At 64.4% G+C, this 55,697-nt stretch carries 55 protein-coding genes, 1 tRNA gene and 1 riboswitch (2 of these 57 cut by a window edge); of the genes, 25 read left to right on the top strand and 31 right to left on the bottom strand.

Annotation, left to right across the window (positions count from 1 at the left end):
• Positions 1-552, bottom strand: the 5' portion of a protein-coding gene (locus GGQ64_RS05810) for an asparaginase (RefSeq protein WP_183800429.1). 456 nt of this gene lie to the left of the window's left edge; only the first 552 of its 1,008 coding nucleotides appear in the window; the start codon lies at positions 550-552; the stop codon falls past the left edge of the window.
• An 85-nt stretch (positions 553-637) separates the two neighbouring features.
• Here GGQ64_RS05810 and GGQ64_RS05805 point away from each other — a divergent pair, with 85 nt between their 5' ends.
• Positions 638-1,375: a DUF3750 domain-containing protein gene (locus GGQ64_RS05805; protein ID WP_183800426.1), complete on the top strand. Its 738-nt coding sequence runs from the start codon at positions 638-640 to the stop codon at positions 1,373-1,375.
• A gap of 426 nt (positions 1,376-1,801) precedes the next feature.
• On the top strand, positions 1,802-3,220 hold the full coding sequence (locus tag GGQ64_RS05800) for an MFS transporter (protein ID WP_183800422.1): 1,419 nt from the start codon (positions 1,802-1,804) through the stop codon (positions 3,218-3,220).
• 7 nt (positions 3,221-3,227) lie between these two features.
• Here the strand turns inward: GGQ64_RS05800 and GGQ64_RS05795 are convergent, their stop codons facing one another.
• Entirely contained in the window at positions 3,228-4,229 is a 1,002-nt protein-coding gene (locus GGQ64_RS05795; protein ID WP_183800419.1) for an NAD(P)H-quinone oxidoreductase, read from the bottom strand.
• A gap of 332 nt (positions 4,230-4,561) precedes the next feature.
• On the opposite strand from GGQ64_RS05795, the gene GGQ64_RS05790 reads away from it, so the two are divergent.
• On the top strand, positions 4,562-4,819 hold the full coding sequence (locus tag GGQ64_RS05790) for a DUF1344 domain-containing protein (RefSeq protein WP_183800416.1): 258 nt from the start codon (positions 4,562-4,564) through the stop codon (positions 4,817-4,819).
• Positions 4,820-5,006: 187 nt separating this feature from the next.
• Here GGQ64_RS05790 and GGQ64_RS05785 read toward each other — a convergent pair whose 3' ends face one another.
• The 4 genes from GGQ64_RS05785 to GGQ64_RS05770 form a co-directional block, all read right to left on the bottom strand.
• The gene (locus GGQ64_RS05785) at positions 5,007-6,809 is read right to left on the bottom strand and encodes a bifunctional diguanylate cyclase/phosphodiesterase (RefSeq protein WP_183800413.1); all 1,803 of its coding nucleotides are present in this window, start codon (positions 6,807-6,809) and stop codon (positions 5,007-5,009) included.
• A 126-nt stretch (positions 6,810-6,935) separates the two neighbouring features.
• Positions 6,936-7,373: an EamA family transporter gene (locus GGQ64_RS05780; protein WP_183800410.1), complete on the bottom strand. Its 438-nt coding sequence runs from the start codon at positions 7,371-7,373 to the stop codon at positions 6,936-6,938.
• A complete protein-coding gene (gene crcB, locus GGQ64_RS05775) occupies positions 7,370-7,756 on the bottom strand; it encodes a fluoride efflux transporter CrcB (RefSeq protein WP_183800407.1) in 387 nt (128 codons plus the stop codon). The genes GGQ64_RS05780 and crcB overlap by 4 nt, the downstream gene beginning before the upstream one ends.
• An 89-nt stretch (positions 7,757-7,845) precedes the next feature.
• A riboswitch (Fluoride riboswitch) is annotated at positions 7,846-7,907 on the bottom strand.
• A 55-nt stretch (positions 7,908-7,962) separates the two neighbouring features.
• Entirely contained in the window at positions 7,963-8,514 is a 552-nt protein-coding gene (locus GGQ64_RS05770) for an HdeD family acid-resistance protein (protein WP_183800404.1), read from the bottom strand.
• A gap of 150 nt (positions 8,515-8,664) precedes the next feature.
• On the opposite strand from GGQ64_RS05770, the gene betI reads away from it, so the two are divergent.
• The 4 genes from betI to betA all read left to right on the top strand — a co-directional run bounded on the left by betI (position 8,665) and on the right by betA (position 14,236).
• Positions 8,665-9,372 (top strand): transcriptional regulator BetI, encoded by a 708-nt coding sequence (gene betI, locus GGQ64_RS05765; protein WP_183800401.1) that lies wholly within the window; start codon positions 8,665-8,667, stop codon positions 9,370-9,372.
• Positions 9,373-9,429: 57 nt separating this feature from the next.
• Positions 9,430-10,959: a choline-sulfatase gene (gene betC / locus GGQ64_RS05760; RefSeq protein WP_183800398.1), complete on the top strand. Its 1,530-nt coding sequence runs from the start codon at positions 9,430-9,432 to the stop codon at positions 10,957-10,959.
• Between the two features lies 1 nt (position 10,960).
• Positions 10,961-12,424, top strand: coding sequence for a betaine-aldehyde dehydrogenase (betB, locus tag GGQ64_RS05755; RefSeq protein ID WP_183800395.1), 1,464 nt, complete (start codon positions 10,961-10,963; stop codon positions 12,422-12,424).
• Between the two features lie 159 nt (positions 12,425-12,583).
• Positions 12,584-14,236: a choline dehydrogenase gene (gene betA, locus GGQ64_RS05750; protein WP_183800392.1), complete on the top strand. Its 1,653-nt coding sequence runs from the start codon at positions 12,584-12,586 to the stop codon at positions 14,234-14,236.
• An 18-nt stretch (positions 14,237-14,254) separates the two neighbouring features.
• Here the strand turns inward: betA and GGQ64_RS05745 are convergent, their stop codons facing one another.
• The 8 genes from GGQ64_RS05745 to GGQ64_RS05710 form a co-directional block, all read right to left on the bottom strand.
• Positions 14,255-14,554: a type II toxin-antitoxin system RelE/ParE family toxin gene (locus GGQ64_RS05745; protein WP_183800389.1), complete on the bottom strand. Its 300-nt coding sequence runs from the start codon at positions 14,552-14,554 to the stop codon at positions 14,255-14,257.
• A complete protein-coding gene (locus GGQ64_RS05740; RefSeq protein ID WP_183800386.1) occupies positions 14,554-14,826 on the bottom strand; it encodes a YlcI/YnfO family protein in 273 nt (90 codons plus the stop codon). Before GGQ64_RS05740 ends, GGQ64_RS05745 begins: the two co-directional genes overlap by 1 nt.
• 88 nt (positions 14,827-14,914) lie before the next feature.
• On the bottom strand, positions 14,915-15,385 hold the full coding sequence (locus GGQ64_RS05735) for a DUF6644 family protein (protein WP_183800382.1): 471 nt from the start codon (positions 15,383-15,385) through the stop codon (positions 14,915-14,917).
• 4 nt (positions 15,386-15,389) lie between these two features.
• Positions 15,390-15,773, bottom strand: coding sequence for a DUF6152 family protein (locus GGQ64_RS05730; protein ID WP_183800379.1), 384 nt, complete (start codon positions 15,771-15,773; stop codon positions 15,390-15,392).
• A gap of 149 nt (positions 15,774-15,922) precedes the next feature.
• On the bottom strand, positions 15,923-16,954 hold the full coding sequence (locus tag GGQ64_RS05725) for a sulfate/molybdate ABC transporter ATP-binding protein (protein ID WP_183800376.1): 1,032 nt from the start codon (positions 16,952-16,954) through the stop codon (positions 15,923-15,925).
• 16 nt (positions 16,955-16,970) lie between these two features.
• On the bottom strand, positions 16,971-17,825 hold the full coding sequence (gene cysW, locus GGQ64_RS05720) for a sulfate ABC transporter permease subunit CysW (RefSeq protein WP_183800373.1): 855 nt from the start codon (positions 17,823-17,825) through the stop codon (positions 16,971-16,973).
• Positions 17,815-18,675, bottom strand: a complete 861-nt coding sequence (gene cysT, locus GGQ64_RS05715) for a sulfate ABC transporter permease subunit CysT (RefSeq protein ID WP_183800370.1) — start codon at positions 18,673-18,675, stop codon at positions 17,815-17,817. The genes cysW and cysT overlap by 11 nt, the downstream gene beginning before the upstream one ends.
• Positions 18,676-18,698: 23 nt before the next feature.
• Positions 18,699-19,718 (bottom strand): sulfate ABC transporter substrate-binding protein, encoded by a 1,020-nt coding sequence (locus GGQ64_RS05710; protein WP_183800368.1) that lies wholly within the window; start codon positions 19,716-19,718, stop codon positions 18,699-18,701.
• 59 nt (positions 19,719-19,777) lie between these two features.
• On the opposite strand from GGQ64_RS05710, the gene GGQ64_RS27560 reads away from it, so the two are divergent.
• The 5 genes from GGQ64_RS27560 to GGQ64_RS05690 all read left to right on the top strand — a co-directional run bounded on the left by GGQ64_RS27560 (position 19,778) and on the right by GGQ64_RS05690 (position 24,795).
• A complete protein-coding gene (locus GGQ64_RS27560; RefSeq protein ID WP_210300157.1) occupies positions 19,778-20,116 on the top strand; it encodes a hypothetical protein in 339 nt (112 codons plus the stop codon).
• A 116-nt stretch (positions 20,117-20,232) separates the two neighbouring features.
• Positions 20,233-20,982 carry a phosphoadenylyl-sulfate reductase gene (locus tag GGQ64_RS05705; protein WP_183800365.1) on the top strand — a complete coding sequence of 250 codons (750 nt, stop codon included), beginning with the start codon at positions 20,233-20,235 and terminating at the stop codon, positions 20,980-20,982.
• Between the two features lie 44 nt (positions 20,983-21,026).
• Positions 21,027-21,980, top strand: coding sequence for a sulfate adenylyltransferase subunit CysD (gene cysD / locus GGQ64_RS05700; RefSeq protein WP_183800362.1), 954 nt, complete (start codon positions 21,027-21,029; stop codon positions 21,978-21,980).
• Position 21,981: 1 nt separating this feature from the next.
• Complete coding sequence (gene cysN / locus GGQ64_RS05695) at positions 21,982-23,460, top strand: sulfate adenylyltransferase subunit CysN (RefSeq protein WP_183800359.1); 1,479 nt, start codon at positions 21,982-21,984, stop codon at positions 23,458-23,460.
• A 42-nt stretch (positions 23,461-23,502) separates the two neighbouring features.
• Complete coding sequence (locus GGQ64_RS05690) at positions 23,503-24,795, top strand: serine hydrolase (protein WP_210300156.1); 1,293 nt, start codon at positions 23,503-23,505, stop codon at positions 24,793-24,795.
• Between the two features lie 115 nt (positions 24,796-24,910).
• Here GGQ64_RS05690 and GGQ64_RS28055 read toward each other — a convergent pair whose 3' ends face one another.
• Entirely contained in the window at positions 24,911-26,302 is a 1,392-nt protein-coding gene (locus GGQ64_RS28055) for a calcium-binding protein (protein WP_183800357.1), read from the bottom strand.
• Between the two features lie 189 nt (positions 26,303-26,491).
• A complete protein-coding gene (locus GGQ64_RS05680; protein ID WP_210300155.1) occupies positions 26,492-28,414 on the bottom strand; it encodes a BTAD domain-containing putative transcriptional regulator in 1,923 nt (640 codons plus the stop codon).
• Positions 28,415-28,573: 159 nt separating this feature from the next.
• Here GGQ64_RS05680 and GGQ64_RS05675 point away from each other — a divergent pair, with 159 nt between their 5' ends.
• Complete coding sequence (locus tag GGQ64_RS05675) at positions 28,574-29,296, top strand: DUF1194 domain-containing protein (RefSeq protein WP_183800350.1); 723 nt, start codon at positions 28,574-28,576, stop codon at positions 29,294-29,296.
• Positions 29,297-29,604: 308 nt separating this feature from the next.
• Here GGQ64_RS05675 and GGQ64_RS05670 read toward each other — a convergent pair whose 3' ends face one another.
• From GGQ64_RS05670 to GGQ64_RS05655, 4 genes are all read right to left on the bottom strand, one after another.
• Positions 29,605-30,564: a bile acid:sodium symporter gene (locus GGQ64_RS05670; protein WP_183800347.1), complete on the bottom strand. Its 960-nt coding sequence runs from the start codon at positions 30,562-30,564 to the stop codon at positions 29,605-29,607.
• 105 nt (positions 30,565-30,669) lie between these two features.
• Positions 30,670-31,977, bottom strand: coding sequence for an HlyD family type I secretion periplasmic adaptor subunit (locus GGQ64_RS05665; protein WP_183800345.1), 1,308 nt, complete (start codon positions 31,975-31,977; stop codon positions 30,670-30,672).
• Positions 31,978-32,033: 56 nt separating this feature from the next.
• Positions 32,034-33,773, bottom strand: coding sequence for a type I secretion system permease/ATPase (locus GGQ64_RS05660; RefSeq protein ID WP_343059422.1), 1,740 nt, complete (start codon positions 33,771-33,773; stop codon positions 32,034-32,036).
• 223 nt (positions 33,774-33,996) lie between these two features.
• Positions 33,997-34,554 (bottom strand): MgtC/SapB family protein, encoded by a 558-nt coding sequence (locus tag GGQ64_RS05655; RefSeq protein ID WP_183800899.1) that lies wholly within the window; start codon positions 34,552-34,554, stop codon positions 33,997-33,999.
• Between the two features lie 158 nt (positions 34,555-34,712).
• Between GGQ64_RS05655 and GGQ64_RS05650 the strand changes: the two genes are divergently transcribed.
• Positions 34,713-34,789 (top strand) — tRNA-Pro (locus GGQ64_RS05650).
• Between the two features lie 314 nt (positions 34,790-35,103).
• Here GGQ64_RS05650 and GGQ64_RS05645 read toward each other — a convergent pair.
• The 3 genes from GGQ64_RS05645 to GGQ64_RS05635 all read right to left on the bottom strand — a co-directional run bounded on the left by GGQ64_RS05645 (position 35,104) and on the right by GGQ64_RS05635 (position 37,386).
• Complete coding sequence (locus GGQ64_RS05645) at positions 35,104-35,424, bottom strand: hypothetical protein (protein ID WP_183800342.1); 321 nt, start codon at positions 35,422-35,424, stop codon at positions 35,104-35,106.
• A gap of 236 nt (positions 35,425-35,660) precedes the next feature.
• Positions 35,661-36,839, bottom strand: coding sequence for a DUF3095 domain-containing protein (locus GGQ64_RS05640; protein ID WP_183800339.1), 1,179 nt, complete (start codon positions 36,837-36,839; stop codon positions 35,661-35,663).
• Between the two features lie 88 nt (positions 36,840-36,927).
• Positions 36,928-37,386 carry a YbaK/EbsC family protein gene (locus GGQ64_RS05635; RefSeq protein WP_183800336.1) on the bottom strand — a complete coding sequence of 153 codons (459 nt, stop codon included), beginning with the start codon at positions 37,384-37,386 and terminating at the stop codon, positions 36,928-36,930.
• A gap of 299 nt (positions 37,387-37,685) precedes the next feature.
• Between GGQ64_RS05635 and GGQ64_RS05630 the strand changes: the two genes are divergently transcribed.
• From GGQ64_RS05630 to GGQ64_RS05620, 3 genes are all read left to right on the top strand, one after another.
• On the top strand, positions 37,686-38,033 hold the full coding sequence (locus tag GGQ64_RS05630) for a hypothetical protein (protein ID WP_183800333.1): 348 nt from the start codon (positions 37,686-37,688) through the stop codon (positions 38,031-38,033).
• Between the two features lie 124 nt (positions 38,034-38,157).
• Complete coding sequence (locus tag GGQ64_RS05625) at positions 38,158-38,913, top strand: class I SAM-dependent methyltransferase (protein ID WP_183800330.1); 756 nt, start codon at positions 38,158-38,160, stop codon at positions 38,911-38,913.
• 130 nt (positions 38,914-39,043) lie between these two features.
• A complete protein-coding gene (locus GGQ64_RS05620) occupies positions 39,044-39,370 on the top strand; it encodes a sunset domain-containing protein (protein WP_246422367.1) in 327 nt (108 codons plus the stop codon).
• 118 nt (positions 39,371-39,488) lie between these two features.
• On the opposite strand, the gene GGQ64_RS05615 is transcribed toward GGQ64_RS05620, so the two are convergent.
• The 3 genes from GGQ64_RS05615 to GGQ64_RS05605 form a co-directional block, all read right to left on the bottom strand.
• On the bottom strand, positions 39,489-40,484 hold the full coding sequence (locus tag GGQ64_RS05615) for an HAD family hydrolase (RefSeq protein ID WP_183800327.1): 996 nt from the start codon (positions 40,482-40,484) through the stop codon (positions 39,489-39,491).
• Positions 40,485-40,639: 155 nt separating this feature from the next.
• Positions 40,640-41,044, bottom strand: a complete 405-nt coding sequence (locus GGQ64_RS05610) for a DUF1398 domain-containing protein (RefSeq protein WP_183800324.1) — start codon at positions 41,042-41,044, stop codon at positions 40,640-40,642.
• 192 nt (positions 41,045-41,236) lie between these two features.
• Positions 41,237-41,698: a MarR family winged helix-turn-helix transcriptional regulator gene (locus GGQ64_RS05605; RefSeq protein WP_183800321.1), complete on the bottom strand. Its 462-nt coding sequence runs from the start codon at positions 41,696-41,698 to the stop codon at positions 41,237-41,239.
• Between the two features lie 778 nt (positions 41,699-42,476).
• Here GGQ64_RS05605 and GGQ64_RS05600 point away from each other — a divergent pair.
• The 3 genes from GGQ64_RS05600 to GGQ64_RS28285 all read left to right on the top strand — a co-directional run bounded on the left by GGQ64_RS05600 (position 42,477) and on the right by GGQ64_RS28285 (position 44,152).
• Positions 42,477-43,091 (top strand): hypothetical protein, encoded by a 615-nt coding sequence (locus GGQ64_RS05600; RefSeq protein WP_183800318.1) that lies wholly within the window; start codon positions 42,477-42,479, stop codon positions 43,089-43,091.
• A 270-nt stretch (positions 43,092-43,361) separates the two neighbouring features.
• A complete protein-coding gene (locus GGQ64_RS05595) occupies positions 43,362-43,859 on the top strand; it encodes a hypothetical protein (RefSeq protein WP_183800314.1) in 498 nt (165 codons plus the stop codon).
• Positions 43,811-44,152, top strand: coding sequence for a recombinase family protein (locus GGQ64_RS28285; RefSeq protein WP_183800893.1), 342 nt, complete (start codon positions 43,811-43,813; stop codon positions 44,150-44,152). Before GGQ64_RS05595 ends, GGQ64_RS28285 begins: the two co-directional genes overlap by 49 nt.
• A gap of 418 nt (positions 44,153-44,570) precedes the next feature.
• Here GGQ64_RS28285 and GGQ64_RS27750 read toward each other — a convergent pair whose 3' ends face one another.
• Together GGQ64_RS27750 and GGQ64_RS05585 are read right to left on the bottom strand one after the other, a co-directional pair.
• A complete protein-coding gene (locus tag GGQ64_RS27750) occupies positions 44,571-44,783 on the bottom strand; it encodes a hypothetical protein (RefSeq protein ID WP_246422365.1) in 213 nt (70 codons plus the stop codon).
• Complete coding sequence (locus tag GGQ64_RS05585) at positions 44,780-45,883, bottom strand: DUF2092 domain-containing protein (protein ID WP_246422363.1); 1,104 nt, start codon at positions 45,881-45,883, stop codon at positions 44,780-44,782. Before GGQ64_RS05585 ends, GGQ64_RS27750 begins: the two co-directional genes overlap by 4 nt.
• A gap of 566 nt (positions 45,884-46,449) precedes the next feature.
• On the opposite strand from GGQ64_RS05585, the gene GGQ64_RS05580 reads away from it, so the two are divergent.
• The 5 genes from GGQ64_RS05580 (at position 46,450) to GGQ64_RS05560 (ending at position 52,923) form a co-directional block, all read left to right on the top strand.
• Positions 46,450-48,144: a SulP family inorganic anion transporter gene (locus GGQ64_RS05580; RefSeq protein ID WP_183800307.1), complete on the top strand. Its 1,695-nt coding sequence runs from the start codon at positions 46,450-46,452 to the stop codon at positions 48,142-48,144.
• A gap of 131 nt (positions 48,145-48,275) precedes the next feature.
• A complete protein-coding gene (locus GGQ64_RS05575) occupies positions 48,276-49,769 on the top strand; it encodes a Ppx/GppA phosphatase family protein (RefSeq protein WP_183800304.1) in 1,494 nt (497 codons plus the stop codon).
• A 63-nt stretch (positions 49,770-49,832) separates the two neighbouring features.
• Positions 49,833-50,639 (top strand): CYTH domain-containing protein, encoded by an 807-nt coding sequence (locus GGQ64_RS05570; RefSeq protein WP_183800301.1) that lies wholly within the window; start codon positions 49,833-49,835, stop codon positions 50,637-50,639.
• A gap of 162 nt (positions 50,640-50,801) precedes the next feature.
• A complete protein-coding gene (locus GGQ64_RS05565) occupies positions 50,802-51,905 on the top strand; it encodes an HlyD family secretion protein (RefSeq protein ID WP_183800298.1) in 1,104 nt (367 codons plus the stop codon).
• Positions 51,895-52,923: a DUF2955 domain-containing protein gene (locus GGQ64_RS05560; protein WP_183800295.1), complete on the top strand. Its 1,029-nt coding sequence runs from the start codon at positions 51,895-51,897 to the stop codon at positions 52,921-52,923. Before GGQ64_RS05565 ends, GGQ64_RS05560 begins: the two co-directional genes overlap by 11 nt.
• A 55-nt stretch (positions 52,924-52,978) precedes the next feature.
• Here GGQ64_RS05560 and GGQ64_RS05555 read toward each other — a convergent pair whose 3' ends face one another.
• The 3 genes from GGQ64_RS05555 to GGQ64_RS05545 all read right to left on the bottom strand — a co-directional run.
• The gene (locus GGQ64_RS05555; protein WP_246422361.1) at positions 52,979-54,166 is read right to left on the bottom strand and encodes an AI-2E family transporter; all 1,188 of its coding nucleotides are present in this window, start codon (positions 54,164-54,166) and stop codon (positions 52,979-52,981) included.
• 21 nt (positions 54,167-54,187) lie between these two features.
• Positions 54,188-54,631 carry a potassium channel family protein gene (locus tag GGQ64_RS05550; RefSeq protein WP_183800292.1) on the bottom strand — a complete coding sequence of 148 codons (444 nt, stop codon included), beginning with the start codon at positions 54,629-54,631 and terminating at the stop codon, positions 54,188-54,190.
• A gap of 634 nt (positions 54,632-55,265) precedes the next feature.
• On the bottom strand, positions 55,266-55,697 hold the 3' portion of the coding sequence (locus GGQ64_RS05545) for a hypothetical protein (protein WP_183800289.1). 60 nt of this gene lie beyond the right edge of the window; the window shows 432 of its 492 coding nt (coding positions 61-492); the start codon falls outside the window, past its right edge — the gene reads right to left on this strand; it ends in the stop codon at positions 55,266-55,268.

Raw genomic sequence — 55,697 nt, 5'->3', positions numbered from 1 at the left:
GCCGCAATCGTCCCGGTCGAGCGGCGTTCCGGTCAGGTGCTGCATGACGGCGCGGATCTCCGCCTGGACCGGATGGTCGTAGCCGACATAGCCCTTCGGATCGACGCCGCCGTGGCAGGCCGCGCAGACGAAGCCCGCATGCTTGCCCGAGCAGTTGTTGTGCAGCGCCGTCGGGCGATCGAGCGTGCGCGCCTGCCCGATCAGCACGGGCTGGTCGAAGGACCAGTGCGCGCCGCACTCCAGCACGCTCGCCTCCTGCCCGGCCGCGGCCAGCATGCCGGCCGCCAGCGCCACGTGCTTCGGCTCGCCGCTGTGCGAGGCGCAGGCGAGCGCCAGCTCCTTGTCGCCGAAGCCGTAGGCATCCGCCGCGCCGCCTTCGACCAGCGGCAGCGCCTGCATCGCCTTGCAGGCCGAGCGCGGGAAGACCGCGGCTTCGACATCGCCGCGGGCGAAGGCCACCTTGCCGTCGCCATCGACCGCCACCACCATGCCGCGATGGCGGCTTTCGACGCGATTTCCGCGCGTCACCTCGACGAGAACGGGGTTTTCCATTTCCGGTGCCTTCAAATTTCCGATATCGGCTGCGGTATTAGCCGAATTCTCGCCCCGACGCAGCAGTGGAAACGGAGAAGGCCATATGAAAATCGGCAGGAAATTCCTGGTCCTGTTCCTGGCCATCTACCTGGTGCCGGCGCTCGCCAGCGCCGGCTACTGGTACCTGCTGGACCGGCCGGGCTCGTGGCGCGAGGCGAACTGGTCCTCGGCCGGCATCCTGCCGCATCCGGACGACGAGCCGCGGGCGACGATCCACGTCTTCTCGGCTGCGACCGGCGGCATGAAGGGCGCCTTTGCCAGCCACGCCTGGATCGTCACCAAGAAGGCGGGTGCCGAGCGCTACGACCGCTACGACAAGGTCGGCTGGGGAAGCCCGATCCGCAAGAACGGCTATCCGGCCGATGCCTACTGGTATTCGAACCGGCCGCGCGCGGTCGTCAGCCTTGCGGGCGAGGCGGCGGCGCGCCTCATTGCGAAGGTCGAGGCGGCAATCGCCTCCTACCCCTACGCGCAAGCCGGCGGCTACCGGATGTGGCCGGGGCCGAACTCCAACACCTTCGTCGCCCATGTGCTGAGGAACGTCCCCGAACTCGGCGCGGTGCTGCCGCCGGACGCGGTCGGGCGCGACTTCCTGCCCTTTGGTACCTTCGTCGACATTGCCCCGGACGGGCGCGACATGCATGCCAGCCTGTTCGGGCTGATCGGCTTTTCCGCCGGCCTGCGCAGCGGACTGGAGGTCCACCTCGCCGGCCTCGTCGCCGGCATCGACATCATGCGGCCGGGCGTGAAGATACCCGCGCTGGGGCGGATCGGGATGTAGGGGTACTGCGGGGAAGCTCCGCTCGAGACGCGTCCATTTCTACGAGCAGGCCACCAAAAGTTCCGTCATGCCGGACTTGATCCGGCATCCAGCGCGCGCAAGTCCTTGCGCGCAGGAAGTGCACTTTCTCACGCCGCAGACGCGGCGTGGCTGGACCCCGGATCAAGTCCGGGGTGACGGAGATGGGGGCTTGCCTCCTGCGCAATCCGCCTCCGCAGCAGCCCGCGTGTTAAACGCAACCCGCATCCGCGTCGTCGCAACACCCGCAACCCGGCGCCTACGGCCCACCGAGACATCGGCGGGCCGACGAGGACCATCGGCGACAGCCCCATCATGCCCTGCCCCCGCTTGCGGAGATTGCGGCGGGCGTGAAAATGTGGTCCGGTGCAACCCCGCCCCGACACACCGGCTCCCGTCAGACACCCCATGGCAGAAATGACCCCGCAAGCAGACACGGCGCGCCTTTCGGCGCTCTTTCGCCCCGAGAACCTGCTGGCGACGATGATGCTGGGCGGCGGCATCGCGCTGCATGCGGTCGAGACCTACATCACCGCCACCCTGATGCCCTCGATCGTGCGCGACATCGGCGGGCTTGCGCTCTTTGCCTGGGCGACGACGATCTACGTGATCGCCTCGGTGGTCGGCTCGATCTATGTCGCCGTGCGTCCGGCCGGCGTGACGCTGAACCGCTGCTATGTCTGGGGTGCAGCACTCTTCGGCGCCGGCAGCCTGATCTGCGCGCTCGCACCCGTCATGGAGATCGTGCTCGCCGGCCGCGCCGTGCAGGGGCTGGGCGCCGGCCTGCTGGTGACGCTCGGCTATGCCTTCATCCGCTTCGTCTATCCCGAGGCGCTCTGGAGCAGGGCCTCGACGCTCTATGCCGCGGTCTGGGGGATCGCCACCTTCGTCGGCCCCAGCATCGGCGGCATCTTCGCCAGCGGCAGCGCCTGGCGCGAGGCGTTCCTCATTCTCGTGCCGATCGCGCTTGTCATGGCCTGGCTCGCGCCGCGCAGGCTGCCGTCCGGCGAGGACCGCCAAGCGGCCACGCCCGCCCCGTTCGTCCAGATCGCGCTGCTGCTCGCCTCGGCCATGCTCGTCTCCTTCGCAGGCTCGGTGACCGCGGTATGGCTGCGGGGAACGCTTGCGGCGGCCGCGGTGGCAGCGGTGACGGCCATGGTGCTGGCCGAACGGCGGGCGAGCGCCCGGCTGCTGCCGGCCGGCGCCGTCAATCTTTCATCCGCGCTCGCCCGGATCTACCTGATCATGCTGCTGATGCTGGTGGCGCTCGCCTCGGACATCTACATCCCCTATTTCCTGCAGGAACTGCACGGGGTGGCGCCGCTCGCATCGGGCTATCTGGTGGCGCTGCTGGCGCTCGGCTGGACGGCCGCGGCCTTCCTGACGGCCGGCCTGACGGGACGGCGCGCCATCGCCTCGATCGCCGCCGGCACGCTGCTCGAGGCGGTTTCCACCGGGCTCCTGGTCTTCCTGCTGGCGCGCCACAATCCGCAAGGCGACATCGTCGTGCTGGCGGCGGCGACGGTTGCGATCTTCGGCATGGGCTTCGGCGTCGGCATGGGCTGGGCGCACCTCGTCACCCTGGTGCTCAGGCTCGCCCCCGACGACGAGAAGGACAAGGCTTCCGCGGCGATCGTGACGATGCAGGCGCTCGGCACCGCATTCGGGGCGGCACTCGCCGGCGTGGTCGCCAACAGCACCGGCCTTCTCGACCCCGGCGGCATTGCCGGCAACGTCTCGGCGGCCGGCTGGCTCTATGGATTGTTCGCGCTTCCCGGTCTTGCCGCCTTCAGCCTCGCGATCTCCCTGCTTCGGCAGCGCAACTGACGACTGATCAGTCGAAGGTGATCACCACCTTGCCGACATGGTCGCCATGCTCCAGCATGCGGTGGGCGTTGACGACCTCGGTGAACGGCAGCACGGCCTGGATCACCGGCGCCAGCCGCCCCGCGTCGAGAAGCGGCCACACCTTTTCCAAAAGGTCGTCGCGGATCGCCTGCTTCTCCGCAGCCGTCCGCGGGCGCATGGCCGATCCCATGATCCGCAGCCGCCTCAGCAGGATCGGGCCGAGATTGACCTTCTCGGCGAAGGTGCCGCCGAGGAAGGCGATGATCGACAGCCGGCCGTCCAGCCCGAGCGACTTGAGGTTGCGGTCGAAATAGGTGGCGCCCACCATGTCGAGAATGACATCGACGCCGCGCCTGTCGGTCTCCTCGGCGATGACGGCCGCGAAGTCCTCGGTGCGGTAGTTGATCGCCCGGTGCGCACCGAGGCCGACGCAGGCCTCGCATTTCTCCGCCGTTCCCGCGGTCGCATAGACCTTTGCGCCGAAGGCCCGGGCAAGCTGGATCGCCGTGGTGCCGATGCCGCTCGTGCCGCCGTGGACGAGCACGGTCTCGCCGGCCTTCAGATCCGCCATCATGAAGAGATTGGCCCAGACGGTGAAGAAGGTTTCCGGAAGGGCCGCCGCCCTTGCGGGCTCGTAGCCCTTGGGAAACCGCAGCGCCTGGGATGCCGGGACAGTGCAATACTGCGCATAGCCGCCTCCGTTTGCGAGCGCGCAGACCTTGTCGCCGACCGTGAACGCCGTCACGTCGGGCCCGAGCGCAACCACTTCGCCGGCAATCTCGAGGCCGAGGATCGGGCTTGCGCCGGGCGGCGGGGGATAGTCGCCCTTGCGTTGCATGAGGTCGGGGCGATTGATGCCGGCGGCTGCGACCCGCACCAGGATCTCGCCCGTGCGAAGCAGCGGAAGGGGTCCCTGCGCGATGACGAGATGCTCGGGGCCGCCGGGCTCCCGGACTTCGACATAGGACATGGCTTCGGGCAACGACATAAGGCTTTCCTCCGGCTGCGGTGCAGCAATGCAATTCCTGCGCGACGTGTTCCGACCATAGCCGAAAGCGAGCGACCAAGACATGGTTGCTCCCCCGCAACATTAAATTTCGGTCATGTCAAACGCCGCCACAATTTGCCACAAACCATTGAAATATCGACATTTCATGGGCTTGACGGATTAACTATCTTTAATTTGAAGTGCCCTTCCCGGCGGCCTAACGTGCTGCTCGAAGCCGGGAAGCGCCGGCGGTTTTCACCGCGACGCGACGCCTTCCGGACGGCTTCAACCAATGCCCTCTCCCAAGGGCAGATTACCCAAGGACAAGTCTCATGCGTGTTCTTCTTTCCAACCTCGCAATCGTGACCGTTCTCACCGCTCCGGCCGTTGCACTGGCAGCGCAGACGACGACCGGAACGGTCAAGGCTTTCAGCCCGGCGGCGCAGACGCTGACGCTGTCGGACGGCTCGAGCTACATGTTGCCGAAGGGGTTCAAGGACCCCGGCATCAAGGCCGGCGAGAAGGTTACAATCGCCTACGACATGGTCGGGAAAAAGCATGAAGCCAAGACTGTGAAGCTCCTGCAGTGACTTTTGCAGGAAAGGTCCTGCAGTGATTTCGCAGGAATGATCCTGCAGTGACTTCCGCAGGCTTGAGCGGTCTGCCCCGACCCTACATGGACCGCTCAGGATAGGCCGTACCAGCGCTGTGTGTGTACCGCTGGGCGGCCGAAAGAGGGCGGGTTCGTGGCCGGACCCGCCCTTCCTTCTTTCCAGCTCATCCGGCAACGTGCGGATCGGCGCCGAAGAAGACGATGCCGTCCTTGCTCGTCTTCGCCTGTCCCTTGAGCGTGGCGATGCGGGCGCTGATCTGCTGCGGATCGGCGACCAGTTCCTCCTCGGGAACGATCAGCACTACCGCAGAGCAGCGCATCAGCGGAAAATTGCGCTCGTTTCCGTCGCGGTCGTGGCCGCGGATCACCCCGGCAAGCAGGTCCGCCGGCGCATAGAGCTGCCGTGCCTCGTGGGCGAAATCGCCGAGCAGGCGCTCGATCAGCGCCCGCACCGCCGATACCGTCCGCCCCGAGACGCCGGCAAAGAAATCGTCGCCGCCGAGATGGCCGATGAAGACGTCCTCGCCGATGAAGTGACGACGCAGCAGCGAGGCGAACTGCAGGATGGCGCGGTCGCCCATCTGGAAGCCGTAGTGGTCGTTGAACGGCTTGAAGTTGTCGAAGTCGAAATAGCAGAAGCAGCGCAACTGGTCGCCGTCGAGCGTCCGGTCCTGCAGGTAGTCGTGGATCGAGCGATTGCCGGGCAGGCTCGTCAGCGGGTTCTGGTCCTCGGCATTCTTCAATTGCTTCTCGCTGATGATCTTCAGGAGCGAGGAGGCGCTGAGGATGCCGGCGTAACGCATGTTCTCGGTCAGGATCACGCATTCGCTGCCGCCCATGTCGGCGAAGATGGAGAGCAGCTGCTCGGCCGGCGTCTCCAGATCGGCGACCGGGGCCATGGTGGAGAAGTTCGACAGGCTCTTCTGGTAGATCCTGTTCTTCAGGAGATCGCGGCCGAAGGGATGGTAGCTGACTTCGCGGACATGGTATTCGTGCAGGATGCCGCGCGGCTCGTCATTGGCGTTGAGCACCGGGAAGAAGGTGCGCCGCGGGTCCCGGCGGAAGAGCTCGAAGACGGACTCCAGGCTGTCGCTCTCGTGGACGGCCGGCAGGTGCTCGATCTGGCGGCGGATGAGGATGCTGTCGAGCGAGGCCGAGTTGCGCCGGCCGGTCGCCGCACGCGCCACCGGCGCATAGACCGCCTGCAGGGCGGACATGTCGGTCTGCGGGCGGGCGATGTACCAGCCCTGCACGAGATCGCAGCCGCAATCGCGGCAGGCGACGAACTCCGCTTCCGTCTCCACGCCCTCGGCGATCACCCGGATGCCCAGCACATGGGCGAGGTTGACCGTGCTCTTGACCAGGTGGCGCTTGCGGGCATCCGCATCGAGGCCGGACATGAAGTGCCGGTCGATCTTGAGATAGTCGAACGGATGGTCGCACAGCGCCTTCATGCCGCTGTGGCCGGCACCGAAATCGTCGATGGCGAGCTTGAAGCCCTCCTGACGCAGGCGCGCGATCAGGGTGCCGAACTCGGGCATGCTGCCGTTGTCGAAGCGCTCGGAGATTTCGAAGCAGATGGAAGAGGCCGGGATGCCGGCCCGCTTCAGATGACCGGACAGGCGGTCGACGACGTCGGCGGCCTCGGTGACCAGCCGGGAATCGAGGTTGATGAACAGGGTGCGGCTGGCAAAGTCCGGCAGGGCGGCAAAGGCTGCGAGCGCGCGGCTGTTGACCATGTGCTCCAGCGCCAGCAACTGCCCGGCCTCGTGGGCCCGGTCGAGAAGATCGAGCGGGGAGCGAAAGCCGAGCCGGTCGTGACCGCGCATGAGGGATTCATAGCCGAACACCGCGCCCGAGGCCGTCTCCACGATCGGCTGGAACGCCGTCTCGACCACGAGCTTGGCAAGCGTGACAATCTGATCGTCGCCGAAGCGGCGCAGTGAGATCATTTCGGCGGCGGACATCGAGCGGAAACTCCGGGTCAGGACATTGCGACCCGACTCTTCTGTACCGAATCTGAACAATCCCTTTAAGCAACATGACAGTTTGATGAAACTTCAATGACTGCAAAGGGTTAAATCAAATTTCCTTCAAATGCGGATCGTCAGCATGATGGCACCTGCAGCGATCATGCAAACCGCCAGCCAGTGCACCGGCGAGAGGCGCTCGCCGAGGAAGATCGCCGCGAACGCCGCCACCAGCACCACGCTCAGCTTGTCGACGGGAGCGACCTGGGAGGCGTTGCCGAGCTTGAGCGCCCGGAAATAGCAGAGCCACGACGCTCCGGTCGCAAGGCCGGACAGGACGAGGAACAGCCAGCTTCTGGGCGATACGGTCGAGGGCGCCTGCCAACCACCCGTCACCTGCAGGACGAAGGCGATGGAGACGAGGATGACGATCGTGCGGATGAAGGTGGCGAAGTCGGATCCGACGCCCTCGATGCCGACCTTGGCGAAGATCGCCGTCAGCGCCGCAAAGACCGCCGAGCCTATGGCCCAGAATTGCCAGGAAAGCAGAAGCGACCTCACGCGAGCGCCACCGGAAAGAGGCGCGCCAGGAAGAGGCCGGCAGCAACCGCGGCCAGCGACAGGACGACACTCGAAAACACGTAGACGAAGGCTGCGGCAAGGTTGCCGCGCTCCCAAAGCAGCGCCGTGTCGAGGGCGAAGGCGGAAAACGTGGTGAAACCACCGAGCACGCCGGTCGTCAGAAACAGCCGGGCTTCCTGCGGCAGGTGGCCGCGAAAGGCGAAGTAGCCGGCGAGCAGGCCCATCGCCAGGCAGCCGAGGATGTTGACGGCGAGCGTTCCCAGCGGAAAGCCGTTGCCGAACAGACGAGCGGCAAGGACATTGACGCCATGGCGGCCGGCACCGCCGACCCCTGCCCCGAGAAACACGATGAGATAGTTCATGTCGTCACCTCTCCACGATGTGGCGGCAACGGAAACCACCCAAGAGCGGCTGCTGGTCGCATGCCTGCACCGGGCGACCTTCCGGTCCGCCTCTGGCAGGAGCTATCAGCCGTCATGGCGGTTGTCGGGGAGCTCCATCCCCATCACACGGAAAATTCCTATCGCGGATCCGGCGGCGCTGTCAAACCGCAGCGCCGCCGGAATTCCTATGCCTTGCGCAGCGCCAGGCCGAAGCCGATCAGCGCCCAGCCCTGCATGGCGAGGTCGAAGGCGAGGAACAGGCCGAGCAGCCACAGGCTGTTCACCGGCCAGCCGATCAGGAAGACGATGCCGGCAAGCGCGGTCACGATGCCGCCTGCCAGCAGCCAGCCCCAGCCGCCCTCCTCGCGGGCGCGCATCGCCACCCAGATGCGGAACAGGCCGGAGACCAGCAGCGCGCAGGCCATGAACAGCGTCAGCACCTTGGAGGTGAGGATGGGGTTGACGAAGGCGAGCACGCCGGCGGCCAGATAGAGCAGCGCGCTCAACACCCAGTAGATCGTGTCCTTCCACGCCTTCACCTGGAAGGCATGGGCGAGATAGACGGCGCCGCCGACGATCATCAGCATGCCGACATAGTAGACGGTGACGACGGTGGCCCAGAGAAGGTTGCCCGCGGCGATGAAGCCGAAGACGAGGAGCGCGAAGCCGAGGGCGACGAACCAGCCCCATTTTCCGCGCACGTCCGAAAGACGCGGTATTGACGAGTGCACAGCCATGACGATCCCCCGATTGCCGAAACAAAACAAACCGATAGTAACACGAAATCGGCAGTTGTCATCGCCTGCGGGATACGCGCCGGTGACGCGCAGATTTTTATTGATTGGCCAGTCAATTAAAAATAACATCCCGACAAAAGGAGACAGGTCTTGCCGAAAGTCGGAATGGAGCCGGTGCGCCGCAGGGCGCTGATGGACGCGACGCTGAAGGCGGTCGGCGACCACGGCTCGCTGGCCGTCACCATGTCGGAGATCGCGCGCCATGCCGGCGTCTCGCCGGCGCTGGCGCACCACTATTTCGGCTCCAAGGAGCAGCTGCTGCTCGCCACAATCAGGAGTCTTCTCCAGCAGTTACGCGACGATGCGGTGAAAGCCGTTCAAGCCGTTCACACGCCGCGCGAGAAGCTGTCGGCGATCATCCGCGTCAGCTTCCACGCCGACCAGTTCGCGCCGGAGACGATCGCCGCCTGGCTCGCCTTCTATGCCGAGGCGCAGCGATCGGAGGAGACGCGGCGCCTGCTCGTGCTCTATGCCCGGCGGCTGCGCTCGAACCTCGTTGCCCGGCTTGCCACGCTCTGCCCGCGCGAGGACGCCGTCCGCATCGCCGAGGGGGCTGCCGCCATGATCGACGGGCTCTACATCCGCCAGGGCCTGCGCGCCGCCCCGATCAGCGCTGCGGCGTCGATCGCGCTGACGGAGGATTACCTGGAGGCGCAGTTGCGGGTTGTCGGGGGTACGGCCTCCGGTGTTGCCCCTCATCCGCCTGCCGGCACCTTCTCCCCGCAAGCGGGGAGAAGGACGGATACGGCGCCCTCGCCTTCTGCAGTCCCCTCTCCCCGCTTGCGGGGAGAGGGTTAGGGTGAGGGGCAATCTCTCGTCCGCCACGATCTCCCTCGCCTCAAGGAACCGCATCCCGTGACCGCCAGAAAGCCCAATATCCTGATCATCATGGTCGACCAGCTGAACGGAAAGCTGTTTCCCGACGGGCCGGCGGAGTGGCTGCATGCGCCGCACATGAAGGCGCTGGCGAAGCGCTCGGCACGGTTTGCCAACAACTACACCTCCTCGCCGCTCTGTGCGCCGGCGCGTGCCTCGTTCATGGCCGGGCAATTGCCGAGCCGGACGCGGGTCTACGACAACGCCGCCGAATACGTTTCCTCGATCCCGACCTTTGCCCACCACCTGCGCCGCGCCGGCTATTACACGGCGCTGTCGGGCAAGATGCACTTCGTCGGGCCTGACCAGTTGCACGGCTTCGAGGAGCGGCTGACGACGGACATCTACCCGGCCGATTTCGGCTGGACGCCGGACTATCGCAAGCCCGGCGAACGGATCGACTGGTGGTACCACAACATGGGCTCGGTGACGGGCGCGGGCGTGGCCGAGATCACCAACCAGATGGAATATGACGACGAGGTCGCCTTCCTCGCCAGCCAGAAGATCTACCATCTCGCCCGCGAGAACGACGACGAGGCCCGCCGCCCCTGGTGCCTCACCGTCTCCTTCACCCACCCGCACGACCCTTACGTGGCGCGGAAGAAATACTGGGATCTCTACGAGGACTGCGAACACCTGACACCCGAGATCGGCATGCTGGAGACACAGGACCCGCACTCGCAGCGCATCCTGCATTCCTGCGACTATGCCGGCATGTCGATCACCGAGGAGGACGTGCGCCGTTCACGCCGGGCTTATTTCGCCAACATCTCCTATCTCGACGACAAGGTGGGCGAACTGGTCGACACGCTAGAGCGGACCCGGATGCTGGACGACACGCTGATCCTGTTCTGCTCCGACCACGGCGACATGCTGGGCGAGCGCGGGCTATGGTTCAAGATGAATTTCTTCGAGGGCTCGGCGCGGGTGCCGCTGATGATCGCCGGCCCCGGCGTCGCCCCCGGCCTGCACGCAAGTCCCGTCTCTAACCTGGACGTCACGCCGACGCTCTGCGATCTCGCCGGCATCTCGATGGAAGAGGTAATGCCGTGGACGGACGGCGAGAGCCTTGTGCCGGTCATCAACGGAGCGGAGCGGACCACGCCGGTGCTGATGGAATATGCGGCGGAGGCTTCCTATGCGCCGATCGTCGGCATCCGCGAGGGCAAGTGGAAATATATCTACTGCGCGCTCGACCCCGAACAGCTCTACGATCTCGGCGCCGACCCGCTGGAGCTGAACAACCTGGCTGTCTCCGACAATCCCGTCATCAGGGCGACACTGGAGGCGTTCAGGCAGATGCGCGAGGCGCGCTGGGACATGGAGGCCTTCGATTCCGCCGTGCGCGAGAGCCAGGCGCGGCGCTGGGTGGTCTACGAGGCGCTGCGCAACGGCGCCTACTATCCCTGGGACCACCAGCCGCTGCAAAAAGCCTCCGAACGCTACATGCGCAACCACATGAACCTCGACAACCTCGAGGAATCCAAACGCTACCCGCGGGGAGAATGAGATGAGAGCCCAGCCGAAAGCCAGCCACTTCATCGACGGCGAACATGTCGAGGACACCGCGGGCACGCCGTTCGAAAGCCTCTACCCCGCCACCGGCGAGGTGATCGCGAAACTGCATGCGGCAACGCCCGCGATCGTCGAGAAGGCGATCGCGGCGGCGAAGCGCGCGCAACCGGAGTGGGCTGCCATGAGCCCAACGGCGCGCGGACGCATCCTCAAGCGCGCAGCCGATATCATGCGCGAGCGCAACCGCGCGCTTTCGGAACTGGAGACGCTGGACACCGGCAAGCCGATACAGGAGACGATCGTCGCCGACCCGACCTCGGGCGCCGACAGCTTCGAGTTCTTCGGCGGCATCGCCGCCGCCGGGCTGAACGGCGACTATATCCCGCTCGGGGCAGATTTCGCCTTCACCAAGCGCGTGCCGCTCGGCGTCTGCGTCGGCATCGGCGCCTGGAACTATCCCCAGCAGATCGCCTGCTGGAAGGCGGCACCTGCGCTCGTCTGCGGCAATGCCATGGTGTTCAAGCCTTCGGAGAATACGCCGCTCGGCGCCTTGAAGATCGCCGAGATCCTGATCGAGGCAGGCCTGCCCAAGGGGCTCTTCAACGTCATCCAGGGGGACCGGAGCACCGGGCCGCTGCTGGTCAACCATCCTGATGTCGCCAAGGTGTCGCTGACCGGCTCGGTGCCGACCGGCAAGAAGGTGGCCGGCGCTGCGGCTTCCGAGCTCAAGCACGTGACGATGGAACTCGGCGGCAAGTCGCCGCTGATCGTCTTCGACGATGCCGATCTCGAAAGCGCTGTCGGCGGGGCGATGCTCGGCAATTTCTATTCCACCGGACAGGTCTGCTCCAACGGCACCCGCGTGTTCGTGCATAAGGCCATCAAGGAGAAATTCCTGTCGCGGCTGAAGGAGCGGACGGAGAAGATCGTCATCGGCGAGCCGATGGACGAGGCGACGCAGTTGGGGCCGATGGTTTCCAAGGCGCAGCGCGACAAGGTGCTGGACTATATCGGCAAGGGCAAGGCGGAAGGTGCGACGCTCCTCACCGGCGGCGGCATCCCGAACCATGTCCCCGGCGAGGGTTACTACATCCAGCCGACCGTGTTCGCCGACGTCACCGATAACATGACGATCGCGCGAGAAGAAATCTTCGGGCCGGTGATGTGCGTGCTCGATTTCGAGCATGAGGACGAGGTGATAGCCCGCGGCAACGCCACCGAGTTCGGCCTCTCCGCCGGCGTCTTCACCGCCGACGTCACCCGCGCCCACCGCGTCGTCGACAAGCTGGAGGCGGGCACGCTGTGGATCAACACCTACAACCTCTGCCCCGTCGAGATCCCCTTCGGCGGATCGAAGCAATCCGGATTCGGCCGCGAGAATTCGCTGGCGGCGCTGCAGCACTACTCGGAGCTGAAGACGGTGTATGTGGCGATGGGGCCGGTCGAGGCGCCGTATTGAGTTAGAAGTTATCCCCCTCATCCGCCCTTTCGGGCACCTTCTCCCCGAGGGGAGAAGGGGGAAGGAGACGGCGCAACATACCCTTCTCCCCCACGGGGAGAAGGTGGCGGCAGCCGGATGAGGGGGCTTGCCGACGGCAAGAATTAAAGGGGCAGCACAATGCAGCAGGCAGACTACATCATCATCGGCTCCGGCTCGGCCGGCTCGGCGCTGGCCTATCGCCTCTCCGAGGATGGCAAGAACACGGTCATGGTGCTGGAGTACGGCGGGTCGGACTTCGGGCCGTTCATCCAGATGCCGGCGGCCCTTGCCTGGCCGATGAGCATGAAGCGCTACAACTGGGGGTATCTCTCGGAGCCGGAGCCGAACCTGAACAACCGGCGGATCACGGCCCCCAGAGGCAAAGTGATCGGCGGGTCGTCCTCCATCAACGGGCTCGTCTACGTGCGCGGCCATGCGGAGGACTTCAACCGCTGGGAGGCGCTCGGGGCGCGCGGCTGGGCCTATGCGGACGTGCTGCCCTATTACAAGCGCATGGAACACAGCCACGGCGGCGAGGAGGGCTGGCGCGGCACCGACGGGCCGCTGCACGTCCGGCGCGGGCCGGTGAAGAACCCGCTGTTCCGTGCCTTCATCGAGGCGGGCAAGGAGGCGGGCTTCGAACTCACCGACGACTACAACGGCTCCAAGCAGGAAGGCTTCGGGCTGATGGAGCAAACCGTCCACAACGGCCGGCGCTGGTCGGCGGCCAACGCCTATCTCAAGCCGGCGCTGAAACGACCGAATGTCGAACTCGTGCGCTGCTTCGCCCGCAGGATCGTGATCGAGAACGGCCGCGCCATAGGCGTGGAGATCGAGCGCAAGGGCAAGATCGAGGTGGTCCGCGCCAATCGCGAGGTGATCGTCTCGGCCTCCTCGTTCAATTCGCCGAAGCTCCTGATGCTGTCGGGTATCGGTCCGGCGCAGCACCTGAAGGATATGGGCATCGCGGTGAAGGTGGACCGGCCGGGCGTCGGCGCCAACCTGCAGGACCACATGGAGTTCTATTTCCAGCAGGTCTCGACCAAGCCGGTATCGCTCTATTCCTGGCTGCCATGGTTCTGGCAGGGGGTGGCGGGCGCGCAATGGCTTGTGTCCAATGGCGGGCTCGGCGCCTCCAACCAGTTCGAGGCCTGCGCCTTCCTGCGCTCCGCCCCCGGCGTCAAGCAGCCGGATATCCAGTATCACTTCCTGCCCGTGGCGATCTCCTATGACGGCAAGGCGGCGGCGAAGAGCCACGGCTTCCAAGTGCATGTCGGCTACAACCTGTCGAAGTCGCGCGGCAATGTTACGCTCAAGTCGGCCGATCCGATGGCCGACCCGGTGATCCGCTTCAACTACATGCGCCATCCGGAGGACTGGGAGAAATTCCGCCACTGCGTGCGGCTGACGCGCGAGATCTTCGGCCAGAAGGCCTTCGACCACTATCGCGGTCCCGAGATCCAGCCGGGCGAAGGCGTCCAGACCGACGAGCAGATCGATGCTTTCCTGCGCGAGCACCTCGAAAGCGCCTATCACCCCAGCGGCACCTGCCGGATGGGCGACCGGAACGATCCGATGGCTGTGGTCGATCCGGAAACGAAAGTCATCGGCGTCGACGGCCTTCGCGTCGCCGACTCGTCGATCTTCCCGCACGTCACCTACGGCAACCTCAACGGCCCATCGATCATGACCGGCGAAAAGGCCGCCGACCATATCCTCGGGCGCCAGCCCCTGCCCCGCTCCAACCAGGAACCGTGGATCAACCCGCGCTGGGAGACGAGCGACAGGTGAACGGGCGCGCAGCGGTGATCAGTGGTAGTCGTCTTCGCGCTGGTGGCGGACGGCGAGTATGGTGACAATCTCACCCTCCTCCACTTCATAGAGGACGACATAGCCAGAGTCGCCAAAGGGGATCAGCATCTCCCGAAGGAAGGCCTGCTCGGGGGAGGTCTTTCTGTAGCTGAACGGGAACTCTCCAATAGAGGCGATGCCCTTCTCAAGCGTGGAAAACGCCCGCCTTGCGGCATGCTTGTCCCTGAGAAGAAGATATCGATACAGCCGCTGGATGTTTTCCCGGGCCCTGCGCGTCAAGCGGACCGTGTATGCCATCAGGTTTCGTCTTTGGCCATGGCTTCGTCCAGCATTTCCTTCAGCTCGGCCAGGACGAATTCCGCGCTGTAGTATTCACCGGTCCTCTTGGCCTCTTCCCTGGATGCCAGCCCCCGCGCAATGAACTCGGCTTGCGTCCGGCGGTAATCGATCTGTCGGCGGAGCGAGTTTTCGACGAAGGCCGACAGCGTTTCGCCCTCCTCCAGCACGCTTTCGGCGGCTGCGCGCAGTTCCGGGTCGACGCGGAGCGACGGGATGGTGGCGGTCTTCATGGCGGCACCTCGTGCGTTGCAATTGCGATGCAATTTACCCGCAATCAAAGCCGCGATCAAGCAAGGCCCGGAAGACCAAAATCCGGCCCTACAGAAAGCCGATCCATCGGCCGGCCACGACGGCGGCGAGCCAGACGAGAATCGAGACAGTGGCGCCCAGGCGGAGCGCAGTATCCGGCGTCCCGCCGGCCAGCACTGTCTTCCAGCCGGATCCGAGATGGACGGCTGCGACATTGGCGAGGCCGAGCGCGATCAGGCCGAGCTTGGCGAGGAATGCCGGGTTGCCGGCATATTCCGCCGGGCGGACGGAAAAGAGACAGAGGCCGGTGACGGCGGCGAGCGCCAGGCCCACGGCCGCCAGGCGCGAAAGATACGGCGCGACCGCTGCAAGCGGCAGCGACCTTCCGAGGCCGAGTATCCTCAGGTCGAGGGCGAGGATCGCGCCGAACAGCGTGCCGATCGACAGGATATGCGCGGCATTGACGAACAGGTAGAGCGTGCCGGAGGCCTTCAGCGAGATTGCGAGCCCTGTTGTCGAAAGCCAGTCGAGCGCCTCCATGCCGCTAGTTCATCCGGATCCGATCGGGATAGATGTCGAATACCGTGCCGTTGACGGTGATGCGCACGGCCTTCATCCGCTTCTCGCTCTGGTCGAGCGAGCGGTTGCCGAGCACGACGACTTCGTCGCCCGGCTTGGCGGAGCCCTCGACGAAGCCGGCGCGCTGGGTCTGGCGCGGATTGCCGAGCTCGATCTTCCACAGGCCGTCGCCTTGCGTCTCGACCTGAAGCGAAGGATGGGGCGGGGCGATCGTCACCGTGCGGACGACTCCCGTCAGTTCGGATTGCTCCTCCTCGGCCCAGCTCCAGCCGTGATGGGCAAGGGCGGCGGTGGCGGCGAACGCCACGCCAGCGGCCGCCGCGGCAAGCATGCCGATCGATGTACGCATGACGCATTCCTTCCGTTTCGGTGGCAGGTGAAAACGAAGGTAGCGTACACGTCCGCGAAGGCGAGACGGATCACCATTGCTTGAACGTTTGGTGCGCGGGCGGCCAGTCCATCGCCCCGGGCCGGCGCGGCCGGGGGCGATGGCCGGGGTCAGTAGAAGAGCTTCCAGCGCGTCGGGCGGAAGGACAGGATAGAGCCGTTCGACGCGGACGCTTCCAGCGGCACCTCGACCTCGACGTGACAGGGCTTCTCGGGGGAGCCGAGCTCGATCTCGGCAATTCGGGTGCCGGCGAGGCGGCGGCTGGAGGTGACGGGTCCGGTCATGCCCGGCCCCTCCTCGATCAGGGAGACGTCCTGCGGCCGGAAGAACAGGCGCGCCTCGCCGTCGCGCTGCGCCGTCAACCCGGTCGGCGCGCCGTGGAAATGCACCACGCCGCCCTCGACCTTGACCGGCAGGCTGGCGCTTTCGCCGATGAAGGAAAAGACGAAGGGCGAGTTCGGGCGGTCGTAGACGTCGTCCGACGAGCCGACTTGCTCGATCTTTCCCTGGCTCATGACCACGACGCGGTCGGCGAGCTCCAGCGCCTCTTCCTGGTCGTGGGTGACGAACACCGTCGTATGGCCGGTGCGATCGTGGAAGTCGCGCAGCCAGCGGCGCAGTTCCTTGCGCACCTTGGCGTCGAGCGCACCGAACGGCTCGTCGAGCAGCAGCACCTTCGGCTCGATCGCCATGGCGCGGGCGAGCGCCACGCGCTGGCGCTGGCCGCCGGAAAGCTGGCTGGGGAAGCGCTTTTCCAGGCCGTTGAGCTGCACCATCTCCAGAAGCTCCAGCGCGCGGCGACGGATCTCGGCCTTGGGCGGGCGCTGCCCCTTCGGGCGCACCTTCAGGCCGAAGGCGACGTTGTCGAGCACGCTCATGTGGCGGAACAGGGCATAGTGCTGGAACACGAAGCCGACATTGCGCTCCTGGACGGACCGGTAGGAGGCGTCCTCGTTGCCGAAGAAGATGCGGCCCTGTGTCGGCTGCTCGAGGCCGGCGATCAGCCGCAGCAGCGTCGTCTTGCCCGAGCCGGAGGGACCGAGCAGGGCGATCAGTTCGCCCGATTCGATCTTCAGCGAGACGTCGTGCAAAGCGGGGTAGAGGTCGAATTCCTTGCGGATCTTTTCAACGCGAATTTCCATGTGCGGTCTGTTCTTCTCAGTGTTTCTGGCCGGCCGACAGCTCGGAACCGTAGCGCGTTTCTAGAATTGTGCGAAGCACGAGCGTCAGCAGCGCCAAGAGCGCCAGGAGCGAGGCGACGGCGAAGGCGCCGACCACGTTATAGTCGTTATAGAGGATCTCGACATGCAGCGGCATGGTGTTGGTCAGCCCGCGGATATGCCCGGAAACGACCGAGACGGCGCCGAACTCGCCCATGGCGCGGGCATTGCAGAGCAGCACGCCATACAGAAGCGCCCACTTGATGTTCGGCACGGTGACGTACCAGAAGGCCTGCCAGCCGTTGGCGCCGAGCGAGATCGCCGCCTCCTCGTCGCCGGTCCCCTGGTCCTGCATCAGCGGGATCAGTTCGCGGGCGACGAAGGGGAAGGTGACGAAGATCGTCGCCAGCACGATGCCGGGCACGGCAAAGACGATCTGCAGGCCATGCGACTTCAGGATCGGGCCCAGCACCGAATTGGCGCCGAACAGCAGCACGTAGACCAGGCCGGAGATGACCGGGGAAACCGAGAACGGCAGGTCGATCAGCGTGATCAGGAAGGACTTTCCGCGAAACTCGAACTTGGCGATCGCCCAGGAGGCGGCAAGGCCGAAGAGAAGGTTTGCGGGAACGGCGATGGCGGCGACCAGCAGCGTCAGCCTGATCGCCTTGACCGCGTCGGGCTCCTGCAGGGCCAGAATATATTCCTCCCAGCCCTTGCTGAAGGCCTCGGTGAAGACGATCACCAGCGGCGTGAGGACGAAGAGGGCGAGGAAGGCGAGAACGGCTGCGATCAGCGCCCAGCGGACGGGCGCGCTTTCGGTGATCGGGTTCTTGAAGCGCTCATTGCTCATAGCCGAACCTCCGCCTGCTCCAGGCCTGGATGAAATTGATGAGGAACAGCATCAGGAAGGAAATGATCAGCATGACGGTGGCGATCACCGTCGCCGCGCCATAGTCGAATTCCTCCAGCCGGATGACGATCAGCAGCGGGGCGATCTCCGAGACGAAGGGGATGTTACCGGCGATGAAGATGACGGAGCCGTATTCGCCGATGCCGCGGGCGAGCGCGAGCGAAAAGCCGGTGAGGATCGCCGGCGTCAGGCCCGGCAGGATGACCCGGAAGATCGTCTGGAAGCGGCTGGCGCCGAGAGAGGCCGCGGCCTCCTCGACCTCCTGGCTGATCTCCTGCATCACCGGCTGCACCGTGCGCACGACGAAGGGCAGGCCGATCGCGATCAGCGCCACGACGATGCCGAGCGGCGAATAGGCCACCTTGATGCCAAGGGGCGCGAGCAGGCTGCCGATCATGCCGTTCGGCGCATAGATCGCGGTGAGCGCAATACCGGCGACGGCGGTCGGGATGGCGAACGGCAGGTCGACGACCGCATCGACGATGCGGCGGCCGGGGAAATTGTAGCGCACCAGAACCCAGGCGGCGACGACGCCGAAGACGACGTTGACGACGGCGGCGATCAGCGCGGTCGAAAACGAGATCCTGAGTGCCGCCAGCGTGCGGGGATCGAGAACGAGGCGGAGAAAATCGGACCACCCGAGAGAAGCGGAACGCCAGGCGAGAGCCGCCAGCGGAATGAGAATGATGAGCGTCAGGTAGGCAAGCGTAAACCCGAGCGTCAGTCCGAATCCTGGAATGACGCTCGGGTTTTTCCAATGCCACCGCGCAGCGCTGCGGGCGGATGTCATGTCGTTGTCAGTGCTCCTCGGTATCAGTTCCCGGGCTTATAGACCTGATCGAAGATTCCGCCATCCCCGAAGAACTCGGGCTGCGCCTTCTTCCATCCGCCAAAGTCCTCGATCGTCACGAGCTCCAGCTTCGGAAACTTCTCGAGCAGCGCCGGATCGACGATGGACGGATCCGATGGGCGATAGAAGTTCTTGGCCGCGAGATTCTGGCCGTCCTTGCTATAGAGATACTCGAGGTAGGCGTTGGCAAGCTTTTCCGTGCCCTTGGCCTCAACATTGCCCTTCACCACTGCGACGGGCGGCTCGGCGTAGACCGAGATCGACGGCGCGACGATCTCGAACTCCTCCGGGCCGAGTTCCTCGAGCGCCAGCCAGGCCTCGTTCTCCCAGGCCAGCAGTACGTCGCCGATGCCGCGCTCGACGAAGGTGGTGGTGGAGCCACGCGCGCCGGTGTCGAGGACCGGTACGTGCTTGAAGAGCGTGGTGACGTATTCGGTCACCTTGGCCTTGTCGCCACCGAACTCCTTGTCGGCCCAGGCCCAGGCAGCGAGGAAGTTCCAGCGCGCGCCGCCCGAGGTCTTCGGGTTCGGCGTGATGACCTGGATGTCGTCCTTGATCAGGTCGCCCCAGTCCTTGACGCCCTTGGGATTGCCCTTGCGAACGAGGAAGACGATCGTCGACGAATAGGGCGTCGACTTGTTCGGCAGCAGCGTGCGCCAGTTTTCCGGGATCTTCTTGGAGTGCTCGGCAATGGCGTCGATATCGGCCTCGAGCGCCAGGGTGACAACGTCGGCCTCCAGGCCGTCGATGACGGAGCGGGCCTGCTTGCCGGAACCGCCGTGCGACTGCTGGATCGAGACGTCTTCGCCGGTCTCGGCCTTCCAGTGGGTGGCAAAGGCGGCGTTGTATTGCTTGTAGAGCTCACGGGTCGGATCGTAGGACACGTTCAGCAGCGTCGTTTCCGCCCAGGCGGCGGTGAGGCTGCCGGCGGCCAGGCCAAGGCCCAGGACGACTGCACTCAAGCGTTTGGAAATAATGGACATTTTCCACTCCCTCTTCGGTTCGTGAACAAACTCTATCTAGTTAGTAGAGTGAGTCAACATTGAAGGCGGACTTTGCAAAAGTGGTTCCCTGCGACGCTCGGGACGGCAAAACCGTTCCCATGACCGGGGGGCCCGGCGACATGCTTCTGCCGCAAAAACGCCACAACACGAAACGCGACCGGCGTCGATCCGACCGGTCGGATCGGGGTTTTCCACCGCCTCCCGGCCTGCAGAACGCGCTCTGCCGCGGCACGAACGCCGCCACCTTAGGGCAGAAATCGCGCTTGCGGAAGCCGGTGCATCGCTTCGGCCGAAGCCTCGATGGCGCCGATGGAGGGCCGGGAAACCGCTTCCCCCCGGCGGCCGGCCCCGACGGCGAGGCGGCAGGAATTCTTTGATCGGCGCGAGATGGAGAGATATTTGCTCTAAGCCAGAACGAATGGAAATCCGTTTTCCTGTCCGCCCCGGGGCCCGGCTGCGATAATCCGGGCAACTTTGGACAGGGTCTTTTTCCATGACTGCAGTGACGGAACACAGCGCCGCCAGGACGCTCAACGAACAACTTGCCGAACTCGACCTGGCAGCGCGGCTTGCGCTCGTCGCCAGCCTCGGCGGCCGCACGGTCTTCACCACCAGCCTCGGCATCGAGGACCAGGTGATCACCGCCGAGATCGGCCTGAACCGCCTGCCGATCGACGTCTCGACGCTCGAGACCGGCCGCCTTTTCAAGGAGACGGCGGACCTGATCGGCGAGACCGAGGAACGCTTCGGCATCGAGATCGTCCGCTACCACCCGCAGAAGGACGACCTGGACGCCTATATCGCCCAGTACGGCCTCAACGGCTTCTATGAGAGCGTCGAAGCGCGGCACGCCTGTTGTGGCGCGCGCAAGCTCAAGCCGCTTGCGCGCGCACTCGAAGGGGCATCCTTCTGGATCACCGGCCTGCGCCGCGGCCAGTCGGGCAACCGGGCGGAAACGCCGTTTGCCGAGTACGACGCCGAGCGCAACCTGATCAAGGTGAACCCGCTTGCCGACTGGGATCTCGATACGATAAACGCCTACGTGGCCGACAACGCCGTGCCGGTGAACCCGCTGCATGCGCGCGGTTATCCCTCGATCGGCTGCGAGCCCTGCACCCGTGCCATCAAGCCGGGCGAGCCCGAGCGCGCCGGCCGCTGGTGGTGGGAGAACGACGAGAAGCGCGAATGCGGTCTCCACGTTCCCGACGCCGCCATACCTTCGCTCAATTCAAGTTCGCTCTAAGGCCCCTTCCCCCGGCCGAACAGATTTCCGGAGACCGTCAGAGAATGTCCGATTCCCGCAACGAGGCGGAAGCCAAGGGTGCTGCAGCATCCAAGCCGCCGCTCGATCCCCATCTCAAGGCGCTCGAAAACGAGGCCATCCACATCTTCCGCGAGGTCGCCGCCGAATTCGAACGGCCGGTGATGCTCTATTCGATTGGCAAGGATTCGTCGGTCCTGCTGCATCTCGCCCGCAAGGCCTTCCATCCCGGCCGCATCCCCTTCCCGCTGCTGCACGTCAACACCGGCTGGAAGTTCGCCGAGATGATCTCCTTCCGCGACGAGATCGTGAAGCGCTATGACCTCGACCTGATCGAGCACATCAACCCGCGCGGTGCGGCCGAGAACGTCACGCCGTTCACGCACGGCTCGGCCCGCTACACCGACATCATGAAGACCGAAGCGCTGCGCCACGCGCTCGACGCGGGCAAGTACGACGCAGCCTTCGGCGGCGCGCGCCGCGACGAGGAAGCCTCGCGCGCCAAGGAGCGGATCTATTCGTTCCGCACGCCGGACCATCGCTGGGACCCGCGCAACCAGCGCCCGGAACTGTGGAACATCTACAACGGCATGATCAGCCGCGGCGAGAGCGTGCGCGCCTTCCCGCTGTCTAACTGGACCGAAGTCGACATCTGGCGCTACATCCAGGCCGAGAACATCCCGATCGTGCCGCTCTACTTTGCCGAGAAGCGCCCGTATGTCGAGCGCGACGGCATGATGATCCTGGCCGAGGACCCGCGGCTGGAGCTTCTTCCCGGCGAGACGAAACAGGAGGGCCTGATCCGCTTCCGCACGCTCGGCTGCTTCCCGCTGACCGGCGCGATCCGGTCCGCTGCCACGACGCTGGACGACATCATCTCGGAGCTGGAAACCGCAACCGTCTCCGAACGCCAGGGCCGCGCGATCGACCGCGACCAGTCCGGCTCCATGGAAAAGAAGAAGCGTGAAGGGTATTTCTAAAATGACCGCATCGGCAACTGCAACCGTCAGCGCCTTCCCGGCCGTCGAGACCGAACGCGTCACGCGCGATACGCGGCCGCTGCGGCTGATCACCTGCGGCAGCGTGGATGACGGCAAGTCGACGCTGATCGGCCGCCTGCTCTGGGATACCAAGGCAGTCAAGGAAGACCAGGCGGCAACGCTGCAGCGCGATTCCTCCGGCAAGCAGAACGACCTCGGCCTGCCCGATTTCGCGCTTTTGCTCGACGGCCTGCAGGCCGAGCGCGAGCAGGGCATCACCATCGACGTCGCCTATCGCTATTTCTCGACGGATCGTCGCTCCTTCATCGTCGCCGACACGCCCGGCCACGAGCAATATACCCGCAACATGGCGACGGGTGCGTCGACCGCCGACCTCGCCGTGCTCCTCGTCGATGCCCGCACCGGCATTCTCGAGCAGACGCGCCGGCATGCCACCATCGCCACCCTGATGGGCATTCGCCAGTTCGTGCTCGCCGTCAACAAGATCGACCTGACCGGCTACGACCGCGCCCGGTTCGACGAGATCAGCCACGAGTTCAAGGAACTGGCGCTGTCGCTCGGCGTCAAGCAGATCACCGCGATCCCGGTCTCGGCGCTGAAGGGCGAGAACGTCGTCTATGACGGCCGCGCCTCGATGCCGTGGTACGAGGGACCGACGCTGGTCGAGACGCTGGAGAAGGCGACCGCCCGCTCCAACCAGACGGTCGGCTTCCGCCTGCCGGTCCAGCGCGTCTCGCGTCCGGGCGAGAGCTTCCGCGGCTACCAGGGCACGGTTGCCGGCGGCGCGGTGAAGCCCGGCGACAGCGTCGTCGTGCTTCCTTCCGGCATGGTCGCCAACGTCAAGCAGATCGTCACCTTCGACCTCGTGCGCAATGCCGCGGTCGGCGGCGACGCGATCACACTCGTCCTCGACCGCCAGGTCGACGTCTCCCGCGGCGACATGATCGTCTCGATCGACAGCCAGCCGATGACCGGCCGCAGCTTCGACGCCCAGCTCGTCGCCCTGCAGCCGGACGGGATTGAGCCGGGCAAGCGCTACTGGCTGAAGAGCGGCAGCCGACGCCAGCGCGTCAGCGTCGCACCGGCAAGCCAGCTCGACCTGAAGAACGGCAACTGGACCGCAACCGACAAGCTTGCGATGAACGCCATCGGCAAGGTGGCGCTGTCCTTCGACGAGCAGGCGGTCTTCGACACCTACGAGCAGAACCGCACGACCGGCGCCTTCATCCTGATCGACCCCGACACGCACAACACCGTTGCGGGCGGGATGATCACCGGGCGGCATTCCGAACTCGGCGGCATCCACAAGGGCGACGAGCGGGTGATCCTGTCGCTGCCGGCCGATCTTGCGGACAGGCTGATGGCGACCGAGATCTTCGCAAGCCGCCGCCACGACGCCGAGGTGCGCCACACCAACGCCGGCCGCGCCGCCGAGATCCTCGCCGACCTGGACGAGTGAACGGGGCATTCCGGAACGAACGAGCGGGGCCTTTACCGGCACGTGCAGGATCGCATCGACAAGGAACCGCTTGCAGCGCAAACGCTGCGAGCGGTTTTTTTTCGGCCGGGAGTAACGAGCATCCGGTCGGGTCGAGCTCCGAACGGCGCCCAATTTCGGCGGACCGTGCGGAGCGAGCGGGCGGCACCTCTTCGCTCGCCTGACACGATCAGACCGCAGCAGGTGCTTGTGTTCCAAGGAAGCATCGTGGCATTAGGACGTCTTCCTTTCGGAGATCGACACATGGCGAAAACCCGCATGGCCGGACGAGCGTTAAAAGGGCTGGTATTGACCGCATCCCTCTTTGCGTGGGTGCCGGCGAATGCAACGCCTGTGCTCGTCGTGGACGCCGACAGCCGTCAGGTGCTCTATCAGGAGGATGCCGCGGTGCAGTGGTATCCGGCCTCGACGACCAAGCTGATGACGGCACTCGTGGTGTTCGAAGCACTTCGATCCGGCGAGGTGACCTTGGCTACGCCGGTCACCATGAGCCGCGCCGCGATGAAACAGGCATTTCTGGAGTCCGGCCTGACCGTCGGCCGCGCGATGACGCTCGAAGATTCGCTCTATGCCCTGATCACCGCATCGGCGAACGACGTCGCCGTAGCGCTTGCAGAGACCGTGTCCACCGACGAGGCGTCCTTCGTCCGGCGAATGAACGACACGGCAGCGCGCCTCGGTCTTACGGGCACCCATTTCTCCAGTCCGAACGGCCTGTTCGACCGGAACACCTATTCGACCGCACGCGATCTCGCGATCCTCGGACTGGAAGTGGACCGACAGTTTCCCGAGTACCGGCGCTTCTTCCTGGCGTCGGCAGTCACGATCGACGGCAAGGAAATCAAGTCCAACAACCTGCTGTTGACCCGCTTCGGCGGCACCATCGGAATGAAGACCGGCTTTCTGTGCGCATCCGGACGAAACTTCGTCGGGCTTGCCACGCGCAATGGAAAGCGCATTATGGTCGTCATCCTGGGCGCGACCACGGAACGCGAACGCAACGAACGATCCGCGCAATATCTGACGCAGGCCTTCGAAGGCCGCCTGTCTGCCGGTGCGGGGCTCGTGGACAATCTGCGAAACCGGACCGACGTCGCGCCGCAGGACATGCGCGTCCGCCTCTGCACCGACCAGAGCGCGGCTTACGAGGCGAGCCGGGACGCTCTCTATCCGATGGGCCTGCCGGGTCATGAAACCTATCTGCGGGATCAGATCCCAGGGCAGGTGCACGCGATCACGACCTGGGCCGACGACAAGGCCGCGGACGTTCCGATACCCACGCCACGTCCGTCCTGACCACTGCGGCCAACCGTTTCCGCGGGATGCGGCCAGCACGCGCAATTGCGGCTGACGGCGCGAACCCGCCGTCATGCCCGCCAGATGGTCAGCGACAGCCTGTGGTCGGGCCTGGTCAGACGAAGCTGAAGTCGTCGGCTGCCACGGACGTGCGCGGGGTCAGCATCGCAAACGTCACGGCATCCGCGTCGCCCGTTCCGTCCGCGTCGAACATCAGCCGGCCTGAGGACTTGTGGTAGATGATGCGGTCGTCGGCATCGAGGGCTGCCCTGCCCTTGACGAAGGCCTCCGGATCGAGGGCGCCTGTGGCGATGCCTGTGAAGACGGCGCTGTCCAGCCGGATCTCGTCGCTTCCGGAGGAAAAGTCCGTGATCCAGTCGACATTGCCGCGGCCGGGCCTTGTGTCGAAGACGAAGGCATCGCTGCCCTTTCCGCCGACCAGAACGTCGCGGCCGGTTCCGCCATCCAGGACGTCGTCGCCCTTGCCGCCGCTCACGAAATCTTCGCCCTTGCCGCCGTCGAGGGTATCGTTGCCGGCGCCGCCGCGCAGGCGATCTTGGCCCGCCCCGCCTTCCAGCGTGTCGTCGAAGGCGCTGCCCCTGATCCGGTCGTTGCCGGCCAGGGCCGCAACCAGAACGGCATGATCGTAGGCCTCGTAGCTGACGACGTCCTTCGCACCGGTGAGGGTGATCGGTTCTGCGGGCGGCACCACGGTGATGGTGATGGTGGCGAGACTGCTGCTGGCCTGGCCGTCGGTGGCGTAGATGGTGAAGGTGTCGGTGCCGGTGAAGCCCGCTTCGGCGGCATAGTCGAAGAGATTGCCGCTCAGGAAGTGGTGATAATGGAGGCTGTCGAAGTAATGGCCTTGCGGAAAGGGGTAGTGGCCTTCCTCGAATCGCGTCTCCTGCGACAGCGTCCCATGGTCCGGGCCGTCGACGACGACGAAGGACAACAGGTCGTAATCGGCATCGGTTGCGGCAAAGGCGACGTCGTCCAGGGACTGTCCCGGCGAGAGGGTGAAGCTCATGTCGGTGGTGATCGGCGCGTGATTGACGAAGGTGTCGGGCTGGAGCACACCGTCTTCCACGATGATCTCATGCCTGCCGTACTGGGTGTTTTCGCCGCCGAAATATTCGGTGGCGCCTTGCCAGGCCACCGTGATGTCGTCGGGACTTTCGGCGGTCACCGACAGGATCTCGGTCGAGCGGTAGGCCGCCCGGGCGGACAGGGTGCGGATGTAGTTGCCTTCGTTGTCGAAGACGACCGTGTCCACCGTCGTGAACATCTGGGTCCGGCCGTCATTGGTGAAGGTGGTCAGGGTGAAGAAACCGTCGAAGACGTCGATCGAGGCGATGTCGATCCCGCCGAACGGAAAGTCCGAGACGGCGCCGACCGGCCCGAGGACGTCACCGTCGCTCCCGGTGATACGGAAAAGGATCGCGTCGGGGCTCTCGTTGTTGACGTCTTCCCAGACATCAAGCTCGCTGCCATTGCTCAAGGTGGGCATTGTGATTTCCTTCGCACTGGGGGAATCGGAGGGCGAGTGTCCTTGCACGGGCGCAGGTTAACGGCACGCGTCAGGCGATCAACCCGCCAGATCGGGCGGGGCCGCCGGTTACCTTCAGCGGACGAAGCTGTGTGTTGGCGGGACAGGGAGAGGGGCAGCAACAGGTACGGGCGCCGCGCGCCCGGCCCGTTATGGAAGTCCTGCCGCGCCGAGGCGCTCCGTCAGCCAGTCGCGGTAGCCCGCCTCGCGGGCCAGGAGGAGACGCCGGAGGTATCGGCCATCGAGAGACGGCACCGTCTGGCGGACATGGTCGACGCCGGCCCGCGCCGTTTCCGCTTCCCCCAGGGCGCCGTGCGCCGCAGCCCGCAGCAGGCGGGCCCAGTGATATTCCGGCAGGACTGCGAGGAAACGGTCCAGGCCCGCGATCGCCCGCTCGAATTCGCCGGCCGACAGATGGGCATCGGCGCGGAAGAGAAACACTGGATGATAGTCCGGGTTGGTCTGGTCGGCCAGGTCGAATGCCGCATGCGCCTCCTCGATCCTGCCCGCGCAGGTCAGGCCCGTGCCGAGCCAGGTATGGAATTCGGCATCGTTGGGATTGAGGTCGACGGCGCGGCGGAGCGCATCGAGCCCGGCGCGGCTGTCGCCCAGGTAGGTCTGCGCAAGGCCGAGGGCGCTCAGCAGGTAGGGCTCCCGGTCGTTCAGCCTGAGGCCGGCGAGTACCATGTCGCGCGCCTGCCGGAAGGCCTCCTGCGGATCATCGGTCCAGCCGTTGAAGGCGCAATGGAAATTGGTCCAGGCCAGGCTCTCGCGGACGAGTACATGGCGCGGATCGGCCAGCAGCAACCGGTCGCACAGCCGGCGCGTCAGCTCCATCCCCGCCCTCGTCGGCCGCTGGATGTGGTAGAACACCTGCAGGTAGATCTGCTCGGAGCCGGCATTGTCCCGCGGCTCGGCATCGGCGTCGCCGGCGGCGTGCCACATCAGGATCTGGTACAGGCTGCCGACGATGGCGCGGATCAGCCTGTCCTGCCCGTCTGGCGCATCGAGAGCGGTTGCCGGGTATCGCCGGCTCCAGATCTGCGTGCCGCTGTCCACGGAGGCCAGTTGCACCAGCACCGCCCCGCCCTGTTGAGCGGCTTCATACGACAGTTCCACCACGTAGGCGGCGTTCACGCGGCGGCCGATCTCCTCGATCGTGAGATCCTTTGCCCTCAGCGCCAGCATCGTCGCCGCGGCGACCACGGATATGGGCGAGAACCGCCCCAGTTCGGCGATCATCCGCCGCGTCAGCGTCTCTGAGACGCCGTCGAGGGCTTCGTTGCGGGAGAGATTGACCATCGGCAGGACGGCGACCCGCGGCCTGTTCTGCGCCGGCCGGCCGTCCGGGGCTGGGTGGTCCGGAGCCGGGCGGCTGTCCGGGGCGCCGCCAGTCTCGCCGCGGACGTGGTCCACGAGCCTCCTCGTCTCCGCGTCCATCGAAACGCCGAGGCCGCTCTCCAGCAGCGCCTGCAGCGTGTCGCAGTGGCGCAAGGCGCGGGCGCGCTCGCCGCGTTCGAGATGGCCGCGCAGGATGACGCGGTGGGCGGGCTCGTGATAGGGATCGTGCAGCAAGGTGCAGCGGGCCGCAGCCAGCGCCTGCCCGGCGTCGCCGGCCTTCTCCATCGCCGCGGCAAAACCCGTCAGGCAGTCGATCAGACGGTCGCGGTGGCGATCGCGTTCGATGTGTAGCCATGTATCGAGGGCCTCGTCCTGGAAGCTCAGGCCTTCCAGGAACTCGCCGTCATAGCTGTCGCCGGAAAGATCCAGCCACCCCGTCGCGGCCGCCTCGGCCAGGGCGTCGGCGTCGCTTGCAAGCGCCCCCTTCTCTATCCAGCCGGAAGCGTGGTCGATCACGACAGGCGATGGGCCGTGGCCCTCGACGGCGTGCCGGATGGCGAAAAGGGCCTGCCTGAGGCTGTTCCTCGCATGCTCCTCGCTCTGCTCGGGCCACAGCAGACCGGCGAGCCTGGAGCGCGGGACGGGCTTGCCGCCGGCCAGCGCCAGCATGGCGATCAGGACACGGTGCTTGCGTGACGGTATGGCGATATTTTCGCCATTCGGGGCGAGCAATTGGAACCGGCCATACAAGCGCAGCGAAAAGCCCAACAGAACCTCGCAGAAAACCTGATCCCCGGCCTTCAATGTAACGCTAATATAACGGCGCAAAAGCGGCAAGCTGACATAGTCCGAAACCGTTCCAATCTGAACGCGGGGGCGGAGGTTCGGGCATTGATCAGGACGCTTTCGGGGATGATCGCCGCACTGGTCGTGGCAGGCGCACCGGCTGCCCTTGCAGCTCCTTGCGTCGATATCGCGCTCGTGCTGGCCGTCGATGGATCCGGCAGCATCACCGACGACGAGTTCGCCTTCCAGAAGGGCGGAATTGCGGCGGCATTGCGCAGCGCCGAGGTGCGGCATGCGCTGGAGGCGGCGGGCACCGTGGCGCTCTCGGCAGTCTTCTGGGGCGACGGTGAATTCGCGTCGCAGAAACTCGAGTGGCACGTGGTGCGGAGCGGGTTCGGCCTGGATGCTTTCGCCAGCGAAATCGAGCGGACGCCGCGCAACGTCTTCGGCAACACCGATATCGGCAGCGGGATATGGAATGCGCTGGACATGCTGGCCGATCCCAGAATCTGCGCGGCCCGAACGCTGATCAACCTTTCGGGTGACGGTCGGGAGACGATCGCGCCCAAGCGGCGACAGGTGGCGTCGCTGCCGGTCGCGCGTCGGCGGGCGCGCGAAATGGGCGTTACCGTCAATGCCCTGACCGTATCGGACGAGGTGCCGGACCTCGCCGACTATTTTACAAAGTCCGTGATCGTCGGCGTTGGCTCGTTCGTGATGGATGTCAGGAGTGTGCGCGATTTTGCGGCAGCGTTCAGGAAGAAGCTGGTGCGCGAACTGTCACCGCAGACGGTTGCCGCCGTGGTGGGTCGGCGCCGGCCGCGTTGACGGTCCGGCGCCTTGTCTGGCTCAGAAAAAGAAATACCAGATCAGAAGCACGACGAAGAGCGGAACGCCCATCAACCACAAGATCAGTGCCCGAGCCATGATGTTCTCCTTTTGCAGATACGCTGGCTTTTGCAGATACGCTGGGGAGTGAACGGGCGACCGGGCCGATTGTTCCGCGGCGGGCCGCTTTCAGACCTGCCGGCAAGGCAGCAGAAAGGCCCCCGCGCCTCATGGTGCGCGAGGGCCTTCTCTCATGTCAGGCGCCGGGCTTTCGCGCCTGTTTGCGGGATCGTGGAGATCGCCGGCGGTCAGCGCGTGGCCAGCGCCTCGTCACCGGTCTCTTCGTTCGGCACGCGAGCGAAGTAGTTGGCGATCAAGGCGCCGGAAATGTTGTGCCAGACGCTGAAGATGGCGCTTGGGACAGCTGCGACCGGAGAGAAATGCGCGTTGGCCAGGGCAGCCCCCAGGCCGCTGTTCTGCATGCCGACCTCGATCGCGATCGCCTTGCGCTTGGCGACGGAAAGTCCGCTGACCTTCGCGGCGAGATAGCCCAGAAGGTAGCCGATGCCGTTGTGCAGGACGACGACGAGGAAGATCAGAAAGCCGGTGCTGGCGATCGCGGCCTTGCTGGCGCCGACGACGGCGGCGACGATCAGGACGATGCCGACGACGCTGACGAGCGGCAACGCCGGGACCGCCGCGGTGACGATGCCGGGCACCAACTTCTGCAAGGCGAAGCCCAGCGCCAGCGGCAACAGCACGACCTTGATGATGCTGATCAGCATCGCCATGGCATCCACCGGCAGGTACTGGCTGGCAAACAGCCAGACGAGGAACGGCGTCACGAGGGGGGCTGCCAGCGTGGTAACGCTCGTGCAGGCGACGCTCAGCGCAACGTCGCCCTTCGAAAGGTAGGTCATGACGTTGCTGGATGTGCCACCGGGGCAGCAGCCGACGAGAATGACGCCTGCAGCCACCTCCGGCGACATCGGGATCAGCATCGTCAGGATCACTGCGACCCCCGGCATGATGACGAACTGCGAAACGACGCCGATGCCGACGTCCACCGGGCGGCGTGCGACCTCGCGGAAATCGTCGAGCGACAACGTCAGGCCCATGCCGAACATGATGACGCCGAGGAGCGTGACGATGTACGGCGTCAGTTGCTTGAACGTGTCGGGGAGGACGAAGCCGAGAACGGCGAAGAGGATGACCCAGAGGGCGAATGTCTTTCCGACGAAGGCGGAAAGGGATGCGATGGCTTTCACAACAGTCTCCAAAACGAAAAATCCGCCCCGCAGTACGCCCGCGGGACGGAGGTTTCAATCGAAAATGTCACAAAATTGCGTCCGATCGATCTCTGACGACAGAAACTATCGCTCGCGGAACGCCTTGGCGAAATAGTCGGCCAGCGGCTTGATCAGATATTCCATCGGCGAGCGCTCGGCGGTCTGGATGAAGGTCTCGACCGGCATGCCGGGCATCACGTGCTTGTCCTCACCGAGCTTCAGCATCTCGCCGGCATCCGGCTTGATCTCCGCCTGGTAATAGGTCGCACCGGTGCGCTGGTCCTGCAGCACGTCGGCCGCCACCTTTGTCACATGGCCGAAGATTTCCGGCGTCGAGCGGTGGTCGAAAGCGCCGAAGCGGATGTGGGCCACCTGGCCGATATGGACCTGGTCGATCTGGGTCGGCGAGATCTGGGTCTTGATGACGAGGTCGTTTTCCTGCGGGATGATGAACATCAGCGCATCGGCCGGCTTGATGACCGAGCGCAGCGCATGCACCTGCATGCCGAGCACCACGCCCGGGACCGGGGCGGTGATGTCCATGCGGCTCAGCGTCTCGTGCTTGGCCGTGCGGTTTTCCTTCAGCTCGGCGATCTTGGCCTCGATCTCGCGCAGCGACGTGGTCGCCTCCTCGCGCATGTCGGAATCGACGTTGAGGATCGCAAGCTCGATCTCGGCGACCTTGCCGGCGTTCTCGGCGATGCTCGACTTCGCCTGGCTGATCGTGCCGGAGATCTCCGCCTCCTCGCGCTGCAGTTGCAGCACGCGGCTGGCATTGGTCAGCGACTGCTTCAAGAGCTTGTTCTGAGCGTCGAGCTCCTGGCTGATCAGCTTCAGCTGGGTCTCCAGGGCGGCGATGCGGCTGTCGAGACCCTCGTTCTGCTTGCCGATCTGGTTCTTGCGCTCGGTCAGCTGGCCGATCTGCTTGTCGCGGGTTTCGCGGCGCGCCTTCATCAACCGCGTCTGGCCGTCGATGATCTCGGCTACTTCCGGATCGGACTTGGCGCGCTCGATCATCTCCGGATCGAAGTTGATCTCCGGCTTCTCGTCCTGCTCGGCGATCAGGCGCGCGGCGGTGCCCATCAGGCTGTAGAGCTGGCTTTCGATGACGGCGAGCTCGGACTGGTCGAAGGTGTCGTCGAGGCGCATCAGCACGTCGCCGGCATTCACCCGGTCGCCTTCGTGCACGTTGATCTTGCCGACGACGCCGCCTGTTAGGTGCTGCACGACCTGGCGATTGCTCGCCACTTCGATGATGCCGCTTGCCACGACCGCGCCGTTGATCCTCGTCAGGGCCGCCCACGATGCCATGCCGCCGAGCAGCAGGAACACCGTGGTGTAGCCGATGAGAGCGTAGTTGCGACCGCTCCAGGTCTTGTTCATGGTACTCATTCCTGTTTCCTCCGGCCTGTTCCGCCGGCGTGTTCCGTCTGGTGCCGTCAGGCGTCCTACTTGTTGCTGCCGGCGGTGCCGGTGCCGGAGACGACCTGGGCATGGTTGCGCAGGTGCGCGCGCAGCACTTCGTCACGCGGGCCGAAGGCGAGGCGCTGGCCGTTCTCGAGGATGAGAATGAGGTCGCATTCCTCGATCGCGGCCGGGCGGTGCGCCATGATCACGACGGACTTGTCCTCGGCCTTGAGGTTGCGGATGGCGAGGTTCAGCGCCATCGAGCCTTCGGCATCGAGGTTGGAGTTCGGCTCGTCGAGCACGACCAGCACGGGATCGCCGAAGAGCGCGCGGGCGAGGCCGACGCGCTGCTTCTGGCCGCCCGAAAGTCGGCCGCCGTTGGCCGGCAGGCGGGTGTCGTAGCCGTCCGGCAGGCGCAGGATCATGTCATGGGCGCCGGCCTTCTTCGCCGCAGCCACGACCTTCTCCGCATCCGGATTGACCTGCATGCGGGCGATGTTCTCGGCGACCGTCCCTTCGAACAGCACGACGTCCTGCGGCAGGTAGCCGACATGTTCGGCGAGCCCGTCGAAGCCGTACTGCTCCAGCGAGGCGCCGTCGAGGCGGGCGTTGCCGCCGGCCGGCGGCCAGATGCCGGTGAGGATGCGCGCCAGCGTCGACTTGCCCGAGGCGCTCTGGCCGATGACGCCGAGCGCCTGGCCGGGGCCGAGCTCCAGGCTCAGCATGCGCAGGGTGGCGACCTTCTCGCCCGGCGGGATGGCGGTGACCTGGTTGAGCTCGAGGATCGCGCGCGGCTTGGGCAGCGCGGTGCGGCTCTCCTCCTCCGGCACCTTGGACAGCAGTTCCGAAAGCTGCCTCCAGCCCTGGAAGGCGCGCTGGACCAGCGACCACTGGCCGATGGCGCCCTCGATCGGGGCGAGCGCGCGGCCGATGATGATCGAGCTTGCGATCATGGCGCCGGCCGAGATCTCGTTCTGCAGCACGAGATAGGCGCCGAGCGCCAGGATCGCCGACTGCAGGAAGACGCGGAAGGTCTTGGACGAGATGGCGTAGAAGCCGTTGCTGTCGCTGTAGCGGATATTGGCCTCGAGCGCGCGGTCGCGCAGCACCTGCCAGCGGGCGGCGACCGAGCGGCGCATGCCGAGCGCCCGCACGGTGTCGCTTTCCTTCTGCAGCGTCTGGGTCATCTCGTCGCTCTGGCGGCCGGCCACCATGGCGCGTTCCTGGTCGCCCTTGGTGCCGTTCTGGTTCAGCCAGGTGAGCGCCACCAGGACCAGGCCGCCGGCGACGCCGAGCAGGCCCATCCAGGGATGGAACATGAAGATGACGAAGAGGAAGAACGGCGTCCAGGGAATGTCGAAGACGGTGAAGACTGCAGGCGACGACAGCACCTTCTGGATCGCGTCGAGGTCGCGCATGCCGGTCAGCGTGGAGATGCCGCGGGCGTTGAGGCCGGTGCGGTCGAGCACGGCGTTGAAGACGCGCTTGTCGAACCGCGCCTGGAACTTCGCGCCGACGCGGGCTGCGAGGCGGGCACGGATATGGTCGAGCACGCCCATGATGGCAAAGAGGCCGACGATCAGGCCGGTCAGCGCCACCAGTGTCGCTTCAGACCGCGACGCGAGCACGCGATCGTAGATCTGGAGCATGAAGAGCGGTCCGGTCAGGACCAGGAGATTGACGAAGAAGCTGAAGAACCCCATCGCGAGAAACGCCTGGGCGCTCCCCTTCAGTGCGGCGCGAAGTTCGTCCGCACCGCCATTGCCAGCAGAAATTGCCACGTTTTGCCCTCTTTCCACCGATAGTCGGCATCGAACATCAAAACACGAAAAACCTGCCACGTCGGTCCGTCAGGGCGGCCGCAGACAAGGCAGGCGTGTCGTCTCAGAGTAAAGACGATATACGATCGGTATTATTCACAAATCAAAAGTACAAAATGGCGGTAAAAGGGCATTTTAGAGACATCTAAAGCAAAATTCTACCATGTCGTTCAATTCGACACGGCTAAACCCGTTTTGCCTCGTCTGCCCCGGAAATGGGCTCCCCTGCCGCCGGTTGCGTGCCGGCTTCGTCCGCTGCCTCTTCCTGCGCCCCCGCATCGTCCGTTACCAGCCGTCCAAGTATATTGAGAACGACGAGACAGGCAAGGGTTGAGAAGGCGGCGATCGCCCAGTATCCGAGCCCGACCGACAACCCGACGCCGCCGGAAAGCCACATTCCGGCCCCGGTGGTTAGGTTCCTCACCTTCCCTTGCGAGAAGATGATCATGCCGGCGGCAAGAAAAGCGACGCCGGAAGTCACCGCCTCGACGACGCGCAGGGGGTCGATGCGCACCTGCTGGTCGTCAAGATGATGCAGGTGCACCATCTCGACGGAGATGACGGCGATGACCGCGGCGGCGAGGCTGACAAGGATATGCGTGCGCAACCCGGCGGGGTGATTGCGCGTTTCCCGCTCGAAGCCGACCAGCGCGCCGAGCAGGATGGCGCCGGTCAGCCGGGCGACGATCACCGCCAGCGGCAACTCGGTCGTCATGAAGATGTCGTCGAGGATCGCTTGCATGCCCGACAAACGCGCGCGCCCGGTGGAAGTTCCGCCCGCGCCCGCATGGCATCCACGCCCCGGCCCGTGGACTGGCCCGCGGGTCGGCGTGTGAATTTTTTTTGATTTTTTCCGCTTGTCGAAACCGTAACCCTGTTCTATACGGACGCCGCTGGTCACGGAGTGTAGCGCAGCCTGGTAGCGCACCTCGTTCGGGACGAGGGGGTCGAGTGTTCGAATCACTCCACTCCGACCAGCCGAAAAGCCCGGATCTCCGGGCTTTTTTCGTTTCTGGACGTGTCTATCCGGTGGCGCTAGTCGCCCGCGCCGCGGATGCAGAAGGCTCCTGCGAGCAGGAGCAGTGCGGCGCATTGCATGAGAAACATCGGCAGTTCAGGTGACATGGCGTGATCCTCTTTTCTAAAGCGCGTCGCGATCTTTCAGATTCGCTCCTGCGCTTTAGGCCTTTGATTTTGCGCATGTCGTAGTCGCAAGACCGCTGCACACTTTTGCGCGACATGCTGTAGAAGAGGTGGGGCAGTCGCGCGGGTCTTCAATCGCCGTCACCGATCATTGACCGAAATCCGGCACATAAAGACACTGCGTCCTTCCCTTGGGGCCGAAATTGCCGAGCCCGGCGCAGCGATGAAAGCGGCCGTCGGGGGAGTGCTTGATCGGCCAGCTGTCGTAGCCGATGACCTCGCCGGTGGTGCGCACCCGCCAGCCCTCCTTCGTCGCCATGATCTCCTCGTCGGGGACGGGCATGCAATCGCGGTTGGAACAACATTCCAGATCGTAGAAGCTGTGCGCCCTGGCGGGCCGCGGGTTTCCGGAGGCCACGGTGCCGCCCACCACGACAACGAACACAAGAACAGGGCGTACCAGTCGCATGCGTCCCTCCTCCTCCGGCCCGGTCTCCGGCCGCTTGCGGCACGTTGAAGCGGCTGGCCTGCGCCCGTCGCGCCCTGGTGCCTTTCCCGAAACCGGATCCTGAATTCGGGCGACCTTCGCCAGAATGCTTGCGGATATTGGCAAGATCGCGCCCGGCTGCGGCGGCGGACGCCTTTTTTCGAGGCGGGGGTGTGGACGAGCGCAGGTGCTGTGGCGCGCGAGGGGCGAGCGGGCGCCTATCTGGCGGCCGCGGCGGCATCCAGTCGCATCGCGTTCTTCAGCCGGCTTGCTGCGAGCGCATAGCCGCCGGCCGCGCCGTCGATGAAATGGACGTGGTCGCGCGCGAGCGGCGTGGGCACGACGCAGGTCATCAGCGCGGACGCCTGCCGGTGCAGGCCGAAATGGCAGATGCCGGCGAGACGCGCCTCCTCCAGCCGCGCCTCTATGGCCTCGATCCGCTGTGGCTCGAGATCGAGCGTCATCTTCAGGCCGTCGTCGAACTTGCGGAAATCGGAATTGGCGACGATATCGTCACGGTAGCGGCGCGGGTCGAAGCGGCCGAGGGTCAGGCCGAACACGGTCAGCACCCGCATCAGCACATATTGCAGGGCGATGAAGAGCTTGCGCCGCCAGCGCCGCCCCGGCGGCACGGCCGCCCTCGCCTCCATGTCGAGGGACGCGCGGCTGATGCCGAGCTCGAGGCCTTCCACTTCCACCGGCCGACCGCCGCGCTTTTGGCGCGCGGCAAGTGCCACGACGTCGGCGATCAGGGCGCGGAAGGCGTCCTCGGAGGCACCTTCGGCGGGAACGGCGATGATCGACACGATCTCGCCGTTGCGGGCGGAAATCGGGTTCCAGCGGCAGGACAGGCCGACGAGTTCGGGCCGGGTGCCGGGCGGCGCCATCGGGTTGGTCTCCAGGCCAGCCTTCATGCGCCGCTCGGCCCAGGCCGCGCCGCCGCCGGCAAACATCGCGTAGGAGACGAGGTCGCTCGCCGCGTAGCGTGCCACCAGCACGTCCTGACCCGCATCCCGGATCGTGGAAACCGGCACGACTGCGCCACGCATGACAAAGCCGAGCTCCTCCAGCGACCAGCGCTGGACCGCCGACAGCCCGCTCCTTGCAGCCCCGGCCAGCGAAGGCGGGACTGCGACCATGGCGCCGTCGCCGCCGAAGGCATAGGGCAGGTCGTGGCGGCCGGTCGCGTTCAGGACGCCGGAAATGACGCTGGCGCCGGCCATGTTGACGGCCTTGTAGCGGCCCGCCTCGATCGCGCCGGTGGAATCGACGATGTCGGCCAGGACCAGCACCCAGCCATCCGGCAGCGGATGATAGTTGCGCGCATCCGCCACGTCCTCGAAATCCGAAAAGCTCGGGAGGTTGCGAAAGAAATCGTCGCTGCTGCCGTCGGCCATGGGAACCAGCTTATCATAGGTGGATGCGGAATGGCTTACGCGCCGTTCCGGACAAATGTTTCAGGCCTCGCCCGTCACTCCTCGCCCGTCACTGGCAGACATCGACCCAAGTGCCGCCTACCAGCTGCACCATCTTCTCGGTGGGGATGCGGACGGCGGCGTTGGTGGCGCCGGCGGCGGGCACGACCTCGTCGAAGGGCTTCAACGAGACGTCGCAATAGATCGGGATCACGGAGGGAAGGCCGAACGGGCAGACGCCGCCCACGGGATGACTGGTGACGTCCACCACCTGTTCGGCATCGAGCATGCGCGCCTTGCCGCCGAAGCGATCCTTGAACTTGCGATTGTCGAGGCGGGCGGTGCCGCTGGCGACGATCAGCATCGTCTCCTCGCCGACGCGCAGGCAGATGGTCTTGGCGATCTGTTCGGGCGCCACGCCATGGGCCGCGGCGGCGAGCGCCACGGTCGCAGAGCTTTCCTCGGTCTGGAGGATTTCGATCTCGGGCGCATGCGCCTGAAAGAACTTGCGGACGGATTCGAGTGTCATGGCGTCCATGGATACCGGGGCCCGACCGCCGAGGCAAGCGCCGGCAACCTGCGCGGGCGGTTGCCTGTGATCTTGCGCATGTCGTAGTCGCAAAACCGCAGCACACTTTTGCGCGACATGCTTTATCGTCGCAGCTCCCGCGGTCCGTCGCCAAAGTGTTGCAATTCGGCCAGACTTCAAGGCGCGGTGAGGTGGACAAGCGGCGACGGCGCAAGAAGCGATTCCCCCAAGGCCATGGCCTGCGCTAGCACGGACTGCTCCCAAGAGCCTTCGCCCGCACAACGCCCAAGGATTTGGCCATGACCTTCCGCTTCGCCCTCCTGGCAGGCCTCGCGCTTGCCGTAACCGGTTGCACCTCCGTCGCGCCGTCAGCGCCGACCACGCCGCTCGAGAGCCGCTGGATCGGCCGCACCGCCGGCGAGTTCTTCGCCGCCTACGGCCCGCCGGTCAACGACGTCGCCGGCGCGAACGGCATGACGCTCTATGCCTGGCGCGGCGGCTACATCAACCGCAGGGCCTGCCAGGTGGAGCTCGGCGTCAGCGAGGACTACCGGATCCGCAAGATCCGCACCGTCGTCGACCGCAAGGACCCGAAGGGCGGCCCCTCGCACTGCGAACGGGTGCTGGACGCGGCTCCCAAGGCCTGATCGAAGGCCTGATCGATCGCAAGGCCGTGCGCTCCCCGGCCTTCCTTCTTTCCCGGCGCCCGGATCGAGGAGGCGCGGCCGGGGCATGAAGCATGAAGAGAGAGCGGACAAGAGGAGACATCGCATGCCCGCCTTCGATCGCCTCTTCGACGACGCAGACCTGGCCGCTTTCTACGACCTGGAGAACGGCTGGGGCTCCGACCTCGACACCTGCCGTTCCCTTGCGGCCGATGCCGGATCGGTGCTGGACCTCGGCTGCGGCACGGGCGAACTCGCGCTCTCGCTTGCCGGCGGGCGCCGCGTCGTCGGCGTCGATCCGGCCACGGCCATGCTCGACATCGCCCGGGGCAAGCCGGGTGCTGCGGCCGCGCGTTTCGTCGAGGGCGACGCGCGCACGATCCGGCTCGGCGAGACGTTTGACCTGATCGTCATGACCGGCCACGCCTTCCAGGTCTTCCTCACGCAAGCCGACCAGCGCGCCGTGCTCGCCACCATCGCAGCCCACCTGTCGCCTACCGGCCGCTTCGTCTTCGACAGCCGCAACCCCGCCGTCCGCGAATGGGAGGAATGGGTGCCGCAGGCCTCCGGGCGCGAACTCGTCCACGACCGGCTCGGACCAGTGAAGGCGTGGAACGACATGGCGCACGATCCTGCGACCGGCATCGTCACCTACGAGACGCACTATCTCGTCGCAGCCGACGGTCGGCACCTGCAGGCAACATCGCAGATCCTGTTTACAAGCAAGGACAGGATCGAAGCCCTGCTGGCCGAAAGCGGACTGGAGGTGCGGCGCTGGGCGGGCGACTGGCAGGGCGGGGACTGGCATCCGGGCGCGCCCGAGATCATTCCGATCGGCGGCCTTGCCGCGAGCGGCCGATAGACCTGCAATTCCGGCCCCCGCTAACCGATCGTTAAAATTTTAGAATATCATTTCATTCTGCAATAAGAGCGTTTCTTAAGTCGACGGCAACGCGCGGGCGCGATCATGGCGCCATGCTGGAGGGCGTATGATGCACCCGAAATTTGCCGAGCATAGGCAGGGCGACCGACGTCGCGGCCTGCCGCTTGTGTCAGCCATTCCGGGCCTGATCTGTGTCGGGCTCGTGTTCTTCATCTTCGACATGCTGAGCGGCGCCGGGCTGGTCGCCGCCTTCGGCGCGGCCGTGGCCGATTGCCAGATCAAGGGCAATATCGACCTCGTCGACGGCAGCCGCGCCTACTACCTGCCGGGACAGGACCGCTACGGCGCGATCCGCATCCACCCCGCGGACGGCGAGCGCTGGTTCTGCAGCGAGGAGCAGGCGGTGGCCGCGGGCTGGCACAGGGCGCTGCGCTGAGGCCAGCTCCAGGCATGGCCGCCGGGTCCCCTGCCCTTGTCGCGCGTAATGTCGCGGCGCGTCGGCGCATGGCCGATCCACTCCCGGCCGACCGGACAAAGCTCGAGAGCGTGCCTAATCACGGGTCGAAGGGATAGATCTTCTTCCAGTCCGCCTTCATGTCGACCACCTGCCAGCCGCGCTCGCCGGCCTCGTCCAGCGCCTTGTCCAGCCTGCCGAAATGCGATTTCCGATCATAGGCATATTCGCGGACGGCATCGGTGTGGTGGACGATGATGCCGAGCGATGGCCGGCTGCCGCTCGTCACCCAGCGCAGCATCTCGTAGTCGCCGTCGGAATTGCCGGCGGCGAAGATCGGACGCCGGCCGATGAAGGTGTTGATGCCGACCGGCTTACCCGGGCCGTCATCGATGAAGTCGATCTTCGGCAGCCGCTCCAGCATCGGCTTGCCGTCGACCTCCTTGTACTCCGTCACGATCGAGCTGCCGACCACCTGTTCGGGCGGAACGCCGTAGGCGCCCTCGGTCATCGGCCGCATGAACTCGATGCCGCCGCCGGAGACGATATAGGTCTTGAAGCCGTTGGCGCGCAGGTATTCGAGCAGTTCGACCATCGGCACGAACGTCATCTCATCATAGAGCCTGCCGGTCTTCGGATGGCGGGCGGTGGCGAACCAGTTGGTGACGATCGTCTCGAACGCCTCGGTCGTCATGCCGGCATGGGTTACCATCCCAAGCTCGACGAGGCCCTTCTGGCCGCTGTCGGCGATGGCTGCGAGATCGCCGGCGAGGATCGAGCGGAACGGCTCTTTCTGCTGCCATTCGGGATGCTCCGGCGCCAGGGCCTTGACGCGGTCTATGATGAAGCCGAGCTGGAAATAGAACGGCTGCTCCGACCACAGCGTGCCGTCGTTGTCGAACACAGCGATGCGCTCGGCCTGCGCCACATAATCGGGACCGCCCTCGGTGGTGACGCGCTTGACGAAATCGACGATCGCCTGCCGTCTCGCGCCGTCGTTCCAGGAGGGCAGTTCCTGGGCCAGAACCTGTTGGGCCAGAACCGTTACCGGAAGAACGAGGATGATGAAAAAAAGCACGCGCAGGACACGGGACATGGCTCTCCTCCGGCGGTCGCTGGCAGCCCGGTGCAACCCCAGGCCCCCACGCCGCGGCGACCACTCTACCAGTCCCGCGGCGCCAATGCATGCTGCGCCGCACACTGCCTGTAACGCGGCCGAGGGAACGCCCGAACGCCCGCACCGCACCGGTCCTATTGGTCGGGAAAATGCTCGACATGGGTCTCGGCCGTCCGGCCGAAATAGACGACGCGGCGACCGGAGAAGGAGACGATGTAGCCGGCGCATCCATGTGCCTTCGCGCTCTGGCAGAAGCCCTTGTAGGTGTAGTCCGGCCCGTTCGCCTGCGCCCGCCGCACCTCCGCCTCGACGCCGGCGGCGTTGAACCCGGCGGCGACCTTGCCGTCGGAGGGCTCGTTGTCGAGGACGACGCTGTCGCCGTCGGGGAGATAGTAGGTGTTGGTGGCGCGCCGGTAGTCGACGAGGTATCCCTCGAAGCCGGCGGCCATCAGCGTGCCGACGATTTCGGGGAAGGCCATCGTGCCGGCATAGGAGGCCGAGAGGCATTTCTCGGCAACAGTCTTTAGATGCGCGTCCATGGCGCACTCCTTCTCTTTCGGTGTGTGTTGTTGTCCGTTCGCCCCGGCGCCACGGCCGCTGACGCACGTCGCATGCCGCTGCCACGGCGCCCAACGCATTTCGCGATCGCTCAAATTCACTGCCGCGCCTCGGGCCTTGTTCTTGCGCATGTTGCAGTCACAAAACCGCGGCACGCTTTTGCGCCACATGCCTTAGTCGGTCGTGACCGCCGCCAGCCCCCGCTTGGAGACGATCTTCCTCAGGAGCCTGTCGAGCTCGCCGCGCTCCTCCTCTTCGAGCACGCCGAAGAACTCCCTGTCGTTGCCGTCGGCAAGTGCCGCCAGCACCGGCACCCGCGCCCGACCCGCAGGCTTCAAGGCGAGCGTCTGGGCGCGCTTGTCGGCAAGGCTCGCGCGGCGCTCGACCAGGTCCTTGGCGACGAGCCGGTCGGCAAGCTTCGAGATCGCCCCCCGCGTCATGCCCATCGCCTCTGCGAGTTCGGACGGCGAAACCGTCTCGAAATCAAAGAGCATGCGCATGAACACCCACTCCGCCACCGTCACCCCCTCGTCCTCGAGCTTGCGCGCGAAACCTTGCGAGACATTGTTGGAGACCGCCCGAAGCCAGTAGCCCAGGTGGGATTCGAGGGAGGATACGGGTGGTGTTTCGTCCATGGCCGATCGATCTTTATAGTTGACTTGGAAAGTATACGGGGATTGTTTCCTAGTCAACTAGAAAGATCGATCGGAGGCAAAGGAGGGAAATTGGCGGCGGATTGGAGGGAGAGCGGACATAGTGGCTGGGGCGCCAGGATTCCCAGCTAAGGAATCAGCCTTTTTTCAAGCCTTTGAGAAGGTTAACAAATCATGATCACCTAATATGTGTGTACGACAGTCTTGTACGACATTCCGGAACGACAGTCCGGGGAAATTTGAAAGCGAGCGCTCGTAAACCAATACCGCTTTGCTGCTAAGAATGGGCATCGAGCCTGTCGCAAACGCCGTTGCCGCAAACATCATTTGTCCCGGAATCGCCAGACGGTAGAAGGGAATCGGCAATCCCGCGTCAGGAATCGCGCAAGCGTAAATCAACATGCATCGTCGTGACCCGCGCATGACGTGCTTCAATTTTTTTCCAAGGCGCGGCAAACCCATCTGAATGGTCTTGCACCTCGATACACATCGGATTCCCTCCGATTAACGACACTGACGAAGGCCACTAATTAACCATGCTACACACCCGTGGTCATTTTTGTATCGCACGCTTGCCCGTGCGCCAAAACCACCCCACGTTTAAGGAACGACAGTGTCGTCCCAAGCGGTTGTGAGCGCTTGGGAACAACCGACCTGCCGTCAGAGAGCTAGCGACGGTAAATACCGGCTCCCACGGTCCCGTCATCGTTTTTTCCCGACATCCCGAACAAAACGATGTGCAACCAAAGGAGCATGACGCATGTCCATTCGCATCCCAGCATCCTCCCTCGCCACGGAGGTCTTGCCGGATCTTCCCCAGGGCGGCGTCCGCCCGGCAGCCGTGGCCCTGGCGCCCTTGCCGCCCCTCCCCGTCCCATCGGGCGTACCGGTACTCGAACCCGGCAAGCTCTTCACCGTCATCAACGACACACGCTCGAGGGCCTGGTGCGGCCCGACGGCCGTGGCAGCCATCACCGGCGCGCCGGTCTCGCTCGTACGGGACTGCTTCCGCCTCGCCCGCTTCGGTAGCCATTGGAGAGACAGGCCGCGCTCGCCACCGATCATGGGCACGAGAGATCGCGAGGTCGAACACGCCATGCGCTCGCTCGGCTTCCACGGCCACTGGCAGACCGTGCCCGGCAACCCGACGCTGGCCGCTTTTCTTGAGAGCCGACAGGGGTTGCTGCGCAGCCATCCGACCATCGTCTGCGTCACCCGGCATTACGTCGCAGTCAGCGGCTGGCTGTTCTGCGACACCTTTACCGAGGGCCAGGTCGTCGACGCCGACGACGCTCCCAGACGCAGCAAGCGCGTCAAACGGGTGTTTGTCGTCACGGGGCGGTCCGCCGCCATGGCCGACATTCCCCGCAAATAAAGTGCAATCAGGCCGGCGACGACAGATGGACGTGCCGGCCACTTCAAATCCCCCTCATCCACGACCATTGAAGAGTATCCAATGTCACAAAACCGGAACATCGCCGCCGCAGGCAAGGGCAACGAAACCGCGTACAAAACCTGGCCGACCCTGCGGACCAGCCTGATGAGCTAGTCATCGACACGTCTCGGCCGCCGCATGCTGCGCGATATCCGCGCGGGTATGATTTCGCCGGCGGCGACGCCCAGTTCACTCGCAAACCGTTACGGCATGAAGAGCCAGAAACGGATGATCGCCGCCATGCAGGAAGCCTGCCGCCAGCACGAGACTGAAAGCGGCAAGATGATGATCGCCATCGATGATGACACAGGCCACATCCTACGGTCCTTCGCGTTGCCGGCGGAATTCTGCGAAAGGATCGAGACCTTCGCGCTGCGCGTGGCGATCCAGGCGCTCAATCCCCATGGACAGTCGCCCGGCAAGACTTTCAACGAACAGGGCGAGATCTGCCTGCACGTCTATGTCATGCCCGGAGCCCGCTACCGCAAACGCCAAGGCAGCTCCGTCAAGGCCGTCGGAACCCATGTGTTCACCTTCCGGACATGGAACAAGACGGTGGAAGAGGTCGACGCCCCCTTCCCCGAAGACAGGCCCATCTCCCGGGAAGTCACAGGCTGGTATAGTCCTGGCCTCGGCTATCAGGGCTTCGATGGACAGAACTGGCACAGCGACTGGTTCACCTACGATCCGCCGGGATCGGCAACATAACAGTTCGCCAACTGCCAGGCCCGCGGGCGGCAGGATTCGTCCACCGGCCTGGAAAGCCAGATTCTCTGTTTAGGTTTTGCCACCACCGTTCCGAGTGGAGCTATCATGCTCAAAAACGTCCTTTCTATGCCCGTTATTCCACCGAACGGCAGAACGAAGTATCGATCGAAACGCAGATCGAACTCGGCCGCGATTTCATCGAGAGCCGCGGGTGGAAGCTGATTGATGTCTTTACCGACCATGCGGTGAGCGGCACGAGCTCCCGGTATTCAGGCCCTGCTGGCACGAGCTAGGAAGCGGGATCAGAAAGTCGTGATCGGCAAGACGCCCGGCCATCAGCCAGCATCACTGGAAGTCCATGGACAGATCGCATCGATCCTGGCTGCGATGGCGGCCTCGACCATCCTCGAACAACGGATGAAGCTTCTCCGCGCGCATGATTTTGAGATGCGCGCTGCCGCCGGCGAGCTCGATACAGAGGTCAAACGCAAAAAGCTCCTCGACGCTTACGCGGAGGAGCTTGATGTTAGGAGGGGAGAATGGTCGAATTTACAAGTTTCGGTGGTTGCGGGGGCCTGGTGGCTTGGAGACTTGCAATCTCTTTGGCGTTTGGGCTGCGGCGGCAACATATTCCCCATCGCCGCGCCGCCCATGGAATTTGACGCCAACCGTTATCCCCAACTATCCCCTAATGCGCACCCGTGGGGTCGCCTAACAATTGTAGACGCCGGCGGCGCAACGCCTTGTCGTCCGTCGGGCGACACCGGCCACGCTGACCGGCGTCAGCGGTCGGCCGACTACGGCAGCGGCAGGAGAGACGAAGCTGGGGAGCAATATGCTTGGCGCGTCGCTCGCCATATCACCGATGCAAAGTGCGGCCGCCACAGCGAGCCAAACTATTCCCGTGCGCTTATAGACGTTCATTTTCCATCTCCCAGGACGAGGTTCCCCGGCAATTCGCTGAGGTTCTGCTTGAGGTCGTTCACATCGATCTTTTCGGCATTTGTCGGGTTCTTGAAAGAGAAATCATCCAGCATGACCGCGTCGCCGGACTTCCAGTCTCTGATCTGAACCGTGTATTCCGGCGCACCCTTGACCTCCCTGGAGGTAATGGCCAAACGGCAAGGGAATGGCTGTTCGCCGTGGGCGACCCAGATCTGGAAATCCACATCGTCCTTGCGGAAGGCAAGAGAATCGCACTCGTGGCCATTGACCACGCCGCTTCCCAGGTCCTTTGAATCGTAGACACCCTGCATCAGTTCGTCATATGCGTTGGTCATCAGCAAGTCGGCGGCCGGCAAGGGCAGTCCGTGCTTGTCCTTCAGCTCGTCTATCAGCTGATCGACCGTGCCGGGCATTTCGACTTGCGTGTACTTGTTGACGTTCTTTCCAACGAGCGTGAGCATCTTTCCGTCAAACAAGGCTTCGCTCTCGACAAACCCGCCAGAACGTGTCGTGTGCACCTTGTCGGGCCGACTGAGGATCACGGTGCCCGAACTTGCCAGCCCAAGTTTTTGTTCGGTGTTGGTGACGACCTGGAGATTGGCATCATAACTGAACGATAGGGCCTTCTGGGCTGCCAGATAGTCGGACATGGCCTTGAGCAGTTTCCTGGCTTCGGGCGAGTTGGTCACCCGCAGGAGTTCGACGCGACGGTTGAGGGCTTTTCCTTCCTCTGTCTCATTGCTGGCGATCGGCCGATCCTGCCCAGCGCCGCCCGCCATCAACCTGTCAGGGTCGATCCCTCGGTCAACCAGCGCCACCTTGATCGTGTCGGCACGCTCAAGGGAAAGACGTTCGTTGGTTTCCGCACTGCCGCTCGCATCGGTATGGCCGACAATTCTCAAGCTCCAATCGGGGAAATTCTTCAGCGCCGTCGCTATGTCATCGAGAAGCGGTTCCGCGCCCGGCTGAAGAGTCGACTTGTCGGTGTCGAAGCGCAGGCCATGGACATCGTACTGCTGCCTGGTCTCAAGCGCCTGCTGCATGGCTTCCTTGCTGTACTGCGTGCTCGGGTCGTCCATGCCCTGGGCCCACGAGGGGGTAGTTGCGACGGCAGAAAGGACAGCCACCGCGAATATTTCGCGTAGGAAACAGCTGCGAATTGATCTGTCTCTACTAGAAACCCGCCCGAAGCTTATGATTTTTTTGAGCTCAAGCGTGTTCGTGAGTGTGCTTAACATCGCAACAATCCTTCCACTTTTTACTGGGGATTAAATTACAATACACGTTCAATGCTATAATCAGCGCGAATATTAGAATATAAACATAGCACGCCTGGAGACAAACAGCACTTTAATTTTCGTGTTTATTTGGCAGGGACCGCACTATCGCCCACTTTGGATTGGCTGCCGTGAAGCTTGCACGAATGGGTTCGACGGGGGTTATGAACTCTGCCTGCTCGCCCCGGCGGCGAGAGAGTGAAAATCCTCCCCGGCCTGAAGGAGATGAAGGCCCGCAGACACCGTCCGGAGTGCTGAAAATGCAATTCTAACTGGCTCGCCCTGCGGCACTTGCGCTGGCGCATCGACTTGTTCCCTGACAAGCGCAAGAATGCTTCACACGGCTTCGCCTGACATGGAGAGATGAAATGCCACTTGCTGGCTCCGACAAGTCGGAAAGCGGGAGCAATGCCGGGATACGCCCGGATCTCGTCGCAGGCTTGACCGCCGCCGCCGTCGTGCTGCCGAAAGCGATGGCATATGCGACCGTTGCGGGATTGCCGGTGGCTGCCGGGCTCTACACCGCCTTCGTTCCGATGATCGTCTATGCGCTGCTCGGCACGTCGCGGGTGCTGAATGTAAGCTCCACTGCGACACTGGCGATCCTCGTAGGTGCGGACCTCGGCATGGCTGTGCCGGACGGAGATGCCCAGGGGCTGATTGTCGCTACGGCGACGCTCGCAGCCCTCACCGGAGGTATTCTTATCCTGGCCTCGGTCTTGCATCTCGGGTTCGTGGCCAACTTCATCTCACTGCCCGTACTGACGGGCTTCAAAGCTGGGATCGGGCTCGTCATCGTGTTCGACCAGGTGCCGAAGCTGCTTGGGATCCACATCGCGAAGGAAGGTTTCTTTCGCGACGTCCTGAGCATTGCCGGGCACCTCCCCGAGGCCTCGGCGATGACGCTGGTCGTTGGTATTGCCGCCTTAGTTCTGCTTCTGCTCCTGGAGCGGGCGCTGCCGCATTCGCCGGCTCCGCTTGCGGTTGTTGCTGGCGGGATCGCCATGTCCTGGCTTTTGGGGCTCGGCGCCGCAGGGGTTGCCACCGTCGGTTTCATTCCACGGGGGCTGCCGTCGATTACACTGCCAACACTCGACCTCGCGGTGCAACTCCTGCCCGGCGCACTGGGCATCGCGCTGATGAGCTTTACCGAGACAATTGCCGCCGGACGTGCTTTCGCCCTTCCTGGCGAGCCGCCAATCAAGGGCGATCGCGAGCTTCTGGCCACCGGTGCCGCCAACCTGTCCGGCGCCTTCTTTGGCGCCATGCCGGCCGGTGGCGGAACATCGCAGACGGCGGTGGTGCGCGCGGTGGGTGGGCGAACGCAAAAGGCGTCGCTCGTCACGGCAGCCGTCTCCGCGGCGACGATGCTGGTTTTGGCCCCGCTGCTGGGGCTTTTGCCGCAGGCGGTACTCGCCGCCATCGTGATCGTCTATTCCATCGGCCTGATCAAGCCGATGGAATTCGCCGCGATCCGCAAGACCCGTCGAATGGAATTCCACTGGGCCATTGCCGCGTTCCTCGGCGTGCTTGTCTTCGGCACTCTTCAGGGCATTGTCGTCGCGATCGCGCTCTCGCTACTCGGCCTCGCCAGTCAGGCCGCCCACCCGCGCGTGCACGTGATCGGTCGCATGCGGGGGGAGGATATCCTGCGACCTCTGTCTTCCGATCACCCGGGTGACGAGACCTTCGAGGGGCTTGTGGTGCTGCGGCCCGAAGGCAGGTTGTTCTTCGCTAATGCAGAGCAGGTCAGCGAGCGAATCCGGGAGGTCGTGACTCAAAACAAACCGCGGGTGCTCATCCTCGATCTCAGCCGCGTCTTCGATATCGAGTACTCGGCGCTGCAGGTGATGATCGAGGGGGAGCGTCGCCTGGCAGAAGAAGGCGTGACCGTCTGGCTCGCCGGCCTGAATCCGGACGTGGCGGACTATTTACGCGCATCCGGGTTTGAAGACCGGCTGGGCGCGGACCGAATACTCGCCAATGCACGAGTGGGAATACATAGATACCTGGAAACATACGGCGCCGCTGAAGGGCCAACCGCGACACCTATGGACCACTGAGACGTCTCCAGACCGTCACTATCTGTGCTCGGGAATCGTGGCTTGACGCGCGTCTGGGACTCTACACCTCGAACCGGGGAGAGTATCATTTCATGATACTCCGGTCCAAACTGCATTGGAGGCGTTCTTCCATGTCCAAGATCATGCCGCGCTGGGAATGGCGGTCCTTCGGGAGCCGCTTTGGGTTGGCTGACGAGCAGCTTGCGCAAATGGATTCGACCGGCGTTCAGGAGAGCGATGAAATCTATCTGCTCGCTCCCGGCGGCGAGAACGTGAAGGTGCGCGACGGCCTGATGGACCTGAAGGTCCTGCGGGTGGTGAGCCCGGAAGGGCTGGAACAGTGGGAGCCGGTGCTCAAGAGGGGATTTCCGCTGGCTGCCGCCGACACCGCGGCGGTTCTTAGCGCGCTTCATCAGCCCGCGCCTGGATCCTTGCGCGAGGGTTATACGCTCGACGCGTTCCTCGATACATTCGCAGGCCAGGACAGCGGGCTGCGGGTCGTAAAGGTCCACAAGCGGCGGGTACGATACGTGATCGGCGGCTGCACGTCCGAGCTCTCGGATGTCATTGCGAACGGAAAGGCCACCCGAACGATCGCGGTGGAATCCGAGGACGGCGGCGCTGTCGTCCGGGCCGTGGAGGGACTGGGGCTCGGCGGCTACACCAATGTAAGCTATCCCCGCGCCCTGGCGGCCCTGATCGACGGTGCGCCGGAGAGTTATGCCGTGGTCGACGTCGGGACCAACTCGGTGAAATTCCATGCGGCCGCCCGCGATCCGGACGGCAGGTGGCGCACCCTTGCCGATCGCGCTGACGTCACCCGCCTTGGCGAGGGGCTTTCGGAAACCGGCCGGATCGGCGATGCGCCGCTCGAGCGGACGGCGGCCGCGATTGCCAAGATGGCGGAGGAGGCCCGACGGATGGGTGTGCGGGCGATCGCAGCAGTCGGTACCGCCGGACTGAGGATCGCCGCCAACACGGCCGACGTCGTCACCGCGGTTCGCGCGCGCACCGGCCTTACGATCGAGGTCATTTCGGGCGAGGAAGAGGCACGGCTGGCCTATCTGGCCACGACGGCCGCGCTGGGATCGACGGCGGGCTCGCTCGTCGTCTTCGACACCGGCGGCGGCAGTTCCCAGTTCACCTTCGGGAAAGGGGGCACGATCGACGAGCGCTTCAGCATCGACGTCGGCGCCGCGCGCTACACCGACCGGTTCGGGCTGGACGGCGCCGTATCAGACGAGGTGCTGCGCGAGGCAATGTCGGCGATCTCAGCGGATCTCCAGCGCCTCGACGGGCGCCGCTCTCCGGACGCGCTCGTGGGCATGGGCGGCGCGATAACCAACCTCACGGCGGTCAAGCATGGCCTTGCCACGTATGACCCCGACGTCGTGCAGGGCACTGTCCTCGACAGTGCCGAGATCGACCGGCAAATCGACCTCTACCGATCTCGCGATGCCAACGCCAGGCGAACCATCACCGGACTGCAGGCGAACCGGGCGGAGGTCATACTCGCGGGTGCCCTGATCGTTCGCAGGGTCATGCAGAAGCTTGGAAAGGCCACGCTTACGGTCAGCGACCGCGGCCTGCGTCATGGCCTGATGGTGGAACGGTTCGGGACTTAGGCGAAGGCAAATAGGCGTCGGCAAGTCAGGTGATGGACATTACCGGATACCCAGGGGGACAAGATGGCTACCCTCAAGACAGTAGAATCGCCTCAAACCACTAAAGCGACGACCATGTCGGGCGAGGATGCGCTCAAGGTGCTGGAACTCCTGAAGGGGTCGACCAGCGTCGAGCTCAAGCTGATGGTTCCCGACATGGGCCATCGCGCGGCGGTCAAGGGACTCCGCTTCGACCCGGTCGAGGCCGAACCGAGGCAGGCCTATTTCTTCGATACGCCCGACCTCGCGCTGAACAAGGCAGGCGTGGTCGTGCGCGCCCGGAGAATCCAGGGCGGCGGTGGGGATACCGTCGTCAAGCTCCGCCCCGTCGATCCGGAAACGATCGATCCCGAGCTCCGCCGCGTGCCGGGCTTCAAGATAGAACTCGACGCCATGCCGGGTGGGTACGTCTGTTCGGCCTCCTACAAGGGCGTATGCACGGGCCAGGAGGTGCTCGATGTCACGGAAGGCCGATCGCCGCTCGAGCCGCTGTTTTCCCGAGAACAGCGCGCCTTCTACCAGGCACACGCTCCTGTGGGCATCACGCTGGACTCCCTTGTGGCGCTGGGACCGACCTACCTTCTCCGCATAAAATATCAGCCGAAGGACTTCAATCGCCGGGTGACGGTCGAACTATGGCTCTACCCGGACGGATCCCGCATCTTCGAGATCTCGACGAAATGCAGACCCGACGAGGCCTTTCAGGTGGCTGTGGAATTCCGGGCCTTCCTGGGCAAGTGCGGCGTCGCGGCCGAGCCGAGCGACGAGACGAAAACGAGGAGCGCACTCGAGTTTTTCAGCAGGGAGATCCCGCCGGAAAAGAAAGGATGACATGCCGGCGCGTGAAGGCGTCTGCGCGACCCGAAAAGACAAAGCAGGCCGCGGTACCCGCCCCCCTATTCGCATCACCTCTCTTCTGGCAAGGTATAATATGCGAACGCCGCGCCGAAGCGCCGCGGGCTCTAAGAACAGTGTCATTTGAAGGAAGCAGCCGTGGATTCGAAGCCGCTTTCAGATCAGGCCGATGCTGTCGCCGCTAATCGCAATCCGTTGCGCAGGACAGCACTCATCATCGTCCTCCTGGCACTCGTCCTCTTCGTGCTGTCCGTCTTCATGGAAAGACGGACGCCTTCCACGTCCCAGGCGCAGGCCCAGGCCTATGTCGTGGGCATCGCGGCTGAAGTGACGGGACAGGTAATCGAGGTCAACGTTTCCGACAATTCGTGGGTGGAAGCCAACCAGGTCCTTTTCCGCATCGATCCTGATCAATTCGAGCTCGCCGTTGAGGATGCAGAAGCCGCGCTGGAGAGCGTAGGCCAAAGCATCGGTGCGTCGACCGCAGCTGTCGATTCCGCGCAGGCCAAGCTGGTGCAGGCACAGGCGGAACGCGACCATATGCGCGACGAGGTGGCCCGGGCGAGCGGACTGGTGAGGCAGGGGGTGTACCCCGAGGCCCGGTACGATGCGACCAAGACCGCTTACGATCAGGCCGAGGCGTCGGTTTCGGGGGCGGAGGCGGAACTTGCCAAAGCCAGGGAGGAGCTTGGTCCAGCCGGCCAGGACAATCCGCAGATTCGCGAGGCGCTCGCGGCACTGGAACTCGCCCGGCTCGATCTGTTGCGCACGACCGTCCGCGCGCCGTCAGCGGGCGCCATCACCAATCTGCAGCTCTCGATCGGCAAGGTCGTCACGGCGGGCCAGCCGGCGATGACGTTCATAGATATCGGAACGTTCTGGATCAATGCCGCCTTCAAGGAGAACAGCCTGGAGAATGTCGCCATCGGCAACCGGGCGGAGGTTCTTTTCGATGCACTGCCCGGACGGCTCTTTCCTGCCAGGGTCGAAAGCATCGGCGCCGGCGTATCGCAGGAGGGGACCGATCCGGGGACAGGACTGCCGACGATCCGAAACGACACCGGCTGGGTCAGGGAGGCGCAGCGCTTTCCCGTCAGGTTGGTTCTGGACGGGGAGCGTCCTCAAGGGATCCGCTATGGCTCACAGGCGAACGTCGTCATCTACACCGGGGATCATCCGATAACCAATGCCTGGGGCTGGCTTTGGATCCGCATCGTGTCAGTGCTGACCTATGTGGGCTGATCGCCACAATCCTCTTGCCGAGCAGCGTCGAAAGGGACTGCGGGTAGCGTTTGCAGTCTCTATGGGCTTCACCGCCGCCGTGGCAATGGGTGCGATCGTGCCGTTCCTCGTGCCCATGTTTGCCGCACAGTTCCTGTTGGGCAGCACCGCCCCGATGCCGCTGGGCAAGACACTGGGGGCGGCCTTGCTGATCTTTTTCACGGGTGTCGGCATGATGGTGCTGACCAACCTGTTCGGCGATCGCCATGCGACCTTCCTGATCCTCTTGGGGCTGATCTACTTCTTCTGCTTCGTGGCGCAGTTGTCGGGCAAAGGTGGTCCCGCGATCTTTCTTGTACAGGTGGTCGCAATCATGGTTCCACTGATCGGGATCCTGAACAAGGACCTTGCGAATTCGATCCTTTCGATCCTCGTGACCGGCATTCTCGGCGGCACGCTTCTGATGTGGCTGGCCCATGCGGTGATCCCGGAGCCGCCTTCGACGCGCGCCGTGGCGACGTCGGCTACCGTCCGGTCGCCTTCTTACCGGCGGGCACTGGCGAATACGGCAATCCTGCTGGTGGCGGTCGCGGCCTGCCTGATCAACGATCAACTGTCCGCAGCGCTCGTGATTCCCATCACCGTCGCCTCGCTGCTCGGCCAACTCGATCTCTCTGCGAGCGGCCGCGTGGCTATCGGGCTGGTGATCGTCAATCTGTCAGGAGGGATCTTGGCGTCCGTCGCCTACTCCATCCTTACGCTGCGCCCCAGCCTGTTTTCGATCTTCCTCATCGTGCTGGCGGTAACGCTGATCCTTGGCGGACGCGCCGCTGCCGCTTCGAAAGACGCCAAGATGTTCGCAGGCGCGCTGACGACGTTCCTGATCCTGTTCGGGCTCGGCGTATCACCGGTGCCCGGCAGCGCTGCCGAATCTTTCGCGACCCGCATCGTCTTTGTTGGTGCGGCCTTGATCTATGCGCTGCTGTTGGCCGTATTGCTTTGGCCAAGGTCGGAAACGCGAGAACGCCAAGCCAGTTGACGAGCGCGGGTCTCGGAGGTTCCGTTTGCCCTCCCCGGAAACTTGCAGGACGTACTCAGGCGGCCGGGGCCGACCGTTTTCCTTTTGCGCCAAGCCAAAGCTGCAACACGGTCCAGAGCACGGCGAGCGTCGTCGCACCGATGAACATGCCGGTAAAACCCCAGGCAGCCAGTCCGCCGATGACGCCGATGAAGAGCACGAGCATCGGTAGCTCGCCGCTGCGCGCAATCAGCATGGGCTTGACGAAGGTGTCGGTCCCCATCAGCGCAACAATCCCCCATACGACCATGAAAATTGCCCAACCGGTTTGCCCCTCGGCACCCAGCCAGATTGCCACCGGCACCCAAACCAGCAAGGGCCCGATTTGGATGACGGCCAGGAAGAACGTCGCTGCGGCCAACGCAACGGCTCCTGGAACGCCTGCGACTGCGAAACCGATCCAGGCCAGCACCCCCTCGAGCACGGCGGTTCCAACGACGCCGACTGCTACGCCCTGTATGGCCTTCCCCGCAGCAGCCAGGTCTTCTCTTCCGCTCGGCCCGACGATGTGCTCGAGGATGGCGGTGATGTACCCCAGCACGCGGTCGCGCGAGGCATGAAATATCGCGGCCACGATCACACCCGCGAAAATTTCAAGGACAGCGAACAAGAGGCCTGCCCCCAGAGCCAGGAGCCACTTTCCTATCGCCGCGAGTTGCGGCTGGTATCGCTCAAGCAACACCAGGCCATCGCGCTGCAGGTTCTGCCAGAACGCCGCCACGTCGTCGCCGACCAGCGGAAGTCCCGTAAGCCAACCGGGAAGGTTGGGGATACCGCGCGTACCGGCCTCCCTGAGCCATGCCTCGGCGACACTCAGATAGCTGGCAATGGATGAGCAGAGATAGATCAGCGGCACGATGGTGATGGCCGCGGTGACGACGCCGAAAATCACGGCTGCGAGCTTTCGTCTCCCGTCCAGCAGTTCGACCAATCGATCAAACAGCCCCGCGGTGGCGATGGACAGGATCACCGCATAGGTCAGGATGCCGACAAAGGGCAGCAACACCCAGAAAGATGCGGCAATCAACAGGGACATCAGCAACAATGCCAAGGCGGTCTCTACGACATGCTGGCGTTGACCCCCATCACTATGCACCTCTTGCATGACATCACCCCCCGAATTGAACCAGAAGCCGAAGACCCTCCCGGCAAGGAACAGGCGCCATCGTTGGGCAAGTCGGTTCACGTTCTCCCAGAGGCGCATTTCATGGTGCAAGTCCTTGTTTCACGATCGAGCGATATCCCGATGAACCTCGCTCCGCGCGAACCATATCTCAGAGACTTTGAAAAGAAATGCCGTGGTCCAGCCGAACAACAAAATCCCGTTCACACCTTCTATAGCACTTGCAAGTCGCCAGTCGGGAGATAGCGTAATGTCGCCATACCCGATTGTGGCGAAGGTAATCGCCGAGAAATACACGGCCTCCTCAAAGCTCTGAAGTTCGCCTACCAGCCGGTACACCGCCGCCCACACCATGATCTCGATAATGTGCGCTATCAAGAATCCAATGACAAAAAAGCAAGTGACGCCCAATCGAACGGATGCGGCCAGTTTCTGGGTACCGGTAAGGGGACCTTGACCTATATGGAACAGTAGCATAACTGCCGTGCCGTGAATAAAGATTGTGGTAAGCAACACACCAGCGGCCGAGATGATCTGAAGTAACATGCTGCCCGCCCTCCCCACTACTTGCTGATTTTACGCGCCGACGTGGTCGGAGTACAAGGCAGCTTTTCGAACAGGCGCGCTGGACCAGCGTCAATGTTCAAGTGGTTGGCCTGCAACTTCGCAAGCACGGTCGCGAGGTTCCGGGACATTCCACCGCCCACAAAGGAGGTTGGAGCTCTAATCGCTCCGATACCCAATAACCGCCGTCACCTGTGGACCGACTTCGTAGTCCGCTGCGTTGAAGGTGGCCTTAGCCCCAGATCACTCTGTCCGCTATTTGGTTGTTACCGACCCCAGGAAACAATTCGGTGGATCATTGACCCTTTGAACCGCTAAGCCATGAAATGTGTGTAAAAGTGCCGGTGGCCGCCTGCCTCTTTGGCTTGCTGTCATGTGTAGCAGATAGGCAACCTTTGGGCGTCCGGAGACGGACGCCCATTGAACACCGCAATAGCAATGTCGCCGTATGGACGATCAGCCCTTGGAAACCCCCAACGGAATCGGCGGCCAGTCTAGCGCGTGCCTTCCAAAGTAAAACAAAGGCGTAAAGTGCCAAAAGCGAATCCAAAGGATCGCGACGCGCCTTAGTCCCGTGCCACGAGTTCGTAGGGCGTGCTCGCTGATGCAGCACCGGTTACTGAGCGGCCTGGCACGCGCGTAGCGCATCGAAGGCGGCATCGGTCCCGGCCAAATTCACGGCAATAGGATTGCCTCCCTTCGGTGTGATCGTCAAAACTTTCTTCTTGGCCAGATCGTAGATGAAGTCGGGATTGTTAACCCAGACGAATGCTCCACGATAACCGTCCATTACCTGTCCGGTCGCCTCGCCGCTGAATTGCTGTCCGTCGACATCGAATAGGACCGCAAGCTTCTCCCCCGACGTGACGTTGGCGTCGACCTTGGTATAGAGCGCTATGTAACCACGGGGGCCGGTGGTAGCGTCGATTCCCATCTGTATCTGCGTGCCATCCGCATTTGCCTTTTTGATCAGGCATCCGGGCCCCATACTATCTTTCACGAAGATATCCCAGCCGGCAGCTGAGCCGTACTTCGACTGCGCCATCGA

The sequence above is a fragment of the Mycoplana azooxidifex genome (assembly GCF_014196765.1).
Lineage (GTDB): Bacteria > Pseudomonadota > Alphaproteobacteria > Rhizobiales > Rhizobiaceae > Mycoplana > Mycoplana azooxidifex.
This window is presented reverse-complemented; position numbering and strand designations above follow the sequence as displayed.

Coding starts and splice junctions, on each gene's coding strand:
- GGQ64_RS05605 (WP_183800321.1), bottom strand. CDS start 41,698: ATGGACGAAACACCACCCGTATCCTCCCTCGAATCCCACCTGGGCTAC.
- GGQ64_RS05580 (WP_183800307.1), top strand. CDS start 46,450: ATGCCACTTGCTGGCTCCGACAAGTCGGAAAGCGGGAGCAATGCCGGG.
- GGQ64_RS05570 (WP_183800301.1), top strand. CDS start 49,833: ATGGCTACCCTCAAGACAGTAGAATCGCCTCAAACCACTAAAGCGACG.
- GGQ64_RS05620 (WP_246422367.1), top strand. CDS start 39,044: ATGCACCCGAAATTTGCCGAGCATAGGCAGGGCGACCGACGTCGCGGC.
- betA (WP_183800392.1), top strand. CDS start 12,584: ATGCAGCAGGCAGACTACATCATCATCGGCTCCGGCTCGGCCGGCTCG.
- GGQ64_RS05710 (WP_183800368.1), bottom strand. CDS start 19,718: ATGTCCATTATTTCCAAACGCTTGAGTGCAGTCGTCCTGGGCCTTGGC.
- GGQ64_RS05615 (WP_183800327.1), bottom strand. CDS start 40,484: ATGTCCCGTGTCCTGCGCGTGCTTTTTTTCATCATCCTCGTTCTTCCG.
- GGQ64_RS05735 (WP_183800382.1), bottom strand. CDS start 15,385: ATGGAGGCGCTCGACTGGCTTTCGACAACAGGGCTCGCAATCTCGCTG.
- GGQ64_RS05740 (WP_183800386.1), bottom strand. CDS start 14,826: ATGAAGACCGCCACCATCCCGTCGCTCCGCGTCGACCCGGAACTGCGC.
- GGQ64_RS05705 (WP_183800365.1), top strand. CDS start 20,233: ATGACTGCAGTGACGGAACACAGCGCCGCCAGGACGCTCAACGAACAA.
- GGQ64_RS05790 (WP_183800416.1), top strand. CDS start 4,562: ATGCGTGTTCTTCTTTCCAACCTCGCAATCGTGACCGTTCTCACCGCT.
- GGQ64_RS05805 (WP_183800426.1), top strand. CDS start 638: ATGAAAATCGGCAGGAAATTCCTGGTCCTGTTCCTGGCCATCTACCTG.
- GGQ64_RS28055 (WP_183800357.1), bottom strand. CDS start 26,302: ATGCCCACCTTGAGCAATGGCAGCGAGCTTGATGTCTGGGAAGACGTC.
- GGQ64_RS05665 (WP_183800345.1), bottom strand. CDS start 31,977: ATGAGTACCATGAACAAGACCTGGAGCGGTCGCAACTACGCTCTCATC.
- cysW (WP_183800373.1), bottom strand. CDS start 17,825: ATGAGCAATGAGCGCTTCAAGAACCCGATCACCGAAAGCGCGCCCGTC.
- GGQ64_RS05645 (WP_183800342.1), bottom strand. CDS start 35,424: ATGCGACTGGTACGCCCTGTTCTTGTGTTCGTTGTCGTGGTGGGCGGC.
- crcB (WP_183800407.1), bottom strand. CDS start 7,756: ATGAACTATCTCATCGTGTTTCTCGGGGCAGGGGTCGGCGGTGCCGGC.
- GGQ64_RS05600 (WP_183800318.1), top strand. CDS start 42,477: ATGTCCATTCGCATCCCAGCATCCTCCCTCGCCACGGAGGTCTTGCCG.
- GGQ64_RS05725 (WP_183800376.1), bottom strand. CDS start 16,954: ATGGAAATTCGCGTTGAAAAGATCCGCAAGGAATTCGACCTCTACCCC.
- GGQ64_RS05555 (WP_246422361.1), bottom strand. CDS start 54,166: ATGCGCCTCTGGGAGAACGTGAACCGACTTGCCCAACGATGGCGCCTG.
- GGQ64_RS05595 (WP_183800314.1), top strand. CDS start 43,362: ATGAAGAGCCAGAAACGGATGATCGCCGCCATGCAGGAAGCCTGCCGC.
- GGQ64_RS05800 (WP_183800422.1), top strand. CDS start 1,802: ATGGCAGAAATGACCCCGCAAGCAGACACGGCGCGCCTTTCGGCGCTC.
- GGQ64_RS05795 (WP_183800419.1), bottom strand. CDS start 4,229: ATGTCGTTGCCCGAAGCCATGTCCTATGTCGAAGTCCGGGAGCCCGGC.
- GGQ64_RS05550 (WP_183800292.1), bottom strand. CDS start 54,631: ATGTTACTTCAGATCATCTCGGCCGCTGGTGTGTTGCTTACCACAATC.
- GGQ64_RS05635 (WP_183800336.1), bottom strand. CDS start 37,386: ATGACACTCGAATCCGTCCGCAAGTTCTTTCAGGCGCATGCGCCCGAG.
- GGQ64_RS05585 (WP_246422363.1), bottom strand. CDS start 45,883: ATGGACGACCCGAGCACGCAGTACAGCAAGGAAGCCATGCAGCAGGCG.
- GGQ64_RS05730 (WP_183800379.1), bottom strand. CDS start 15,773: ATGCGTACATCGATCGGCATGCTTGCCGCGGCGGCCGCTGGCGTGGCG.
- GGQ64_RS05575 (WP_183800304.1), top strand. CDS start 48,276: ATGTCCAAGATCATGCCGCGCTGGGAATGGCGGTCCTTCGGGAGCCGC.
- GGQ64_RS05770 (WP_183800404.1), bottom strand. CDS start 8,514: ATGGCTGTGCACTCGTCAATACCGCGTCTTTCGGACGTGCGCGGAAAA.
- GGQ64_RS05640 (WP_183800339.1), bottom strand. CDS start 36,839: ATGGCCGACGGCAGCAGCGACGATTTCTTTCGCAACCTCCCGAGCTTT.
- GGQ64_RS27750 (WP_246422365.1), bottom strand. CDS start 44,783: ATGAACGTCTATAAGCGCACGGGAATAGTTTGGCTCGCTGTGGCGGCC.
- GGQ64_RS05630 (WP_183800333.1), top strand. CDS start 37,686: ATGACCTTCCGCTTCGCCCTCCTGGCAGGCCTCGCGCTTGCCGTAACC.
- cysN (WP_183800359.1), top strand. CDS start 21,982: ATGACCGCATCGGCAACTGCAACCGTCAGCGCCTTCCCGGCCGTCGAG.
- GGQ64_RS05625 (WP_183800330.1), top strand. CDS start 38,158: ATGCCCGCCTTCGATCGCCTCTTCGACGACGCAGACCTGGCCGCTTTC.
- GGQ64_RS05560 (WP_183800295.1), top strand. CDS start 51,895: ATGTGGGCTGATCGCCACAATCCTCTTGCCGAGCAGCGTCGAAAGGGA.
- GGQ64_RS05610 (WP_183800324.1), bottom strand. CDS start 41,044: ATGGACGCGCATCTAAAGACTGTTGCCGAGAAATGCCTCTCGGCCTCC.
- GGQ64_RS05745 (WP_183800389.1), bottom strand. CDS start 14,554: ATGGCATACACGGTCCGCTTGACGCGCAGGGCCCGGGAAAACATCCAG.
- GGQ64_RS05655 (WP_183800899.1), bottom strand. CDS start 34,554: ATGCAAGCGATCCTCGACGACATCTTCATGACGACCGAGTTGCCGCTG.
- betB (WP_183800395.1), top strand. CDS start 10,961: ATGAGAGCCCAGCCGAAAGCCAGCCACTTCATCGACGGCGAACATGTC.
- cysT (WP_183800370.1), bottom strand. CDS start 18,675: ATGACATCCGCCCGCAGCGCTGCGCGGTGGCATTGGAAAAACCCGAGC.
- cysD (WP_183800362.1), top strand. CDS start 21,027: ATGTCCGATTCCCGCAACGAGGCGGAAGCCAAGGGTGCTGCAGCATCC.
- GGQ64_RS05785 (WP_183800413.1), bottom strand. CDS start 6,809: ATGTCCGCCGCCGAAATGATCTCACTGCGCCGCTTCGGCGACGATCAG.